The sequence below is a fragment of the Candidatus Zixiibacteriota bacterium genome, assembly GCA_034003725.1.
Lineage (GTDB): Bacteria > Zixibacteria > MSB-5A5 > GN15 > FEB-12 > WJMS01.
The window spans coordinates 1-54573 of the sequence record JAVEYB010000017.1 but is presented as its reverse complement, the minus strand read 5'-3'; the positions used below and the strand labels follow the sequence as shown (position 1 = coordinate 54573).

Annotated in this window: 44 protein-coding genes; 19 read left to right on the top strand and 25 right to left on the bottom strand. The window is 59.7% G+C overall.

The window, feature by feature from the left end; all coding sequences use genetic code 11:
* Positions 1-463 precede the first annotated feature (463 nt).
* The 9 genes from RBT76_14780 to RBT76_14740 all read right to left on the bottom strand — a co-directional run bounded on the left by RBT76_14780 (position 464) and on the right by RBT76_14740 (position 10468).
* Entirely contained in the window at positions 464-1678 is a 1215-nt protein-coding gene (locus tag RBT76_14780) for a hypothetical protein (GenBank protein MDX9859049.1), read from the bottom strand.
* Positions 1679-2466: 788 nt separating this feature from the next.
* Complete coding sequence (gene phoU, locus RBT76_14775; protein MDX9859048.1) at positions 2467-3138, bottom strand: phosphate signaling complex protein PhoU; 672 nt, start codon at positions 3136-3138, stop codon at positions 2467-2469.
* 20 nt (positions 3139-3158) lie between these two features.
* The gene (pstB, locus tag RBT76_14770; protein MDX9859047.1) at positions 3159-3902 is read right to left on the bottom strand and encodes a phosphate ABC transporter ATP-binding protein PstB; all 744 of its coding nucleotides are present in this window, start codon (positions 3900-3902) and stop codon (positions 3159-3161) included.
* A gap of 67 nt (positions 3903-3969) precedes the next feature.
* Entirely contained in the window at positions 3970-4854 is an 885-nt protein-coding gene (gene pstA / locus RBT76_14765; protein ID MDX9859046.1) for a phosphate ABC transporter permease PstA, read from the bottom strand.
* 74 nt (positions 4855-4928) lie between these two features.
* Entirely contained in the window at positions 4929-5888 is a 960-nt protein-coding gene (pstC, locus tag RBT76_14760) for a phosphate ABC transporter permease subunit PstC (protein ID MDX9859045.1), read from the bottom strand.
* Positions 5889-5991: 103 nt separating this feature from the next.
* Positions 5992-6843: a phosphate ABC transporter substrate-binding protein gene (locus RBT76_14755; GenBank protein ID MDX9859044.1), complete on the bottom strand. Its 852-nt coding sequence runs from the start codon at positions 6841-6843 to the stop codon at positions 5992-5994.
* Positions 6844-6941: 98 nt separating this feature from the next.
* Complete coding sequence (locus RBT76_14750; protein ID MDX9859043.1) at positions 6942-8075, bottom strand: putative porin; 1134 nt, start codon at positions 8073-8075, stop codon at positions 6942-6944.
* Positions 8076-8226: 151 nt separating this feature from the next.
* A complete protein-coding gene (locus RBT76_14745; protein ID MDX9859042.1) occupies positions 8227-10011 on the bottom strand; it encodes an ATP-binding protein in 1785 nt (594 codons plus the stop codon).
* A gap of 97 nt (positions 10012-10108) precedes the next feature.
* Positions 10109-10468, bottom strand: a complete 360-nt coding sequence (locus RBT76_14740; protein MDX9859041.1) for a hypothetical protein — start codon at positions 10466-10468, stop codon at positions 10109-10111.
* A gap of 155 nt (positions 10469-10623) precedes the next feature.
* Here RBT76_14740 and RBT76_14735 point away from each other — a divergent pair, with 155 nt between their 5' ends.
* Both RBT76_14735 and RBT76_14730 read left to right on the top strand, forming a co-directional pair.
* The gene (locus RBT76_14735) at positions 10624-11472 is read left to right on the top strand and encodes an alpha/beta hydrolase (protein MDX9859040.1); all 849 of its coding nucleotides are present in this window, start codon (positions 10624-10626) and stop codon (positions 11470-11472) included.
* Between the two features lie 271 nt (positions 11473-11743).
* Positions 11744-12694, top strand: coding sequence for a hypothetical protein (locus tag RBT76_14730; protein MDX9859039.1), 951 nt, complete (start codon positions 11744-11746; stop codon positions 12692-12694).
* Between the two features lie 54 nt (positions 12695-12748).
* Here the strand turns inward: RBT76_14730 and RBT76_14725 are convergent, their stop codons facing one another.
* The 6 genes from RBT76_14725 to RBT76_14700 all read right to left on the bottom strand — a co-directional run bounded on the left by RBT76_14725 (position 12749) and on the right by RBT76_14700 (position 18480).
* A complete protein-coding gene (locus RBT76_14725; protein ID MDX9859038.1) occupies positions 12749-13516 on the bottom strand; it encodes a GNAT family N-acetyltransferase in 768 nt (255 codons plus the stop codon).
* 114 nt (positions 13517-13630) lie between these two features.
* Complete coding sequence (locus RBT76_14720) at positions 13631-13984, bottom strand: DMT family protein (protein MDX9859037.1); 354 nt, start codon at positions 13982-13984, stop codon at positions 13631-13633.
* A 94-nt stretch (positions 13985-14078) separates the two neighbouring features.
* On the bottom strand, positions 14079-14771 hold the full coding sequence (locus RBT76_14715) for a DNA alkylation repair protein (GenBank protein MDX9859036.1): 693 nt from the start codon (positions 14769-14771) through the stop codon (positions 14079-14081).
* Positions 14772-14838: 67 nt separating this feature from the next.
* Positions 14839-16296 (bottom strand): FtsX-like permease family protein, encoded by a 1458-nt coding sequence (locus RBT76_14710; protein MDX9859035.1) that lies wholly within the window; start codon positions 16294-16296, stop codon positions 14839-14841.
* Positions 16293-17006 (bottom strand): ABC transporter ATP-binding protein, encoded by a 714-nt coding sequence (locus RBT76_14705; protein ID MDX9859034.1) that lies wholly within the window; start codon positions 17004-17006, stop codon positions 16293-16295. Before RBT76_14705 ends, RBT76_14710 begins: the two co-directional genes overlap by 4 nt.
* A gap of 73 nt (positions 17007-17079) precedes the next feature.
* A complete protein-coding gene (locus tag RBT76_14700) occupies positions 17080-18480 on the bottom strand; it encodes a right-handed parallel beta-helix repeat-containing protein (protein MDX9859033.1) in 1401 nt (466 codons plus the stop codon).
* A 309-nt stretch (positions 18481-18789) separates the two neighbouring features.
* Here RBT76_14700 and RBT76_14695 point away from each other — a divergent pair, with 309 nt between their 5' ends.
* Positions 18790-21162 carry an FG-GAP-like repeat-containing protein gene (locus RBT76_14695; protein MDX9859032.1) on the top strand — a complete coding sequence of 791 codons (2373 nt, stop codon included), beginning with the start codon at positions 18790-18792 and terminating at the stop codon, positions 21160-21162.
* On the top strand, positions 21159-21527 hold the full coding sequence (locus RBT76_14690; GenBank protein ID MDX9859031.1) for a cupin domain-containing protein: 369 nt from the start codon (positions 21159-21161) through the stop codon (positions 21525-21527). Before RBT76_14695 ends, RBT76_14690 begins: the two co-directional genes overlap by 4 nt.
* Before the next feature lie 4 nt (positions 21528-21531).
* On the opposite strand, the gene RBT76_14685 is transcribed toward RBT76_14690, so the two are convergent.
* On the bottom strand, positions 21532-23865 hold the full coding sequence (locus RBT76_14685; GenBank protein ID MDX9859030.1) for a M28 family metallopeptidase: 2334 nt from the start codon (positions 23863-23865) through the stop codon (positions 21532-21534).
* Between the two features lie 538 nt (positions 23866-24403).
* On the opposite strand from RBT76_14685, the gene RBT76_14680 reads away from it, so the two are divergent.
* A complete protein-coding gene (locus RBT76_14680) occupies positions 24404-25621 on the top strand; it encodes a FlgD immunoglobulin-like domain containing protein (protein ID MDX9859029.1) in 1218 nt (405 codons plus the stop codon).
* A 25-nt stretch (positions 25622-25646) separates the two neighbouring features.
* Here the strand turns inward: RBT76_14680 and RBT76_14675 are convergent, their stop codons facing one another.
* The 3 genes from RBT76_14675 to RBT76_14665 all read right to left on the bottom strand — a co-directional run bounded on the left by RBT76_14675 (position 25647) and on the right by RBT76_14665 (position 28494).
* On the bottom strand, positions 25647-27395 hold the full coding sequence (locus RBT76_14675; protein MDX9859028.1) for a DUF2207 domain-containing protein: 1749 nt from the start codon (positions 27393-27395) through the stop codon (positions 25647-25649).
* Between the two features lie 20 nt (positions 27396-27415).
* Positions 27416-27976 (bottom strand): LemA family protein, encoded by a 561-nt coding sequence (locus tag RBT76_14670; GenBank protein MDX9859027.1) that lies wholly within the window; start codon positions 27974-27976, stop codon positions 27416-27418.
* A gap of 62 nt (positions 27977-28038) precedes the next feature.
* Positions 28039-28494, bottom strand: a complete 456-nt coding sequence (locus tag RBT76_14665) for a CBS domain-containing protein (GenBank protein MDX9859026.1) — start codon at positions 28492-28494, stop codon at positions 28039-28041.
* Positions 28495-28720: 226 nt separating this feature from the next.
* Here RBT76_14665 and RBT76_14660 point away from each other — a divergent pair, with 226 nt between their 5' ends.
* The 8 genes from RBT76_14660 to RBT76_14625 all read left to right on the top strand — a co-directional run bounded on the left by RBT76_14660 (position 28721) and on the right by RBT76_14625 (position 36763).
* Positions 28721-29785, top strand: coding sequence for a hypothetical protein (locus RBT76_14660; GenBank protein MDX9859025.1), 1065 nt, complete (start codon positions 28721-28723; stop codon positions 29783-29785).
* A 240-nt stretch (positions 29786-30025) separates the two neighbouring features.
* The gene (locus RBT76_14655; protein ID MDX9859024.1) at positions 30026-30265 is read left to right on the top strand and encodes an acyl carrier protein; all 240 of its coding nucleotides are present in this window, start codon (positions 30026-30028) and stop codon (positions 30263-30265) included.
* A gap of 1 nt (position 30266) precedes the next feature.
* Positions 30267-31007: an SDR family NAD(P)-dependent oxidoreductase gene (locus RBT76_14650; protein MDX9859023.1), complete on the top strand. Its 741-nt coding sequence runs from the start codon at positions 30267-30269 to the stop codon at positions 31005-31007.
* Positions 31004-32413 carry an AMP-binding protein gene (locus RBT76_14645; protein MDX9859022.1) on the top strand — a complete coding sequence of 470 codons (1410 nt, stop codon included), beginning with the start codon at positions 31004-31006 and terminating at the stop codon, positions 32411-32413. Before RBT76_14650 ends, RBT76_14645 begins: the two co-directional genes overlap by 4 nt.
* Positions 32410-33510 carry an acyl-protein synthetase gene (locus RBT76_14640; protein ID MDX9859021.1) on the top strand — a complete coding sequence of 367 codons (1101 nt, stop codon included), beginning with the start codon at positions 32410-32412 and terminating at the stop codon, positions 33508-33510. The genes RBT76_14645 and RBT76_14640 overlap by 4 nt, the downstream gene beginning before the upstream one ends.
* Positions 33500-34714: an acyl-CoA reductase gene (locus RBT76_14635; protein MDX9859020.1), complete on the top strand. Its 1215-nt coding sequence runs from the start codon at positions 33500-33502 to the stop codon at positions 34712-34714. Before RBT76_14640 ends, RBT76_14635 begins: the two co-directional genes overlap by 11 nt.
* A gap of 26 nt (positions 34715-34740) precedes the next feature.
* Complete coding sequence (locus RBT76_14630) at positions 34741-35736, top strand: hypothetical protein (protein ID MDX9859019.1); 996 nt, start codon at positions 34741-34743, stop codon at positions 35734-35736.
* A 4-nt stretch (positions 35737-35740) separates the two neighbouring features.
* Positions 35741-36763: a lysylphosphatidylglycerol synthase transmembrane domain-containing protein gene (locus tag RBT76_14625; GenBank protein MDX9859018.1), complete on the top strand. Its 1023-nt coding sequence runs from the start codon at positions 35741-35743 to the stop codon at positions 36761-36763.
* 48 nt (positions 36764-36811) lie between these two features.
* On the opposite strand, the gene RBT76_14620 is transcribed toward RBT76_14625, so the two are convergent.
* Entirely contained in the window at positions 36812-37699 is an 888-nt protein-coding gene (locus RBT76_14620; GenBank protein ID MDX9859017.1) for an SRPBCC domain-containing protein, read from the bottom strand.
* A gap of 266 nt (positions 37700-37965) precedes the next feature.
* On the opposite strand from RBT76_14620, the gene RBT76_14615 reads away from it, so the two are divergent.
* The 3 genes from RBT76_14615 (at position 37966) to RBT76_14605 (ending at position 42603) form a co-directional block, all read left to right on the top strand.
* Complete coding sequence (locus tag RBT76_14615) at positions 37966-39159, top strand: P-loop NTPase (GenBank protein ID MDX9859016.1); 1194 nt, start codon at positions 37966-37968, stop codon at positions 39157-39159.
* Positions 39160-39174: 15 nt separating this feature from the next.
* Positions 39175-39774, top strand: coding sequence for a NifU family protein (locus RBT76_14610; GenBank protein ID MDX9859015.1), 600 nt, complete (start codon positions 39175-39177; stop codon positions 39772-39774).
* 204 nt (positions 39775-39978) lie between these two features.
* Positions 39979-42603 (top strand): hypothetical protein, encoded by a 2625-nt coding sequence (locus tag RBT76_14605; protein MDX9859014.1) that lies wholly within the window; start codon positions 39979-39981, stop codon positions 42601-42603.
* Between the two features lie 85 nt (positions 42604-42688).
* On the opposite strand, the gene RBT76_14600 is transcribed toward RBT76_14605, so the two are convergent.
* A complete protein-coding gene (locus RBT76_14600; GenBank protein MDX9859013.1) occupies positions 42689-43237 on the bottom strand; it encodes a BrxA/BrxB family bacilliredoxin in 549 nt (182 codons plus the stop codon).
* Positions 43238-43470: 233 nt separating this feature from the next.
* Between RBT76_14600 and RBT76_14595 the strand changes: the two genes are divergently transcribed.
* Positions 43471-44619, top strand: coding sequence for an efflux RND transporter periplasmic adaptor subunit (locus RBT76_14595; protein MDX9859012.1), 1149 nt, complete (start codon positions 43471-43473; stop codon positions 44617-44619).
* 15 nt (positions 44620-44634) lie between these two features.
* Positions 44635-47799 (top strand): efflux RND transporter permease subunit, encoded by a 3165-nt coding sequence (locus RBT76_14590; GenBank protein ID MDX9859011.1) that lies wholly within the window; start codon positions 44635-44637, stop codon positions 47797-47799.
* Positions 47800-47861: 62 nt separating this feature from the next.
* Here the strand turns inward: RBT76_14590 and RBT76_14585 are convergent, their stop codons facing one another.
* Complete coding sequence (locus RBT76_14585; protein MDX9859010.1) at positions 47862-48401, bottom strand: hypothetical protein; 540 nt, start codon at positions 48399-48401, stop codon at positions 47862-47864.
* Between the two features lie 144 nt (positions 48402-48545).
* Between RBT76_14585 and RBT76_14580 the strand changes: the two genes are divergently transcribed.
* Positions 48546-49592: a tRNA-dihydrouridine synthase gene (locus tag RBT76_14580; protein ID MDX9859009.1), complete on the top strand. Its 1047-nt coding sequence runs from the start codon at positions 48546-48548 to the stop codon at positions 49590-49592.
* A gap of 16 nt (positions 49593-49608) precedes the next feature.
* On the opposite strand, the gene RBT76_14575 is transcribed toward RBT76_14580, so the two are convergent.
* The 3 genes from RBT76_14575 to RBT76_14565 all read right to left on the bottom strand — a co-directional run bounded on the left by RBT76_14575 (position 49609) and on the right by RBT76_14565 (position 54291).
* The gene (locus RBT76_14575; protein ID MDX9859008.1) at positions 49609-52545 is read right to left on the bottom strand and encodes a M56 family metallopeptidase; all 2937 of its coding nucleotides are present in this window, start codon (positions 52543-52545) and stop codon (positions 49609-49611) included.
* Between the two features lie 9 nt (positions 52546-52554).
* Positions 52555-52950 carry a BlaI/MecI/CopY family transcriptional regulator gene (locus RBT76_14570; GenBank protein MDX9859007.1) on the bottom strand — a complete coding sequence of 132 codons (396 nt, stop codon included), beginning with the start codon at positions 52948-52950 and terminating at the stop codon, positions 52555-52557.
* Positions 52951-53193: 243 nt separating this feature from the next.
* Positions 53194-54291, bottom strand: coding sequence for a 4Fe-4S binding protein (locus tag RBT76_14565; protein MDX9859006.1), 1098 nt, complete (start codon positions 54289-54291; stop codon positions 53194-53196).
* Positions 54292-54573 lie beyond the last annotated feature (282 nt).

Sequence of the window (54573 nt, the reverse complement as noted above, 5' to 3'; positions counted from 1 at the left end):
CCCGATTCCAATCGCTGACTGTTAATCAGTCCGCCACCGGCGGACCGGTTCGAGTCCAGCCGGGGGAGCTTTTCTTTTTCTACCCGATTCCAATCGCTGACTGTTAATCAGTCCGCCACCGGCGGACTGGTTCGAGTCCAGCCGGGGGAGCTTTTCTTTTTCTACCCGATTCCAATCGCTGACTGTTAATCAGTCCGCCACCGGCGGACTGGTTCGAGTCCAGCCGGGGGAGCTTTTCTTTTTCTACCCGATTCGAAACGCTGACTGTTTATCAGTCCGTCACCGGCGGACTGGTTCGAGTCCAGCCGGGGGAGCTTTTCTCCGAATAACTGCTGATCAGCGGTCGGTGAGATATTATCTACGTTTTCGGACCCGACGAAGGGACACCTGCGTCAGCTCAACGATGCTCTTGGGCGGATCCGGAAATTCAATGTCGTCCGAGAATGATTCGCGCACATATCCCTTACTGCCGCCAGTTACCCTGGTAATTCAGGTTCTTCAGAAATTGCTTCAGCGTTTCGTGGTAACTCCATCCAGTAACCAGTGACACCGTCAGCGTGTTGCCTCCGAGATCGCTTCCCCCAGTGTTTCCGTAGTCGACCATACTGTATCGCACGGCGGCGCCCACATACCAGCCCGCGCGTTCGTTGAGGAAAAACCGCTGCCGTACCCCGAAACTCGTGGCCAGCGACCCATGGCTGACCCACTCCTCGGAATCCCCCTCCTCTTCGATGCTGAAAATGACGTCGTAACCAAGCCCGACAAAGATGTCGGTGCTCAGCCTCCGCAGATCAAGAATCTTAAAGCCTGCTTCGCCTCCAAACAACCAGCTGTCAAAATCATCGGTCGATACGATGTGCCCGAGGCTGTCTACGTCGTACTTGTTTTTTGCTCTTTGAAACCGGTACGCGATGACGCCATCGAGCCGCCACCGCTTCGTCTCTCCCCCGATAAGCACGGCCAGCTCTGGGTGCGCACCCAAAAGACGATTCGCCCCCTGTGGGTTCCAGTTCCCAGCCTGCAGGGCAATATTGCCGCGAACGGGAAACTGCAGTTTTGTTCGTTCCACATACTCGTCGTAGTTTCGGCGGAGCGCGGTACCGCGCATGCTGTCCGCCTGAATACTATTGAATGCCTCGTCGAACTCACCGCTGTAGTATCGTCCCAGAACCCGACCCTCTCGATCCAGCATGGAATCGGCAGCCACGTGTCGGGCCAAGTCGAGCTGAAAACTCTCGAAATTCTCGTGCGTGTTATCAATCGGACCCGATGAACCGTACAACAGCGACCACCTGCTCCACCACGACCGGTACTCCCTTTCGGTACGGTGCCAGAGCATTTGAGGGATCGTCGCCGAACCAACCAACGAATCGTCGAACATTCCCTGATTGCTTATGAGGAGTAGTCGCGTTACTTCGAGGTTTGCCGCAGGACCGCACTCTGTCTTGATGTAATCTATAGCGCCAAGCAGCGAGTCCGCTTGATCCTCTTTGTACAGTCGCGGCGCTTCACGCTCGAAATTGTAATGGTACTTCCTACAAGTATTAGGATCGTGCTGAGTCAGGACGTCGTGCCACTGCGAAAGCTCTTCCGGCATTCGCTTGGAAACAGTGGCACATGATACAAGGAAAAGAGCAGCGGCAAGCGCAAGTATCGTGAGACCCGGACGGTAACCCATATGTCACTCCCCTATTGTCAGAAGGTATACAGCGAAGATCAGGAGTTGGATTCAATTGGGCAATGAAAAAAGCGCCCGCAGTTTCCCTAGCCTTTCAATGCCCGGTGCACCACCCACCCAACCCACGACGTCGGAGGCGGAGGCACACTCCATACACAATCTCTGCCCGAGCAATGACTTGCGCGACTTGTCACGTACGGCGATTTCTGCTTGATAAATTGGTGGTTCAGGCCGCTAACTTGTGGTGGGTGGAACAAAAGCGGGGAGAATTGATCGGACAGTCCCCGTAGGGCGGGTCCGTCCTCGAACCCGGCATCTTCTGTCGGTGCGTGGCGTACGTCCCCGTGCGCCACGAACCCTCACGAGTGTTGCGTCACGTGCTAGGCCGCATGTGGCGGGCGGGCGGGCGACACGTCCGGTGGCCCACCTTCTAGGTGGGTTCCCGTGGGACAACTCTATCCCCCCCCACACTTTCCCTACCACCTCGATGGAAAAAATGCCCGGCCCCCCTTAGTAAAGACCCGACTCACACGGAGCGCAAAAATGATGGTACTTCTGTATCGCGACAGATTGTCGAAATCCTGCTCAAACATGGGTTACTCCCATGCCGCATATCTTGATAAGGGGAAGGGGAAGAAATGGGGACCCCCGAAAAATAACAAAACAAACCCATTTCCCCGCAACGTGCAGGACACCAAACTTGTACGACGAAAAAGAGACCGGGAGCAACGGCAGGGATGGTCTGTCTTCAGACCTGCCCGATGGACACGATGCCCGGCGATGTGATCCTACTTCTTGCTGTCTCTGCCCATGCCGTGCCGAACGATTTCCCCCTCGATCATATAGATCACGTCCTCGGCGATATTGGTGGCGTGATCCGCGATTCGCTCCAGATTCCGCGACACGCTCAGAAAACTGATCAGCAGCTCGGCCTGATCCGGGTTGGATTTAATACGATCCTGCACGGTACGATACGCGGTCCGGTGAAAATCATCGATAATGTCGTCGTCGAGTATGACCTGATGGGCCAGCGCGGCGTTCTCTTTGACCAGCGAATCCACGCTGTCGCGCACGAGCTTGACGGCGGCCGCAACCATCGAGCTCACATCAAACGGCGCGGCAATCGCCGGACGGGATGCATTCGCTATGGAGCGCTCCGCGATATTGACCGCGAGGTCGGCGATGCGCTCGAGATCGTTATTGATCTTGAGAACGGCGACAACATATCGGAGATCGGCCGCCACCGGCTGGTGCAGCGCCAGGATTTTCAGGCAGTCTTCCTCGACCTCGACCTCCTGCATGTCGATTTCCGGATCGCCGTCGATCACCTGCCCCGCCAACTTCGTATCGCGCTCGGCAACCGCCCGGACCGCTTTCTGGAGATTTTCTTCCACCATCGCCGCCAGCAGGAGGATGCGTTTTTTCAGTCGTTCGATTTCGCTCTGGAAATGTTTGGTCATACCTGCAACTTTCCCGGCTCTTATCCGAACCGGCCTGTAATATAATCTTCGGTCTTTTTGACGGACGGTCGCGTGAACATCTGTTTGGTCTCACCCGCTTCGATCAGTTTTCCTTCGAAGAAGAAGGCGGTGAAATCCGAGACGCGTGCCGCCTGCTGCATGTTGTGGGTGACAATAACGATCGTATAACTGTTTTTCAGCTCGGCGATCAGATCCTCGATCCGCGCGGTCGAGATTGGATCGAGAGCCGACGCCGGTTCATCCATGAGGATGACCTCGGGGCGTACCGCGAGCGCCCGTGCGATACACAGGCGCTGCTGCTGGCCGCCGGAGAGCATAAACGCGCTCCGATCGAGCTTGTCCTTGACCTCGTCCCACAACGCCGCCCGCCTGAGCGCATCTTCGACTACTTCGACGATCAACTGCTTGTCCTTGATGCCGTTGACACGAAGACCGTACGCCACGTTGTCGAAGATCGACTTGGGAAAGGGGTTCGACTTCTGGAAGACCATTCCCACGCGCGTTCGGAGCTGCGACGGATCCGTGAAATCGCGGTAGACGTTACGACCGTCAAGCAGCACGGTTCCATCAAGCCGCGCGCCGGGGATGGTCTCGTTCATGCGGTTGAGCGAGCGAAGAAACGTGGATTTGCCGCAGCCCGACGGCCCGATCAGCGCGGTCACGCGGTGTTCCAGCATATCCAGGGAGACGTCGTGCAACGCCTGCAGCTTCCCGTAGAAAAAGCGAAGTCCGACGGCGCTCATCTTGACCCGGGGTTGGATATCCGTGTCCGTCGCTGCGCTCCGCTGTTCGGTGTTGTTCACTGAGTACTCATGCGGCATGGGATCGACTCTTTCTCATTCGTGAACGAATCAGCACCGCCACCGAATTCAGCGCGAATGTCAGCAGCAGCAGTACGAGGACCGTTCCGAACAAAATCGGCTTGGTCGCTTCGATATCGGGCGACTGGGTCGCCATCACGTAAATATGGTAGCCCAGTTCCATAAACTGGTCGTTGAGCTTGGTCGGAAGGTACGGCAGGTAGTAGGCCGCACCCGTAAACATGATCGGCGCGACCTCGCCCGCGCCGCGCGATATCGCCAGTATGGCGCCGGTGAAGATTCCGGGCATCGCCTGCGGGATAATCACACGCCAGATCGTCTGCAGCCGCGTCCCGCCGAGGGCGTAACTGGCTTCTTTCAGTTCGCGCGGGATCGTCTTGAGCGCCTCTTCGGTCGAGACAATGACGACCGGCAGGGTCAGCAAGGCGAGCGTCGACGCCGCCCAGATTATGGCCGGCTGACCCCACACGGGCCCGGAACCTTCAAAGAAAAGCGAGTCAAGCCCCCCTCCGATAAATCCGATGAAGAACCCCAGCCCGAACAGGCCGAATACAATCGACGGCACACCCGCCAAGTTGTTTATGGCGACGCGGATCAGGCGGGTCAGGCGTGAGTCCGGCGAGGTGTACTCCTGCATGTAGATAGCGGTCATCACGCCGATCGGGACCACCGCAATCACCATCAGCAGCACGAGCGCGACCGTGCCGAATATTGCGGGGAAGACGCCGCCGCCTTCCATTCCGTCTTCCGGAGGACTCGACAAAAAGTCCCAGGTGATTGTGCCGGCGCCGCCCCACACAATACTGCCCATGATGATCGCCAGGATCAGCAGAATGAGTATGGCTGCGGTGAACGTAAGTCCCCGCGGGATCATACCCGAGGATTTCGGCGAAAACGGCAGCGCGTCGACCGGCGCCGGATTGTCCCGAATGAACGCACGCGTTACCGTCATCGCGACCTTCCCTGCAGCCTTTCCTTCAGCCGGACGAGCACCATGTCGCCCGCAAGGTTGACGACGAAGGTGAAAACAAACAGCAGCGAGCCGATGAAAAAGAGCACCGTATAGTGCGTGTCACCGAACACAACCTCGGCAAGCTCGGCGGCGATGGTGGCGGAGAAGGTGCGGATAGATTCGACAAAGCTGCCCGATATGATAGCGGCGTTGCCCGACGCCATCAGGACGATCATCGTCTCGCCGATGGCCCGACCGAACCCCAGCACGATCCCGGCCGCAATCCCGGGCATGGCCGCCGGCAAAACCATGGTGATCGACACCTGCCACGGGTTGGCTCCGAGTGCGACGGCGGCGTCACGCAGCGAACGAGGGACCGACGTCATCGCGTCCTCGGCGACCGTAAATATGATCGGCACAACCGCCAGCCCGAGCGCGATACCGGCGTTTATCGCGTTGAGGCGAAAGACGAATCCAAACGTGCTCTGAAGAAAACTCGCGAGGATCATGAGCGCAAAGAAGCCGAGTACAACCGAGGGAATCGCGGCGAGCATCTCGATCGCGGGCTTGATAATCTCGCGGGTGCGGTGGCCGGCGAATTCCGACGAGTAGATGGCCGCCCCGACACCGAGGGGAATCGCCACGAGCATGGCGATGATTGCCGCCTTGAGCGTTCCGAGCAGCAGCGGGAACAGCGAGTATTTCGGCACCTCGGAGTTCGGCTGCCATGACCACTTCGGATCACGCCCTTCGTAGTACTCCTGCTTGAACGTCATTTTATGCAGGCTGGCCTCCTCCTGCACCTCGGCATCGGTGAAGACCGGGACCGCCTCCTTGAAAATGAAAACGAAGATCAGCAGGATGCTGAACAATGCGACCAGGGCGTTAACGGCGATGAATTTCTCCCCGAGAAACTCACGCCAGCGGGATTTAGGTTTAAACTTCAGTTCGCGCATGACGCCGGATAACTTTCACACCAGGCGGAGCGGGGCGCCCGGCCCCGCTCCGATGGTTCAAGTATTGAACGACTCTGCGAAGACGTCGAGTCGTCGTTCGCGACTATTTCACCACATTGGCTGCGGCTTTGTCTTTCGGCAGCGGGACGTAGTCCATATCAGCCGCGACTTTCTGGCCCTCCTCGGAGAGCGCCCAGTTCACCAGCTTTTTGAGCTCGCCTTCGGGCTTGGCAGCGAAGAACCAGTAGAGGTCGCGCGAAATCGGGTAGGTGCCGTTCGACACCGCCTCCATGGTCGGTTCGATCGCCGGATCATTGTCGCCCTTGCGCACCGCCGCGTACTTCACGCCCGTGGCCCACGCAATACCGCCGTAGCCGATACCATTCGGATCCTTCGACACCGCGTTCACCACGGCTGCCGTGCCGGGAAGCGTCTGAGTAAAGTCGGAGAAGTCCTCTTCGTCAAGGACGTGCTCCTTGAAGAAAGCGTACGTGCCCGAGTTGTTCTCACGACCGTACACGATAATGCGGGCGTCCGGGCCGCCGACCTCTTTCCAGTTCGTGATCGCGCCGGTATAAATGCCTTTCAGCTGCGCGAAACTGAGCTCGGTGACGGGATTCTTCTCATGAAGAAACACAGCGATACCGTCGAGCGCCACCGAGACCCGGTAGGCCTTCAGCCCCTTTTCTGCAGCGAGCTTGTTTTCTTTTTCCTTCATGTCGCGCGAAGACTGGCAGACATCGGTGGCGCTGTTCAACAGCGCTGCAATACCGGTTCCCGATCCTCCCCCCGACACCTGAATGATGGCTCCGGGGTTCTTCTCCATGTACACTTCGGCCCAGCGCTGACCGAGACGGACCAGCGTATCGGACCCTTTGATGGTAATCGCGCCTCCTGCGACCGCCATCGCGCCCAGGACCATGAGCGCCGCACCAGCAATCATCAACTTCTTCATATCGTTTCCTCTATCCTTGTGTTTCCGGTATTGAGGATACACGCTCCCTGACAAATCATTCGCACGTGATCACACTATTAACAGTAGACTAATATTGTTCAGAACTTCACCTGCAGATCCACCTGCAGCCTCGTGAAGTCGGTCGGCGACTGGGCCTCCAGCCCAATTTCATTCACGAAGTAAGTGACTCCGAAAGTCGTGTTCCGGGCCAGTTGCAGGTTACCGCCGAACTCGTGCCCGCGAGCGTCGGTGCCGCCTTCACGGAAATCCGAATCGGTGAATATGCCCACCACGGCGTCCGCTTCGACCCGCCGGTAGTTATAGCGCAACTCCCATGATCCCGGAGCCTTGGTTTTGCCGAGCGCGAACCCGACCAGCCAGCCTGTGCTGAGGCTGTCGGCAGCAGTGTTGGTCACGAAATCGCCCATGACGGTCAGGGGATACGTACCCAGCGAATGCTTGAACTCGATGAAGGCCTCGACCAGTTCGAATTCGGTCGAATAGCCGGTTGTCGTGTCACTGCCGTTCACAAATGACGATTGCGTGTTACCGTAAGGATCCTCGTCGTCGTAGAACGGCGCGAATCCCTTACTGTTGACGTAACTGTACAACCCGGCGCCCACCGCGACGCTGCTCTTTTTCTCGGCGAAGTGAAAGCGTGCAACACCTTCGGCGGCGCCCATCCAGGAGTCATCGCCCGTTGAACGCTCGTCGATCCACAGCCCCGCGCCGATAAGCGAAACCGATACGTCGTCAATGTCACGCTGCCAGTTAAGCGCACCGCCTTCCGGATTCAGGTCCGAATCCCAGAGCAATTCCGACGACCCCGGTTTGAAAAACGGGTTACCCATTTTGCCGGCGGTCAGGGTCACACCCGGAAGTTTTGGATGCGTGGTCTCGATATAGGCCAGATCAATCCCGATGCTCTTGGTCGAAAACGCGTCGTCGAGCGTCTGGTTGGTTGACACCGGGTCACTTGATCCGGACGCCAGTTGAACTCCGACCGTCGTGTACTCGGAGACCTCGCCGGTCACACCAAGGCGGGCGCGCACCCGATGGCGGTGGCGTGCGTCGCTGTCGTCCGTGTCCAGCATTTCATGGCGATACCGGAAATCGCCCTTGACCGTAACTTTCTCCCACCAATCGGCAGCGTGTGTGTCACCGTGTGCGGCCAGGCAGATGGCTGCGACCGACAAGGCAACGGCGGCATTCAGCCGGCGTGTGCTTCCCATTGTAATCGTTTTCCCTCATGTGAAATGTTCCTCACGTGCCTGCAACGGAACAGAACCGAGGGATTGTTAGGATTGTGTTAGCGTTTGGTTTTTGTTCAGCTAGAATTCAGACAACCGGCGACTGGTAGCCAGCGCCATGTGACTCAGCTGATTAATCCAATCGAGCGGAGCCGGGGACATGAATACGGAACGTGCTGCCCGCCCCGGCTTTACTTTCTACCGTGGCCATGCCGCCGTGTGCCTGCGCGATGTGTTTGACGAGCGCAAGCCCGAGCCCGGTTCCGCCGGTGGCACTGCTCCGGGAGGAGTCCACCCGATAGAAACGCTCAAACAGCCTCGGCAGATGGCGCGGCTCGATCCCAACGCCGTCATCGGATACGCTGATAACGAGGACATCCTTGAGGACTTCTGCACGCACGGTTACGTTTTTGAGCGTTTCGCCGTGCCGTACCGCGTTTTCTATGAGATTACCCACCGCCTGTTCGAGCCGCTGCGGCAGGATGTCCCACTCAAGATCCGGATCACATTCGCACGTAATCACCACCGACCGACCGCTCGCCAGCTCGTGGCGCGACTCGATAGCCTGCTCGAGAACTTCCCGGACCTTGTGACGGCTCAGTTCCAGTCTGACGTGTTCCGTATCGTTTTCGATTCGCGCCAGTGCAAGAAGATCGTCGACCAGCGCATTCAGCCGCGTGGCATGCTTCAGGATAATCGAAAGAAAGCGCTGCACATCCGGGCCATACTGGTCGCCGCTTTCCAACAGCGTCTCCGCATAGCCCGTGATGGCGGTGATGGGGGTTTTCAGTTCGTGCGATACATTGGCGACGAAGTCGCGGCGGGTCCGTTCCAGCTTGCGAAGCGTGGTGACATCGTTGAAGACGATCACCTGCCCGATCCGGGTGCCGTAACTGTCGCGAAGGGCAGCCACGTGAACGCTGAGATGCTGCTCCCGCGGCCCGGCCGGCGTGATATCGCCGGCCACGACCTCATCGCTGTGCGCCGCCCGGCTGATCAGGTCTTGAAGCCCGGGGACGCGAACGACGCCGAGGACCGGCTGCCCGATCGCCTGATCGGCACTCACGCGCGCCATCTCACAGGCGGCGCGGTTGATCGTGACGATCCTGTCGTTTAGATCGATCGCCACGACCCCTTCCGACATGCTGGCGAGAATCGCCTCGCGTTCGTTGCGCTGCTCGGCGGTCGTGCGAAGGCGGGCATCGAGCTGCTCGGCCATGTTGTTCATCGACTCGGCGACCGCCGCGATTTCCAGCGTGTTGGGAATCGCCAGGCGCGTATCAAGGTGCCCCGACGCCATCTTCTCGGCTCCCGCCCGGAGCTCCTCGAGCGGACGAGTCAGGCGCCGGAAAATGTAAAACGTGATTCCTGTCGCCGCCAGCAGTACGGCGAGCGCGGCCGCTGCCAGCCGCCGGTACAACCGCGAAAGCGCCCCTTCGACCTGTGAGAGCGCGTGCGAGGTTCTCACCACCGCCTCGACCTGGTTGTCGACAATGACAGGCACCGCGACATACATCAGCCGCGTCTGCAGGGTGTTGCTGAAGCGCGTTTGCACGCCGACGTCGCCCGCGAGCGCCTGCAGGATCTCGGGGCGACGCCCGTGGTTCTCCAGCGCGGACGGATCCTGTTCCGAGTCGCCGAGCACCACACCGCCCGTGTCAATCACCGTTACCCGCGTGTCGCTGAGCGCGCCCAGACGGCGCACCTGCGCTTGGACCGACTCACCGTCGGCCGAAAGAAGCGCGGGGCGAACTTGTTCGATGATTATGCGTGCGCGTGTTTCGAGCGTCTGCGCCGACTCCGCGAGGTACAACTGCTCCATTTCGTGCGACGCATACCATCCTGCGATGGCGAGCGACGCAAGGATGACGGCAAGATAGTATGGATAGATCCGCCAGAGCAGACGTCGACGGGTCATTGGCCCGGCTCCTTTCCTAACGCCGAAGGTGCGCGACTGGCGGGAATATAGAGCGGGCGCCCTGCAGGCGCAACCTCCGGCAGCGTCGATTGGAGGATTACCAAGATGTCGCCGGCCCGCTCAGATAGCCGACCGCCGGCTGGCGATCAGCGTTCATGCTGACGGTCAACGGGAGGCCACCGGTCACATGGGGAACGTCGATGACATGCAGCACCTCGCACGCCCCGGCGAACTGGGGCCCGATGCGGGCAGGCTGCTTTTCATCGCCGCACAAAAACGACCGGTTGAACCCAATATCCGGATCGTCGGGGTACGGCGGCAGGTAGCGAATACTGGCTTCGACCAGATCATGGAACAAGTGGGTGCCAAAAGAGAGTTCCGGCAGGTACTGGCCCTTCTGGAAGGCGCTTTCGATCCGCATGGACGTGTTGTTGATATCGCAGCAGCCCGCCGGCACGCCCAGCTCATGGACCAGACTGATCTATTTTGGATTGCCGCTCCGCCATCGATCCGTTATATTGCACGCGCTCCCCGGACAGAGACGTCAACGGTGTCACATCGGTTGAAGCAGTCCGACCACCGGGGGAACGCCTAGACTTTCGGAGAGCCAGCGTGAATTCACCGTTTGTACGAAAGGCCGGACGAGGGCCTGCCATTGTCTGTTTGCATGCCAGCACCGGATCATCCAGGCAGTGGACCCTGCTGATGGATCGGCTGGCCGAACGCTACCAGGTCGTGGCCCCGGACTTGTATGGCTACGGGCAGTCGCCGATGTGGCCTGAAGGTCGGCTGCTGAGTCTCGACGCCGAAGTCGAGCAGCTTGCCCCGGTGCTGGACTCGATCTCCGGACCGTTTCATTTGATCGGCCATTCCTACGGCGCCGCGGTTGCGTTCAAACTCGCCCTGACCTGCCCCATGCGGATACGAAGTGTTGTCGTGTTCGAACCGGTCCTGTTTAATCTGCTGTTTACGATGAAAGAGACGCAGCCGGCCGCGCAGGAGATCTGGGCCGTTCGCGACGATGTACGGACGCTCGTGCACGCGGGTCAAACCGAGCGGGCGGCTCTCCGTTTTATCGATTACTGGTCCGGTCCCGGCGTGTGGGATCAGTTGCCCGCCTGGCAGCGGGAGGCAATCGCCAAACGGATGGTGAAGGTGGTCTCGGATTTCGACGCCGCCTTCGGCAATCCGACACCGCTGGAGGCCTATCGCGACCTCGACATCCCCACGCTCTATTTGTACGGTCTGGAGTCACCAGCATCCACGCAGGAAATCGCTCAGTGGCTCGGCGGGAATCTCCCCCGCGCCGAGGTTCGGGGCCTGTTGGGGATGGGCCACATGGGACCAGTCACCCACGCCGAGCAGATTACGGAACTGATCGTACGGTTTATCGATAACCAGCCTCGGGGTATTCTGGTGCACCAGCTTCGCCGAACGCTGAAGCGGCATATGGAATCGTAGATCATCAGACTCCTGTCAGTCGATTTCCAAGTCACAGCACGAGGGGGTTTATTGGGCGATGGAAAAGCTTGACGTCTCGCTCAACCAATTGTATACTTATCAATAGATATTAACAGGTGATCTAAATCCCTGTCTCTCATTCACGGGGGGTGTGATGTCACGTACATTCCTTCTATTTGCAGTACTAGCAGTTGTTGTTGCTTTGGCGTGCTCGTCAGGTACAAATCCCTATGACCGGAGTAGTACGTACATCGGTATAACCGACTACCCGGTGGCGGATATCGGAGATTTCCAGCACTTCATACGCACCGGATGGTTGCCGGGTATCGAGGACTTCATCGATGGTGACCTGAATCTTGGGGAACCGTTTTTCGACCTCAACGGAAACGGTGTATACGACCGGGGGATCGATGTTTTTGTCATGTCCCCGGATCCATCGATCAATCAGGACGTGAATCACAGCGGTGTGTACGATGGCCCCGAGTCCTATTGGGAGCCGCCTATCCCGTGGGATGATATTAACGGTAACGGCACGTTTGACTACAAAAACTCCCGGCATGATCCCGGGGAACCATTTGTGGATTACAACGACAATGGCATACGAGATGAGATTATCGCCGACACGCAAATGTATATAACGCGCGCGACCGAAGAACCGGTCGGCGGAGGATGGATTGCGACGGCTTGGGAGATACTCGACTCCACCCACCTCTTTGTGTCGGAATCAGGCAAACTTATAAAAGGGCCTGAGCGTTCACCGTACACGTGGGACGGACAGCAAAACCGTCCGGCACGGGTATTTGGTTTTCACTTTCGCAAGTCCGATTCCGGGGTAGTGTGTGTTATTGACGCCGCCCTTTTCAGGGATACATTGTTGCTTCCCTTGACCGGCAATAGTGACTCAGTTCGGACACATTCTGTTGTTTACGCGGGCTGGGCGCACAATGCGCAGGATACCATCTCGTTCACGCGCACGGTTTCCGATGGGGCAACTCTGGACACCCCGTTTGGACGCTACGAGGGCTGCCTGAAGATTGCGTTCGAGTCCCCGCACTCCAGCGACACAACCATCGCAAACTACTTTGCAGAATCGTTTATTGAATTCTGGATCGATAGAGACAAGGGGCTGGTGGCAATCTACTCAGACCGGATCATACACTTGACCAAGGAAGTGTTTTTGGCACGACGGTATGACAGCCTCCCCCTGCCGATGACCCCATAGTTGAGACTTCTGCAGTCGGCCAGTAGACAGGAAGGTGCCCTACGCACGTCTCGGTCAGTCGCCCATGATCACGTGCTGCATCCACACGTTCGGCTCGATATAAAGTCCTAAGTCTCGCTCTCGGTCCATCTGTACCGGAACCAGCGCCAGCGGTACGACATACGGTCCGCTCTCCGGGAAGGACAGCCCGATCCAGTTCTCCCACTGAGCGATTGTCCCCGTGATTCGCATCGACTCTCCACACACACCGACCGTCTTCGCGCCCAACCGGGCATGAACGCGCATCCAGGCATCGAAGGGAAGACCTTCATTGTTAGTCCAATGGATATAGCGTTCGATGGGGGTCAGTGGATACATGTGTTTCTGGTTGGGGCGCACGGGCGCAAAGAGTGAACGACAGCCGTGCCTCCTGCCGATATCCAGCATGGCCTGAACTGCCGAGCCGGACAGGGCGCGGCCACGTAGTCCCGGGTCGACCACAATTTGCAGGGCAAACTGGCAGATGCCCTGACCTTCAAATGGCGGCGGGTTGTCGAATGCGGCTGGGAGGATCCAGTCGATACCGCCCGCCGGAAGATCCTCCGGCCTCCCATCCCATACCAGCGGCACGCTGTTGCCCATAGCCACGATCCGCTCGGTATCGGGCTCGACAAGGACAAATTGGTACTCAGGGTACACCTCGTAGAGGCGCATCCAGTAGCGCTCCACAAGATTGTCCTGCATCATAAAGGTTGGCCAGGCGGCCGATGGAAGTCGCTGGGCGGCGGATATCAAATCCGGTCGCTGATCCATAGTGATGATGGTGTGCGTCGTGTCAGTCATAGCGCCGCAAAGAAAGGAGCCATAGCCCCGTGGTCAAGCGCATTTTCCTGTCACCGCCCACGCGGTCAGCGAGGCGGCACGACGGAGAAACAGCTCAGGGAGGAGTAGTCGATTCTATCGTACGCCGTTCACGTGCCGGAACATAAAAAAGGCCGCGGCGACCAGACACAGCCCGGCCCACAGGAAGTCCAGTGTCAGCTTCTCCTTGAAGTAGAAGGTCGCGAAACCGGCGAACACGGTCATCGTGATGACTTCCTGCATGACTTTCAGCTGGCCCAGTGAATAATGTACGGCGCCGATCCGGTTGGCCGGAACCTGCAGCGTGTATTCGAAAAACGCGACCCCCCAGCTTATCAGAACGACAAACAGAATCGGCTTCGCCCGAAGGTCTCTCAGGTGGCCGTACCAGGCATATGTCATGAAAATATTCGACCCGATCAACAGCAACACAGGCATCAACCGGTCCATGCACAAACTCCAGTCCGAAGGTTCCGATTAGAGCCGGGATAGGGTGATGCGAATCAACGCCAAAGTCAAGCGGATTTGTGTTCCCGTCGAATCCTCATCGACCGGCCAGCTTGGCCTTGATTCGGTCCGATGTCAGGTGCTTGACGACATCGACTGCCTGGCAGGAGTTGTCGCCATAGTCGACCTCGACGCGACCGATCTTTTTTGCCGCCGCAAGCGCTCGCGTGTGCAGCTTCTTCGATCGGCAGCCGATCGCGTACAGGGCGTTGTTCATGGCGTCGCGGACGAAGTTTTCCTCGGATTGCAGGCCCTGCTCGATGGTCTCGATATGAGGCTCGAAGTATGAGTCGGGCAGGGACTTATCCTTGCCGGCCAGGCCCGCCAGCAACAGGTAGCCGCAGCGTCGCCGGACATGGTCTTCACTCCCAATCCACTCCTCGCACTTGGCCCGGCGAAACGGCACCCCCGACATTAATGACTGGCAGTACGAATGGGCCATCAGCCAATAGCCGACCTCGGACACCTGTCGTTCCACCTGCTGTTCGGTCACCTGCGAGTGGTCTTCTACTAGTGTCGCCATGACTTTGCAGTCAAAGTTTTTCTCCTCCCACATCTGGAGCGCCAGCGTGTGGTCCCGGCCGATCTGCTTTGCCAGTTTTTTCAGAGTGGTGAGTCCGATTCCATACGAACTCCACTCTCCGCCGGTCGGGTCGATCCGCTTCCAGGCCGCGACTCCACGCTCGTTGCTGTTCTTCTTCAGCAGAGCAATCACATCCTTTTTTGTCATACTGATTCTTCCACTATCTGTGGTTGTCGTTCACGCCCGGGATTGGATGATCAAACGAAACGAACTGCTACTCGGCTCTCAGCGCCTGGACCGGATCCACACGGGCGGCCCGCGCCGCGGGATAAAAGCCGGCCAGCACACTCACCAGCGTGCCGAACACGAGCGCGAGGGCAATCAGCCAGATCGGCAGTGCGAACAATTCCACCGGCTCAATCCCCTCATTTTCCATCACCGCCTGCGCGACTGCGGAAACCAGCCGCGTGATCAGCCAGCCGAAGACGATGCCGAGAACCGCCCCGCTGACACCGATGACCCCGGATTCGACCAGAAAGATCAACCGGATGTCGGCCGCGGCCGCTCCCAGCGACTTGAGCATACCGATCTCTCGGGTCCGCTCGATAATCGACATGATCATGGTATTCGCAATACCCAGCGAGGCGGTCACCAGGGCGATCAACCCGATCATACCAAGCCCAAGGTTGAAATACAACATGACTCGCCGGATTTCCTTGAACTGCTCCGCAAAACTGAAGGTCTCGAACCCCATCGCCTTGACCGAATCACGGATCGCTTCATACGATGCCGTCGGGGCCATGACGATAGTCGCCTGGCTGTAGGTCCGGCGGTCCGAGGCGGAGGTCGAGAGTGAAATCTGCCCCGATGCCAGCGCGGTGAGCATGGCGGTTGGATTCGCCGCATTGAATCCGCCGCCGGAGAGAGCGCGTGCGGTCGCCGCCGGCAGGATGATCGGTTTGACCCGGACGTGCCCCCGGTCGTGACCGGCAAGCACACCGACAACCGTCAGTGTCTCGGCGACCGGCACAGTCGCGCGCAGGTAGCCGTCGAAAAACCGTTTCAGCGCTCCCCCCAGCTCCGCCTGCATGACGCTGTCACGATACTCGGCGAACTGGAGCCTCCTGAACTCTATCGATCGAATGCGCCGCTCCAGATTCCCCTCACCCAGATCGAGCATGTGGACGAGTGCGCTGTCCATCACCGACCGCTGAACGCCCACAATCAACGACGTACCCAGCACCTGTGACGCCGTGTCGATACCCAGATCATGCACCAGCTCCGCAGTGACCATCGCCTCAGCGGCGGTATCCGATGCAAAGGTGTGACCCGCTGACAGGTCGGAGAACAACGGCGTGCGCAGCGCCGTTGAAGTCAGCGCCTGCGCCGACGACACGAACTGGGTGTCCGCAAGCCGGATGGTGACATCAAACGCGTCGTACGGATAGACCAGCGAAACCCCGTCGATTTCGCCCAGCACCGTCAACATGGAATCGGTGAGGTCAACGGCAGCTGTGCTGTCGGCGGCTTCAGCCGGTCGAACGATTACCATGGAAAACAACCCGAGACGGTCAAACTGCTCCTGCACGTATTGCTGATTGCCGGCTCCGAACGACAGCATCGACACAAACGCCGCGATTGCTATCACGACCCCCGCGATCGTCAATGACGTGCGGAGTTTCATGCGGCGAAGGTTGCCGGCCGCGATGTCGATCATGTCGCGAAACGTCATGGATTGGCTCCCCCATCGGTGCGGCTGTCGTCGACCACCGTCCCGTAGTGCATGCGCACGATCCGCCGGGCACATCGGGTCGCGAGGTCGCGGTCGTGCGTCACCAGAATCACCGTCAGTCCACCGGCATTGCGGTCCATCAGTAACCGGGCTATCCGGTTGGCGTTTTCGTAATCGAGATTACCGGTCGGCTCATCGGCAAAAAGCATATCGGGTTCCTTGACGAGAGCCCGGGCGAGCGCCACGCGCTGCTGTTCGCCTCCGGACAAGTCTGCCGGGAGGTGGTCAAAACGGTCGCCGAGTCCGAGTTCGGTCAATAGACGCGCGGCCCGGTCCCGCCGCTGACGGCGCGGGGTGCCGTTGAGGTAAAGCGCCAGTTCGACATTGGCCAGCGCGTTTCGATGCGACACGAGATTGAAGGTCTGAAAGACCATCCCCACCCGCAACGCCCGATACCGTGCCAGCTCCCGCGCGGACAAATCGCCCAGCCGGGTATCACCGGCAAATACGTCGCCCGATGTCGGCGTGTCGAGCCCCGCGAGCAGATTGAGCAACGTCGATTTGCCCGAACCCGATGCACCCAGCAGCGCCACAAACTCGCCCCGCTCCACCGAAAGCGACACCCCGTCGACCGCGCGTACTTCCTGCGGGCCGCGGCGATAATAACGGGTCAGGTTGTCCGCCCGAAGAATCGGGGTACTCTGCGTCACGAGTCGTCCTCTGAAGACATCATCCGATAGAACATGGTTGGGAACCGGTCACGTGCCGGAACCGCCGCAATGGCTATTTTAACAGCAACATCTTGCGTGTGTCAACGATGTCGCCCGCCGTCAGCCGGTATAAGTACACGCCGCTGGCGGATGCCGTTCCGTCCCATGTTACCTCGTAGGACCCGGCCGGAGCGGTTTGATCGAACAGCACCGCTACCCGTTCGCCGAGTATGTTGTAGACGGCGACCGACACATGCGTCCGAATCGGGACGCTGAATCCGATCGTGGTCGCCGGATTGAAGGGATTCGGGAAATTCTGCTGCAACTCAAACGCCTGCGGCAGACCTGCCGGGTCGTCGACAATCGACGTCGGAGTGCAGCCGACTCCGTACGCGCCGATCGGCACGCCGCCTGCACCGCCCGTGGCGCACGCCGACGACGACAGCAGCGTCAGATCCATCGCAGCCGTGTCGCAAAACATCGGATCCGCACTGATATTGCCGTCCTCACCGAGATTGTCCGCGATACAGCCGTAGTAATTGCGGACATTTCCATATACGTTGCAGTAGTTGAGCAGGATAGTCACCGAGTCGGTAATCGAGCAAAAGGCCGCGTCACCGCGATTGAAGACGATCATCGTGTTTCGCGGAACTACATACGTATCGCCGAGCGCCTGCATCCCGTAGGCGTTCCCGTAAAAAGTGCACCGCTCGACCTGCATGCTTTGATACCCGTACACGACACTCAGCCCGCCCGACTCGTTGCGCGCGAAAACGCACCGCTGCAACCGGGCGCTGCCGCCCACCAGGTCAAACACCGCCCCGCCCCCCGTATTCTCGTCGAACATGCAGTCGGATACGATAGCGCCATGAACGTCGGAAACGGCCCCGCCGCGACTCGCGGCATGATTCCGGGTAAACCGCGATGCACGAATAACGGGCCGGCCGAGCCCATCGATTGCCCCGCCGCGGTATGCCTCGTTATCAATGAAGGTGCAGGAATCAATTGTCGGCGCCCCCTGATATCCACCGATTGCACCGCCCAGCGAAGCGTAGTTATCCTCGAAGACTGAGTTTCGAATGGTGGGAGCGGTACGGTTTATATATATCGCGCCGCCCGTATCGGCGTACCCGTTGACTATCCGAAAACCATCGATAACGGTAAGAGAGTCCTCCCCGGAATCGAAAATGAACGCGCGATGTTCATCACCCGGATTGCCCTGGCAGTCGATCGTCACACCAGCCGCGCCGAGACCGGACTGGAACACGATTCCCTTGCCGTCGGCGGTTACATCGCGATTACCGTACCCGCTCAAATACGGCGCGGTAACATAGATGGTATCGCCGGTCGCCAACGAGTCCACCGCCTCCTGCAGATTCGTAAATTCGCCGGGGACGAATACCAGTCGCCCCTGGGCGGTTGCACAAAGGACCGCCGTCACCAGACCGACAATCATAATGCTTACCTGTCGCACCGGCTTCTCCATTCGCTTGCGTTTTCGTAGCGGGTCGCCCCTTAAGATAACACCCTAACTGCCATCAACAATTGTATTTACGAAACGAAAGAGGCGGAAGATTCGTTTAACTGCGTTTTGCGATGTCGGTGATGCTGTCGACATGATATCGCAAAGCTGTTTGGAAAAAGACAATTGCCTAGTATCATACGACTAGACTTCAAAACCTGTCGGATTCAAACAACTCCGACAGGTTGTTCGTCACTGTGGGGTGATGTGTCCGCAAAACACGGAACGGACATACAGGGTGTACCAGGTTAAGGGTAAATCATGACATACAGAATCCAGATAGCGCTCTCGGCGGCGCTGGCACTTATTGCGGGACAATTGCACGCCCAGCGGCTCGATACGCCGCGCCCGGCCGAGACCCGGCTTGAAATCCAGGCCACGAAAGCGCCCGTGCCGCTCGATACACTTCCTTTTTGGTCCTCCGGAGAGGAAGACGTCTACTCGACCGGGATGGCCTGGCGCGATGCCGACAACGACGGCTACATTGACGCGTTTTTCTCCAACGGCAACGACATTGTCCGCGCGTCAAATTTCGTCTACCTGTCCAACCGGGGACAGCTCCCCGCAATGGCGTCGTGGTACAGCACAAATCAGGAGTACTCGGGGCACTGCGCGGTCGGCGATATCAACGACGACGGCTACGCCGACTTCGCTGTTTCGAATTTCCTCGGACCGCAGGGTTTCAGCCAGCCCAACCTGCTCAACATGTACCTGAACATCAAAGGCTCCCTGCACCCGTCTCCGGACTGGTACTCCGGAGACAGCGTCTACTCGTTCTCGTGCGCCCTGGGCGATGTCGACTCGGACGGCGACCTGGATCTTGCGGTGGCCACGGGCGAATCGTACAACGACGTCTCGATTTCCGATCGGATCTACTACAACGTGAACGGCGTGCTGCAGGCGCTGCCCGGGTGGCAATCGGCGGCGGCAACCCAGGCGATGGACGTGACCTGGGGAGATGTCGACAACGACGGTGATCTTGATCTCGCCTTCTGCTATGACGACCGCCCCGAAGCCGTGCACTACAACCACGGCGGCGTGCCGGAGACGGTTCCGTCATGGCAGGCCGGCACCAACCAGTCCGCGAATACGATTTTGTTCGGCGACGTCAACGGCGACGGTTGGCTCGACCTGCTGGTCGCCTATAACAGCCAGCTTAGCGGCAACGGGCGATTTGCCGTCTACTTCAACAATGGCAGCGGCGCCCTCGCCACTACCCCCGGCTGGGAATCGGCCACCGGAGGGTACGGGTCCGGCCTGTCGCTGTACGACTACGATAACGACGGCGACCGCGATCTCGCCGCCGGCCGATGGTTTGACCGCCCCCGCGTATATGAAAATACCGGCTCCACCTTCACGCCCGAACCGGTCTGGAGAGCCACCCCGTCCAAGACCGTTGAGGCGATGGCGTGGGTGGATGTCGATGCGCGCGGCGTCGAGTGGCGCGCCGATACGCTCACGGTCGATGGCTCCCGCCGCCTGTTCTACACCAGCCGTGACCCGCTCTACTCGCTGGACTCTGTCATCGCCGACGGCTCTCCGCTCGGGTACGACGACTTCTGCTACGACTTGGTCTCCGGTTGGATTTCGCTGGCACAAGCGCCCTCGACTGACCTCGTGGTTCACTACCAGTACTCGTTTACGAACGATCTGGCAATCTCGGACTGGGGCGGGTCGAACGACGCATACGGCAGCGCTCAGTCACCGTTTGTGATCATCGCCGCCGACACCACCTACGGATTTGCTCCCTTTACGGTGCAGTTTACGGACAGCTCGAACGGCGCGGGCAGCCAGAAATGGAAATTCGGCGACGGGACCGAATCCACCCAGCCGAACCCGCTGCACACCTACACTGAGGGCGGGCTGTACGATGTCTACCTCGAAAACGTCTCCGCCTCCGGGTGGCACAACCATACCGAACGAGATATGATCATCGTACTTGCGGACACCCTGACGGTCGGAATCGATACGATCGGCCCCGGCCAGCAGGCCGTCGTGCCGGTGTACCTCGCCAACAGCCAGCCGCTCGAGGAGATCATCATACCGTTTCGTATTCAGGACTACCCGGTCGACCTCACCTTTGTGGGAGCAGAACGCGGAGACCGCACGGCCTACTTCGAGACGCTGTCATACCTTTCGTACCAGGTTGTCGCCGGGGAGTACCGCATGACCCTCCGCCTCGCGGCTGACGACGGTAGCGGAGCCCTGCCCCTCGCGCCCGGCTCGGGCGAGATTCTTCGCCTGGTGTTTAACACCGGCGGCGCGCCGACCCCCGGCCAGTTCAACGTCGTCGACACGTTCTATCACTCGATGTACTCGATGGTGATGCACACGACATACATGGAGTATGTCCCCAAATCGTACAGCGGCGGTATTCTGGTCGGTGACCAGCGGTGCTGCGAGGACTTCACCGGAAATGTCGACAATGACCTCTCCGGAAACGTCGATTTATCCGATCTGATCTATTTCGTGAATTTCCTCTTCCTCGGCGGACCCGCGCCGGTTTGTCCGGCGGCGGCAAACGTCAACGGTGACGTCAACTGCGTGATGGATCTCTCGGACTTGATATACCTTGTCAACACCCTGTTTCTCGGCGGGCCCGCCCCGGCCGCCTGCGACCCGAATTGCGAATGAAACAGCACTCGTTCATCCATCCGTTCAACTCCGGCGCGGAGTATCTCACCGATGAGCGCTGCTACATCAACGAGTATCTGAACGAAGGCGCCGACGGAATGTCGATCGCGCGGGCACGCGTCGAACCCGGAATCACAACCGCGTGGCATCGACTCCACGGTGTGACCGAACGGTACGTGATTCTCGAAGGGAGAGGGCGCATGGAGATCGGCGACGAACCGGCGTTTGATGTCTACGCCGGCGACACCGTCGTGATACCGCCCGGTACACGCCAGCGAATCGCGAATATCGGCCCCGACGAGCTGGTCTTCCTGTGTCTGTGCACCCCGGGCTTTACCCCGGAGTGCTACGAGCCGCTCGAGTAGCCCGCTATAGCCAGCAGTCGGGAGTTGGCCCGCCAAGGAAAAGGAAGTTCACCAGGTAGATCAAATCGGACAGATCGGTCGCCCCGTCCCGATTTATATCGACAACGTCCCAGTCAGCCGGTGGCGGTCCATCGAGGAAAAGGTAGTTTACGATATAGATCAGGTCCGACAGGTCGGGCCCCGCCATATCGCCGTTCATGTCGCCGCATACGGCGTCCGGGACGCACTCGTACTGCACCACCGATACATTGTCGAGTCCACCTTCAACTTCCGAGTCCCCCGCCCTGTCGGCTGCATCGAAACGTACATATATGCCGTCGGTCAGCGCAACGTAGTCAGCCACCCGGAACGCATCGGCCTTCCATCCCCGCTCTGATCCCGTCCCCATATCGTAGTGTGCGACCGGAATCCAGTATGACCCGTACGTGTTGGAAATGTAGACCTCAAACTCATCCTCGAAGGGACCTCCGCTCTCGCTGCTGTAGAACCAGTACGAGTAGCGTATCCACGGATCCTCGACCTCAGTGAAATCGAACAGGGGTGAGTAGATGATCGTGACGCCTCCGTCGATATCGTCGAGTCGCGCCTCGTTCCCGGTGACGAAACACCGGCCGGAACCGGAAGCATCGGTCAGCGGCGAACCACCCACGCCGTGCCCGGCCGGGTAAGCGCGCTCCCAGATCCCGTCGGTCGCCGATCCCCAGACGGTCCAGCCCAGGTCGTCGTCGAAATCATCTGCCCAGACGACAGCCTGGTCGCTCTCGACCCGAACGACATGAGGCGCCTCCGGGCTCCCCTCGTACCACACGCCGGTCTGGACTTCATCGACCGTGATATAAAACGTGAATGTGCGCCCGCACTCGGCCGCCGGAAGGACCATGCGAAACGCGCCGTCCCCCAGGTCGACCAGCGGTTCCGTCGTATAAGGACTGTCGTCGACAGACCAGTGGTACTCGGCACTGCCGGGCACAAGCTGCGATCCGTAGGATCCCGATATAGTGAGATTCATTATGCAATCTTCGCCCGGGGCGGCGATGTCAGGCAGCGATTGGTCGAATTCGATTGTCACCAACGGCGGCGGCTCACTGGTGACCGCCACCGTGTATGCGGTCGCCAGCATGCCTTTGGTCATGCGCGTGAAGTAATCGAAATTAACGTAGCTGGTGCTGTCTCTGGCGCCGTGATAGACCGTGGAGAAATTCCGCTCCGCGAGAAAGACGGCCGGCCAGCCGAGTTGGTGAAACGGATAGTGATCGGAACCGCCCGACGTCCCCGCAAGGATGCCGTGAATTCCCACCAGCGAATCGGCGATCTGGTCCCACAGCAGCGGATAGTACGTTCCGTTGCCGTAGAACAGGTTGGCCTCACTGCTGTTTGTCAAATGCCCGATCATGTCCATGTTCAGCATGCATATGATCTGCTCACCCTGCAGGTACGCTCGTGATGCGTACTCCCACGATCCGTACAGCCCGATCTCCTCGGCATCAAAGAGAACGAAGTCGAGCGTGACATCGACATCGACATCCGACAGCGCCCGCGCAATCTCCAATACGGCCGCCGTTCCCGTTCCGTTGTCATCGGCGCCGGGACTGGCGGCAACCGCGTCCCGATGCGCCCCCACCACTATATGGTGGTCGGGATACACCGAACCCGTCTTCCGGGCGACTACGTTTTGACAGGACTTCAGCACACCGCTGAATTCATGATAGAAGCTGTCGATCACCACCGTATCGTAACCGAACTCCCCAAGCTTGGAAGCGATCCAGTCGCGGGACGCATAGTTCGAATCGGTCGCCACCGTCCGTCGCCAGAACGCCTGCAGACGATACAGGTAAGATACCAGTGAGTCGTACTCGATACGTTCGATCAGTGTGTCGAGACCCGGCGGGAGTTCGGCGGCTGCGCGTACGCCGAATTCGGCCGCCCGGTATTCGATTTGCAGCAGTTCGGTATGAAGTGGGGCGAGCTCGAACTGATTGCGCGAATCCGCCAGGGTGGCCGGTGGCACCCGATACAGCCGCAGCCCGTCCTGCTCAAAAAGCAGAGGGAAACGCCCGACATTGCGCCGGTCCGGACACATGTCAACCGCCAGCTCACCGAGTGAGATGTCGGCGGCCAGCAAGTCCATTTTCAGGGCTGACCCGGCTAACCGCTCTGCGCCGGCGGCGTCGACCAGAACAAGGTACGCGTTCTCGAGCCGCGTGACGGGCGTCACACGTGATGCCCGCAGCGTTCGGGCCTGCTCGTGCGACGTCACGTCGACACGATACAGATCACCCGCCCGCGCCGCCGTAACGGCTGTGAGTACAATCAGGGTGGCCGTCAACAAGGTTTTCATGTGATCTCCTCCCAGAGAGGTCGCCGGGTTCCGCTCCGATCGGACATAATCCTGACCGGTTATCCGAACTGTCGCGCATTAACGGGGTAAACGTGAGGAGTAAACCGCCGCGGATATCGTTAGCGAAAGATCGCTAATTTTGTCTACTTTGTCCAGTGCAAAGACTGGCCGACGTCCGGCCCGTCGCCGCCGCGATACTCTGCGGCAATCAATCGAGGATGGTACCGCGGCCGGGATATCCTGCGACGAGAGATCCAGCAAATCGACGAGAAGGCCGCTTCGGGTGCAATCGCCCCATGGTCGGTCGCACACCCCGACAAAATCTGACAATCCCGGTCCACGTATTGCACTCCAGCGCAGACGCATGTCCTTGTGATTAAATAGATTACATGGTGTCGCCTTTGAAGACGCAACTGTCCATATCATAAATCGTTTGACACCGGCCCCTTCCCGTCGCTCATTAAAGCATACTTCCGCTGGGTCATACCCGAAATTCTACAGACCAAGCGCTCCTCACACGCTTGAGAGAGGTGTGTCGATGAAGAGGTGGGTAGCAGGACTGGCCCTGTCGATATTCGTGTGCGCGGCATCGGATGCCGCCGCAAGCTGCATGACCTTTCGCTGGACTGCCACCGGCGATGATGGTCATATCGGCACTGCCACATACTATGATATTCGCTATTCCAGATCGGGCATCACCGAGGCTAACTTCTATTCCGCACAGCAGGTGATATTCCCGCCCATTCCCAGAGAGTCCGGATCGCCAGAACAATGGACGATCTGCGGGCTGCCGTCACTCACCGGCTACAACGTGGCGATCAAAGCCGGCGACGAGGCCGGCAACTGGTCCCCCGTTTCGAATGTCGCGTTTTTCGTGACCGACGAGCAGGTCGGGTTCCGGGGCGATGTCAACGGCAACGGCATTCATTATGAGGTCGGCGATGTCCTGCTGTTCACCAACTACTTTCTCTTTGGATCAACCGTCTTCACGGTCAATATCGTGCAGCAGATCGAGGCAACCGATGTTAACGCCGACGGCATTACGCTTACGGTGGCCGACCTGACCTACCTGATTCGCGTTGTGGTGGGTGACGCCTCGCCGCTGCTGAACCGGCTCAATCCACACGCCCAGCAGGTTTCCGTGGAAACGCGCCGGGACGGCCGGTCCGTGGTTATATCCACGGATGCCGTGGCGACTATCGGCACTGCGCTTTTTGTATGTGAAGTTGATGCCGACGCCGAGATCGGCATTCCCCGACTGAAACCGGCCGCGGCGGGAATGGATTTGACCTGGCATCGCGACGGCAATCAGCTGCGCCTGCTCGTGTACGATCTCGGTCACGCGCGGGTCGAATCCGGCAGGCACGACCTGATCGAGATTCCGCTGAGCGGTTCCGGAATGTTGAGAATCCTCTCCTCCGATATCGCCGACTTCGAAAGCCGCGCCTATCGGTCGGGATCGGTTGAGGAACTGCCGTCTCAATTTACGCTGGACCAGAACTACCCGAACCCGTTCAACCCGAGCACCACGATAAGCTACGCCCTGCCGTCGCCCGCCCTTGTCTCAGTCGACGTGTTTAATGTGCTGGGGCAAAAAGTGAGAACACTTGTGGACGAGACTCAGGAGGCGGGGCGACATGAAGTGGTCTGGGACGGCACCGATGCTGCCGGCATCACGGTATCATCGGGCGTGTACTTCTATCGTGTGACGGCAGACGATATCACCCGGTCGCGCAAGATGCTCCTGCTCAAGTGACCGGAATCGGCCGCTGCGGGGTCGACTACCAGCTGCCGCCACCGCCACCACCTCCGCCACCGCCCGAAAAGCCGCCGCCTCCTCCGCCGCTCCGCGTCCCGCTGCTGCGCGGCGCCGAGTACATCGCCGAACTCATGCTGGCGGTGGCCGCCGACAGCGAATGCGTGAAACTCGCTGTACTGAAGTGAGTGAATCCCCGGCTCGAGCGATACCAGTCGGGCGGCTGGTTGTAGATTCCTTCGAATGCGCCGGCCCATTGATCGGCGACATTGAGGGCGATCGCATACGGCAGATGCCGATAGAAGAGGTCTTTTTCCCCCATCCGCTCGAGCTGGTCTTTCTCCACCCGTTCCATAAACGTCTGGAAACCGCGCACATGCATGTTGGCTTCCGCCCCCAGCCGCGTCTTGGCCGGCATCGCTGCGCCGAAAAGCGCCACGATAAATGCGCTCGCGATCGCCGCAATAATCGGGCGAAAGGGTACGCTCTCGGCGGTGGCGAACCCCACAACAAACACCCCGATCGCAACCAGAACGGCGTACATGACGTACCGCCCGCGCACTTTGTCCGGCGCCGCAACGAAGTATTTCTTGTCCATCAGCATTTTTTGGACCGCACTTTTTAACGCCGGCAGGTGTTTGTAGAACTTGTTCTTGAGTTCGGATATAGCGACCGTGGCCGCCCCCGCTGGAAATAACGCGCTCAGGAGGCTGGCTTCGAACGGACCAAGGCCGGAGTCCGCCTCCTTCAATCGCGTCAGTTCATAGTCGGTTGACTCGAAAATGAGAATGGTGCGCGTCTTCTCTTCGATTCGCAGGTACCCCTTCACCGCCAGAGATATGACCGATGCGGTGATATCGCGCGGATCGAGCCGCTCATCGACAAGCGCGCCCGCCTCCGCGGGCGTGATCGGCGTCCCCCCCACTGCGGGCGGATCGTACTGGACCGTGATCGCCTCACGGACCTTGGGATCGCGGCCATAACGCCACCACTGCCGAATCATGAACAGAAGTACGAACACAGGAACGATCAGAGTCCAGTTGTCCCTGATGTTGGTCCGCCACAAAAACTGCTGCCAGGCCGACGGTGGCGTAACCACACCTTTGTTCCAACCGAGGGCGATCGTAAACCCCTCGTTCGCACCAAGGGGGTGCAATGTCCGAAAAGATGCCCCGAAGGCTGACGCCTCCCACACGCACGAAGTATCCGTAGACCCGCGCCGCCCCGTATAACAGCCGTACTGAAACCGTTCGGTATCCGCCCCGCTCGGCAGACGGATCGTCGCCGACGCCTCTTCGATCACCGCCTCCCACTCATCCCCCGTGACGTTCCAGTACAACTCGTCGTGGCGGTCGAGAAACAGTAAGGCGTTTTCGATGGTGTAGGTGATGACATACACCTGGCGGCCGTCGACATACCGATCCGGATCGCCGATCCGGATATGCACGACACTTCCGGTTCGTTCCACCTTCGTTTGCCACGCGTTGCCGCGATCGTCGGCGACGCCGGCCACGTCGATCGGCATTCGTATCGTTTCCCCGAGATCGGTCTGGTATTTGTAGGGGATATCCCGGAATATGCCGTGTCGCTCGCGATGGAACGTGACCTCGATCGACTCGACCACCGTGCACGTGGCGTCTTCGTGAACCTCGATATCGCTATGGAACCGATTGATCGTGAAATACTCGGCCCGCGCGTCGACCGACACAACCGAGCACACGATCGCAACAAGCAGGACGAGTCTCACCGCGCCGCCCGTCGTCAAACCGAACATAAGGCTTTGCCCATGCGCTTTCAGGAGAAGTCCGGTTTGACGGGCTTGCGTTCGACATCGGGCATGTCGAGCTGGAAGAACTCCCGCTGCTGAAACCCGAACATCGAGGCGACGATGTTCGACGGGAAGGACTCGATCATCGTGTTGTAGTCGCGCACCACGGCGTTGTAGTACCGACGCGCCTGCTCGATACCGTCCTCGAGCGATGAGAGCTGCTGCTGAAGCTGCATGAAATTCTGGTTGGCCTTCAAATCCGGATAGGCCTCCGCCACCGCAAACAGGCTCTTGAGCGTATCCTTGAGCATGTTCTCCGACCGCGCCATGTCGGCCGGACCGGTGGCCCTGGCCATCATCGACCGCGCTTCGGTCAACCGGGTGAGCACCTCTTTCTCGTGCGAGGCGTACCCCTTGACCGTCTCCACGAGGCTTGGAATCAGATCAAAACGTTTCTTCAGCTGGACGTCGATATCGGACCACGACGATTGCGCCGTATTTTTCAGACGCACCAGCCGGTTGTACAGTGTGATGGCCGCGATCGCTATGATAACGATGACGACGCTTAGAACAATCAACAGCGCCATGTCACGGGTCCTCCCGAGAGAGCTGTTTAAGAGTACGGCCGGACGAGCCGGCCCGGCGACAGTCAGTCTGCCGACTTGTCGCGGTGATGCAACCCCTCAAGATACAGGTTCAGATACCGGTTTTCAAGTTCCGTGTGGGTGGCCGTAACCTTGATGATGTCCCGCTGTGACACCAGCCCGATGATTTTGTCCTCATGGACGATCGGCACGTGCCGAATCCAGTTCTTATCCATAATCCCCGCGATATACTCGAGGTCGTCATCGGGCAAACCGACAATCAACTGATACGACATCACGTCGGACACTTTCAGCGTATGATACTCCCCCGTGGTCTGGTGAATTCGAAGAAAAATGTCCTTGTCGCTGATTATTCCTGTCAAATGGCCGTCGTCATCTACCACCGGCAGACAACCGATATTGTGCGTTATCATCAGATCCATGGCCTTGTCGATGGTGTGCGACGGCCGGGTCGTGATGACATCTCGCGACTTCTGCTCCAGCAGACTCCGTACGAGCATACTACACCCTTCCTTCAGCTTATTGTGATTGTCAAGCGCTCCCGGCAGTGGGTCAACCCTGTCGTCAATATAACTCCGGCAGCAGGGACCGACAACAAAAACGGGGCCGGATTCGGACCGCCGGTGCCTCCCGGAAAACACACTCGGACCCCGAATGCCGCCACGCAATCCAATAGTGTTCTCCGCCCTGTTCGTTGTATATTGTCCCGATGAGGAACCTCGAAGAATGAGCGAACGCGTGATATATGTCGTGATCGGCTGCGACACCGATCCGGACCGGGCCACGTTCAACCCGGATGCCGCACGCGCCACGACACTGATCTGGCGCGGATTGACTGAGGGCATTCCGCGCGCCAGGAAAGCTGTCGAGTCGATCCGCGACGCCGACGGTAAACCGCCGGTGTTCACCTGGTGCCTGCGGGCCGACCACCAGGTCAAAACCGCTCACGGCTCATACGCATATGTGATGGAGACATTCGCCGAGCAATTGATCGAGTTGGAGCGAGGCGGCGATGAACTGGCATGGCATCCCCACTTCTGGAATCACGACTCGGCACACGGGGGATGGTACCAGGAGTACCGCGATGTCAACTGGCAGATCGATATGCTCCGCGGCGCCTTCGACGCCTGCGAACGCACATTGCCCGGTCGCTTCCGCTCCGCACGCCTCGGCTGGACTTATCACAATAACACGACCTTCGCGGAGCTCGAGAAACTCGGGATACAGGTGGAATTCTCGGCTCTGCCGGGACATCGGATCGATCCCGGCCGCCGCGCCGGCCCCAACGCCAACTTCTTCGACTGGTCCATCACGCCGAATCACCCCTATTACGCCGCCGCTGCCGATTATCGGCGTCCCGCACGGGACGGAGAACCCGCCCGCACCATGCTTGAAGCCCCCGTGTTTGTGAGCCGGTCACGGGCCTGGTCCCTGTTTCGGGGAGCCGTGCTGGCGCGAAAAATGAAGGCTGCGGGGCAATTGCTTCTGGCCCTGCGGCACCCCTCATATTTCATCACGATTACCGGCAGGCCGGCGCTGTTTGCGCCGGTGCAAAACGAGGCCCGACTCGTGCTAAAACGATCCGACACCGTCTTCCTCGTCACCTATTTCCACCCCGATGAACTGCTCGAAACCGGCAACACCGTGTACTCACTCGAGCACCTGGTTCAGAACCTGAAGAACCTGATCGACCTGGCCGAACGGGAAAGCGCATCCCTGCGCTTTGTTCGGGCCTGCGACCTGCCCGCCCTCCTGCAAAAAAGCGCTCCTTCGGCGTCCGACTCTCTCTGAAAATCCGCTTGGAGGAACCGACTCGGTCCGTTACTATTACGGGCATCAGCCCGTATCGGCTAAGCCGCTTATCGGGAACAAGTTGACCGGTCGCGGGTATGCCGGATATGTCCCGCGCGGCACGTTGAAGGCTTCGAGTGAAGCTTCCGATGACACTACTGTACGGCGTCAGGCCACCGCGACGGGAGTTTGGAACGAATACGTCGCAGCAAGCCGTCAGGCAGCGTAAGGAATCATGCAATGGACAACACGGGAAAATTGAAACAGGTTTTCGCCGAGGCCCTTCAAATCGACATCGCCCGGGTCGCCGACAACCTCGAATACAACTCCATCCCGGAATGGGATTCGGTCGCCCACATGTCGCTCGTGGCGGCAATCGATAGCGCCTTCGACATCATGCTCGATACCGACGACGTCATCGACATGAGTTCCTTTGCCGAAGCCAAAAAGATCCTGGCGCGCTACGACGTGGAGTTTTAACATGTTGACCGGAAAGTGGGCACTGGTGACCGGTTCCAATCGCGGAATCGGTCGGACGATTATCGAAACATTCGCCGCCAACGGCGCGCATATCCTCGCGAACGCGCGCACCGAAGGATCGCTGGACAGCATCTGCCGGGATCTGACAGGCAGGCACTCAGTACACGCCCACCCGGTCTATTTTGATGTCTCCGACCCGGCGCAGGTCAAAGCCGGATTCCAGCACATCTTCAAAATCACCAAACAGCTCGATATAACGGTCAACAACGCCGGCGTACTGGACAACAGCCTGCTGGGGATGCTCAGCGCCCAAACGGCACAGCAGATGTTCGCCACCAACGCACTCGGCACAATCTACGTCATGCAGTACGCGGCCCGCATGATGATGAAACAAAAACAGGGTTCCATCATCAACCTCAGCTCGATTGTCGGCGTCAACGGCAACGCCGGACAGGTCGCCTACAGCGGCAGCAAAGCCGCCGTGGTGGGAATCACCCGGTCGGCGGCAAAAGAACTGGCACCGTCCAATATCCGGGTCAACGCAATCGCGCCCGGCTTCATCGACACCGATATGGTCCGGTCACTCTCTCAGGAGAAATTCCAGGAGCGGATGGATTCCATCAAGATGAACCGCATCGGCACGCCGCAGGACATCGCCGACTGCGCCTTATTCCTCGCCTCCGATCTCTCCCGATACATCACCGGCCAGATTATCGGCGTCGACGGGGGTATGCTGATTTGAGTTTTTTCGATGATCTGCGCCGGTTTGCCGACAGCGCCGCGGCCATCGACAGCGCCGGCAAACGGATCACCTATGCCGAACTGGCGACTGCGAGCGACCGCTTCGCCGATAACCTGCGCGGTGACAAGAAACGCCTGGTCTTCATCCTCTGCGGCAATAACATCGAGACCCTGACCGGTTACCTCGGTGTCGTGCGAAGCGGCCACACCGGCGTCCTGCTGGCCGCCAACACCGAGCCGGGCCTGCTCGCGAATCTGATCGAATTGTATCGCCCGGACTACATCTGGCGCCCCGCCGACGGCGAGGGACACATTACGTATGCCGCCGGCAACTACGAGTTGGTGAATCGTGATACGTCTCGCTCTGTTGAGATTCACCCCGCCCTGTCGCTGATGCTGTCTACCTCGGGAAGCACCGGCAGCCCCAAGATGGTCCGGCTGACGTCGGCCAACCTCGAAGCCAACGCCGCGTCGATCGCCGAGTATCTCGGCCTCTCCGCGCGCGAACGGCCGATCACGTCGCTGCCCGTGAATTACTCGTACGGCCTTTCCGTCATCAACAGCCACCTGAAAGTCGGCGCCGTCCTGCTGCTCACTGACGCATCTGTCATTACGCGACCGTTCTGGGACACGTTTCGCGATCTCGAGGCGACCTCGTTCGCCGGCGTGCCCTACACCTATGAGATGCTGCGACGGATCAGGTTCTTCTCGATGAGCCTGCCGAGCCTCAAGACCATGACCCAGGCCGGCGGCAAGCTGACGCCCACCTACGCGCGCGAATTCGCGGAGTTTGCCGCCGAGCGCGGCATCCGGTTCTTCATCATGTACGGTCAGACCGAGGCCACCGCCCGCATCTCGTACCTTCCCCCCGACCGGGCGCTGGACAAGTACGCCAGCATGGGCATCGCCATCCCCGGTGGCGTCCTCCGGATCATCGACAGCGCCGGGCACGACATCACCACGCCCGACACCGACGGTGAACTGGTCTACTCCGGGCCCAACGTCATGATGGGATATGCCGAGAGCGAATCCGATCTCGCGCGAGACGATGAACTCCACGGCGAACTGCGCACCGGCGACATCGCGCGCTTTGACGCCGATGGCTTCTTCTACATCACGGGCCGTATGAAGCGATTCATCAAGATCTTCGGCAACCGCGTCAATCTCGACGAGATCGAGCACTACCTCAAATCGCTCGGTTACAGCTCAGTCTGCGGCGGCCGCGACGATCTGCTCTGTATCGCCACCACCGACCACGACAAAGCCGGCGAAATCAAGGGCGTGGTCACGAAAAAGTACGGCTTCCATCACACCGCGGTGCGCGTCGCGGCGGTCGATGAGATCCTCAAAAGCGAGTCGGGAAAAATCCAGTACGAACGGATTTTCGAAGGGATGCTGCGGCCATGACACTCGACGAACTGCTCGGAGTCGGACCGTACAGCCTGCCGCGTCGCGAAAAGCAGGCCCTGCTGGTCGAGCATCTCAACGCGTTGACCGCCCACCATGCCGCACGGTGCCGCCCCTACCGCCGGATTCTCGATGCCTACGGGTACCGAGACAAAGGCCTGTCGTGGGCTGCCGTCGAAGAAATGCCGTACCTTCCGATCGGCCTTTTCAAGGAATTCGCACTCAAAAGCATTCCCGACGGCGACGTCATCAAAACGCTTACGTCGTCGGGCACAACCGGCCAGAAAGTCTCGCGCATCTTCCTCGATAAGGAAACATCGAGACGACAGACCCGCGCGCTGTCCGCAATCATGCAGGACTTCATCGGGGGCAAACGGCTGCCGATGCTCATTATCGACACGCCCAACGTCATCAAGGACCGCACGCTGTTTTCGGCGCGCGGTGCCGGGATACTCGGCCTGTCCAATTTCGGCCGCGACCATCTGTACGTGCTCGACGACCACATGCGGCTCAAGGTCGATGACCTCAAGAAGTTCCTGCTCGCCCATCCGGATGAACCTATCCTGCTGTTCGGCTTTACGTTTATGGTCTGGCAGCACTTCTATGAAGAACTGAAAGCGACATCCGCCGATATCGACCTGACCCGGGGTGTCCTGATCCACAGCGGCGGCTGGAAGAAGCTGACCGACAAATCGGTCGACAACGCCGCCTTCAAAAAGGCCCTGCGCGCCGTGTGCGGAATCACCCGCATACACAATTTCTACGGTATGGTCGAACAGATCGGATCGATCTACATGGAAGGTGATTCCGGGTACTTCCAGACGCCGGTCTTTTCCGATATCATCATCCGCGATCCTTACGATTGGTCGGTCCTGCCTGCCGGTCGTGAGGGAGTGATCGAACTGGTCTCGATTTTGCCCCTCAGTTATCCCGGCCACGCGCTGTTGACCGAGGATCTCGGACGAGTTGTCGGCGAAGACGATTCTCCGGACGGTCGCAGGGGCAAGTACTTCGAGGTGCTGGGGCGCGTGCCGAAAGCGGAGATTCGCGGCTGCAGCGATACCTATGCCGAGGAGGCGGCTGCCCGTGGAGTATAAAATCATTGCGCCGAAAGGCACAGACATCGACACCCTGGCGTCGCGCCGCGTGTTACCGCCGTTCGCCGAACCGGTCCTCGCGTTTGTCGACGCCGTCTCGGCACGCATCCTCAAGGACCCGCGCTTCAAACAGTATCCGGAACTCATGGCGATGGCCTTCTGGATGCGTCGCGGCAATATCGTAAAGCTCAAGGCCGACTTCGAATCGAAACGCGGCAGCCGCGCCTGGCTCGGCCGAGGCGTCGTGTTCCATATCGCGCCCGCCAATGTCGACACGATTTTCGTCTATTCCTGGTTTTTGTCCATGCTGGTCGGCAACATCAACATCGTGCGCGTCTCCAGCCAGGCCGATGAACAGCTCGACATCCTGCTGGGCGTCATCAACGAAATCGCCCGCGAATCGACACACACCGAAGTGCGCGACCGCTTCGCGATTGTCCGGTACGAACACAACGACGAGATCACCGGCTATTTCTCGTCGCTCTGTCACACCCGCGTCATCTGGGGCGGCGATGAAACCATTCGAAAAATCCGCGCTGTCGCGCTTGGGCCGTCGGCCACCGAGCTTGTGTTTGCCGACAAGTTCTCGTTCGCTCTCGTCGGCGCTCGGGGCTTCCTCGACCATGACAACAAGGACCGCCTGATCGAACAATTCTACAACGACTCGTACTGGTTCAATCAAAAAGCGTGTTCCTCGCCGCGCATGGTTGTCTGGGTCGGCGAGGAATCCACCGTGAACGACGCGCGCGGCGTCTTCTGGTCCCTGCTTGAGACTCTCGCGGAGAAAAAGAGACTCGGGTTCGCCCCCGCGCTGGCGATCAACAAACTGATAGCCGAATGCTCGGTCGCAATCGGCGCAAAAGATCTCGTAACGATCGAGCGCCACCGCACCAGCCTCGTCAACCGGGTGATACTGCAGAGCGCGGCCGATATCAACCGTGAATTGCAGTGCGGCGGCGGCCTCTTCTACGAACTGCGCATCGACAGCCTCGACCGCCTGGCCGATATCGTGCGGGACAAGGACCAGACCATTGTCACCTGCGGAATCAACCGCGCCGACCTCGCCGATTTCGTGCGCACGACCCGCCCGGCGGGCGTCTCGCGGATCGTCCCGTTCGGCGAGGCGCTGACCTTTTCGGCCGTCTGGGACGGCTACGATCTGCTCCGTGAGTTCTGCCGCGAGGTCGATATCACGGTGCGGTAGCCGCACCGCGTGCGTGTGATGATCACATGATTAGAGAATTTCAGGACAGCGACCTTCCCGAACTGCTGGCGTTTCTCGATCGCTGGAACCCCGACCACCCGGAGCTCGGCGAAGGCGAGATCGTCAAATGGCAACGCTGTTTCAAATGGATCTCCCGCTCGCGGGACGGAATCATCGGATATATTGCGCAGATTCCGCATGAATTTCGGTACGGTCTGCCGAGCGGCCGCGTGGGGGTGGAACGGCTGGGATGGGGCGTCACGCTGGTGCTTGATATGTCCGACGACGAGCGCGCGCAGCGCCGTCGTTCGGCCGCCGTCCATGAATTGCTGACCGCCGCCGAGAAGAACCAACCGTGGCAGTTTGCGGCCGTCGGGGTGGTGCCGATCATCGAAGAAGCCTACATCCGGCGGGGACACCATATCCGCCGCGATTGCGCCGGCATGTTCGCACGGTTTCTGAAACCCGCAAAAGCGCTCGCCTATCTGGGGAAATCATCGCTGTGGGCCCCCGCGCTGCGCGCCGCCAACGCAATCATCAGACCGTCAGGAACGCTGCGTCATGGGACCGTGACCAGAATCGAATCGTTTGACCCGGCGTGGGACGGCCTCTGGGACCGCCTGCTTTCAGAACAGAAACAGCTGTACGGCATACGGACCGCCGAGTACCTGAACTACAAGCTGACACAGCCCAACCGGGAGTACCATTGCTACACGCATTCCGATAACGGCTACGTCGTCTTTCGCCTCGCGACTCACCGGACGAGGGATCTCAAGCTGGTCAAAATCTGCGACCTCGTCGGCACTCCCCACGCAAAGACCGATCTCGCCTCGCTGGCCGTCGATTTCGCCTATACACACCACGCCCACGGCATCGTCGCCCTCGGTTCGAACGACGAACGTTCGATCTACAAGGCGGTGGGGCTATACGTCGCCCGGCCGTACCCCATCGCCATGCCTGCGCATATTACCGCTGACATGCACGTCACCTTCTTCGATTCGGATCTCGACAACCTCTGGTGATTGAATGAGCGGACAAATCGAACAGCAGCCGAACGGCCCTATGCACGCGCGCGAACCAAAACCGCTGACCGCACGCCGCATAATCATCGAGATCGTCAAATATGGGCTGATCGCGTTGGTCGTCTATTTCGCCGGCAAGCAGCTTATCGAAAACTGGACGGAAGTCAAGAAGTACGACTGGACAATAAACTGGCCTCTGCTGGTCTGTTCTGTTGCGTTGCACATTCTCGCGTTCACCCTCTTTGCGTCGACATGGTGCATCCTCATGCGCGCGTTTGGGCACCACATTACCATCGCACAGGGCTTCAAGGTTTCATACGTCGTTAATCTCGGCAGGTACATCCCCGGTAAAGTCTGGCCCATTCTCGGGCAGGTGTACATGCTCAGGAAAATCAACGTCACTCAGGAGGAGGCGATAACAAGCTGGGGAATCGCCACCATCCTCGGCCTGCCGGGCGCCTTCCTGGCCGGTTTTATTGCCATCGGGTTCCATCCGCAAATGCTCCAGCAGACCCTCGGCGACAACGTCGGATGGGGACCGATTGCCGCCGTATTGGTCACTATCGGCGGGTCGTTTCTCCTCGCCCTCGCGCCTCAGAAGACCATGCTGCCGGTCAACTTCCTCTTGAAACTGCTGGGTCGCAAGCCGGTCGAACTCAAACTCACGATGAAAGTGATCTTCCAGGTCTACGGCGGATATTTCGTCAGCTGGGTGTTTTATGGAATCGCCTTCTACACCTTCGTGCGATCCATCGTCCCCGATGCGCCCGTTCCCCCCGTGGCGGCGATGGGCGCCTTTGTCATGGCCTATATCATCGGCTGGCTCGCGCTATTCTCCCCCGGCGGAATCGGCGTGAGAGAACTGGTGCTTATTTCGGTTCTTTCACCGTTCATGGGAACCCCCGCCGCATCCGGTATCGCTGTGGCCGCGCGCGTGTGGAATCTGTGCGCGGAATTCATCGCCGCCCTGATCGCCCTCTCTATCAAGTTGGAGCGTAGCGTACCGGGGAAGATTACTCCCCGATGACGACTTCTTGCGGATCGTACTCGCACAGATGTCCCGGGACCGGTTTTTTTATTCGCCTTCGAGGTGCTTCTTGAGCGCCCCCAGCACGTAGCCCCAGGCGCGGTCGAAATAGTCGTAGATTTCCTGCCACTGCTCCGGCTCACCCCAGCCCAACTGCGAAAGCGCCACCCGCACCTGTCCCGGCTCGATCTCGTCGAACTGCACCACCACCCGGGTCTTGATATACCGCCGCTCCCCGAACTGCGGGGGCGCATTCCACTCGAACGACAGCATTTCCATCGGCAAAAAACTCAGCACCCGGCAATCTTCCGAACCGCGCTCGCCCGGAGGAGCCTCGGTTGAGAAGTACCACTCGTACGCCCCGCCCACGCGAAGCTGCACGTTTGCATCGGCCGCGATGAAGCTCTTCACTCCCTCACTCGTCGTCCAGCACCGCCATACGTCGGCCAGCGGCGCCGCAACGACCACCTCCTTGCGAAGCACCGTCTCCGTCGGATTCTCGACTGCCCGGAAAACAGGCGCCTTCGACGCCATCAACGATGCTACCATCGGGGATATCTCATATGTGTGCACACCCTGCACCACCGACGGTTCTTTCTCCATGATGGCGCGCGCCTCCTCCTCCGAACGCACTTCGAGCACGATCAACCCGAACTGCTCGGACACCGGCCCCGCCATCAACACCGTGCCCCGGCGCGTCAACTCCTTCAAATACTTGAAGTGCTCGCTCATAATCCGCTCTTCGTCCGGGGTCATATTGTCCGGCCATCCGTCGCGGGTGCCGAGCAGTGTTATCATGAAATGCCGTGGCTTGTCGCTCATCGGTTGCTCCTCCTGCTGGGCCGATACGGAAACCGTCGCCAGGCACCAGACGACTGCAGCGACGACCAGTCCCACACGTCCGGGCAAGCGTATCTTCTTTTTTTTCAATGGCATGTAATCCTCCACCTGTTGGCGTCTCCGGTCTGGTCGGGGTATGGCGCCGAACCCGAATCCGGCATCGCCATGATACGCGTTTACATCCCGCTTCGCCAGTCCCCACCGTCCATTTTCCCAATCCCCTTGACAGGGGACCTATTTGGTCGTATCGAGTGAACCTTTGGCTGCCCGTAGCGTTGGAGCAGTAAAGCTGTCGCTTCTGCAGCGTGCCGGCCTTGCGGTCGGACCGCCGGATTGCGTACCAGAGTGTGAGGACGAAAGTAATGATGTTTCGCAAGAACGAAAAAGAGACCGCCACCACCGCCCCGTCGGCTGCGCCCAAAGCGATGCCGGCCCGCTCCGTGCCGCCGTCACTTGCCGGCGTTAAACACATCGTGGCAGTCGCCAGCGGCAAGGGAGGTGTCGGGAAATCCACGGTCGCGGCTAACCTGGCGTTCGCGCTCAAACAGCGGGGCTACCGGGTCGGGCTGATGGATGCGGATATCTACGGCCCCAGCCAGCCGGGCATGCTCGGGGCCGGGTCCGACAAAGCCGCCATCACCGACGACCAGAAACTGACCCCCGTCAGCCGCCACGGGATCGATTTCATCTCGATCGGCCTGCTTATCGACGAGGACACACCGGTCATCTGGCGCGCGCCGATCGCCATGAAAATGATTATGCAATTCATCGGCGCCGTCGAGTGGGGCGAGCGCGACTTTCTCCTGATCGACCTCCCCCCGGGCACCGGCGACGTGCAGCTCACGCTGGCGCAGCAGGCCGCCCTCACCGGCGCCGTCATCGTCACGACTCCGCAGGATGTCGCCCTCGGTGTCGCAAAAAAGGGACTCCGGATGTTCGAACAGGTCAATGTCCCCGTCCTCGGCATCATCGAAAACATGAGCGGCTTCACCTGCACACACTGCGGCAAGACGACCGCCATCTTCAAGGAAGGCGGAGGCAGGACGATGGCGGAGCGCCTGGGCGTCCCCTTTCTCAGCGCGATTCCGCTCGACCCGGAGATCATGATGTCCGGCGAGCAGGGCGCCCCCGTCGTGTCGGCGTCCCCGGACAGCGAGCCGTCCAGAGCGTTTCTGAAAGTCGCCGACCGTCTCGCCGAAGAAATCACCCGCCGTCAGGCCTGCGATGGTACCGAGCCGCTGGCGCTGGAGTTGACCGATGATCGCACCCTGACAATCGACTGGCCCGGCGATCTCCGCACACGGCACACCGCCTACCATCTGCGCAAGTCCTGCACGTGCGCCAATTGCATCGACGAGGACACCGGCAGACAACTGCTCGACCCGTCCCGCGTTCCCCTCGATATCAGCATCACCGACATCAAACCCGTCGGCCGGTACGGTCTGAGCATCACGTTCTCCGATCGTCACTCCACCGGCATCTACACTTTTGACCACTTGCGTTCGATCGACGAAGGCGACTCGGCTGAAGACCGCCCGCCGTCGTTTGATGTGTAATCCGGAGGTACTGCCATGAGCGCCACCAGCGACATAAGAATAACCGGCGAGCCGCAGCTCGACCCGCACATATGCAAATTCACGCTCAGTCATCCGGTCTATCCGGAAGGATCAGTGCGATGCACCAGTCGCGAGATGGCCGAGGGCTCGCCGCTGCTGGAGGCGTTGTTTGCGATCGACGGCATCAGCCAGGTGTTCGTCTACAACAACGTGGTCATGATTGCCAAGCGCAGCGAAGACGACTGGCCCACCCTGGGCCGACAGATCGGCTCCGCCATCCGGTCAGCTATCGCAAGCGGACGGCCGTTGATCAGCGATGCGGTTCGTCGGCGCCTGCCCTCGGAACAGCAATTGCGCGAGAAACTGGAAGCCCTGGTCGAGAGCGAAATCAATCCGGCGGTCGGGCAGCACGGTGGCCATGTCGAAGTGGTCGACGTTCGCGGGACGTCCGCGTACATCAGCTTTTCCGGCGGCTGTCAGGGATGCGCGGCATCGTCCGTGACACTGAAACAAGGGATCGAGAAGATCGTCTTCTCTCATCTGCCTGAGATCACCGAAGTTGTTGATATGACCGATCATGCCGCCGGCATGAATCCATACTACTCCGGCTCCTGATTGTGCCGGAAGGGGCCCTGGCGAGGGGCGCAACGCCCGGGGGCAATAACACATCCGGGCGCCCGTGGCAAAAATCCGATTTACGGGGCGATGCGATTGTTATTTATTGTAAACATATGCGCACCTCCTTCGTTGTATACGTGAGCCTCCCGCCGTTTGCGGGAGCAGGGACCACCATCACTTCTTCGGTAACAGCAGGAATCGATGACTTCTTCCGCTCGTAATCTCCCCCGCATCGCCGCTATCGCCATGACTCTTGTCGCCGTGACGGTTTCGGCTGGATTTGCCCGCTCCGCCATGGAATCCGCCGGACAGGACCGCTCAGCCGCGCCGGCATCGGCCGCATACCCGGCCTATTGCTACGCCGCCCACAACATCGGACGAATCGGCTTCACCGTCTCCAACTGGGGCCAGTTCGGCTCCGGCGCCGATCTGCCCTGGATCGATTGCGTCACGGGCGACCGCGTCCCCGATGCCGAGTACCCGCTCGGAAGCGGTACCGTCTATCTGTTTAAGGGCGGCATCTGGGTCGGCGCCGTGGTCGGCAACGACACGCTCGTCTCGACCGCCACCGATCGGTTTACGTCGTCACGCGAATTCGCCCCCGATTCACCGCCCTTCGGTGATATCGTGCGACGCGTGCAGACCTTCGATCCGCTCAACAACGAACCCAGCGATGCACTGTCGGAACAGGACTTCATCGCCGTCTATACCGACACCTTTACGTTCAACAATCCGTTTCCGTCGTTTGACGGTTACGACGGTCGCTCCCACAAACCGCTCGGCGTCGAAATCACGCAGCGGTCGTACATGTGGTCGTTCGGCTATGCCGACGACTTTGTGCTGCTCGAATACCAGGTCAAAAACATCGGCAAACAACTGCTCAAAGACGTGTTTTTCGGATTCTATATGGATCCCGATGTTTCCGTCTACCATCCCACCTTCAGCCCCATCCAGAGCGACCGCCCCAGCAAGCCAATCGAAGGCGGCGAAGATGACGTCACCGGGTACCTGTTCTCATATCCCGGGGAGCGCGACGGCTGCGAATGGGAAGACACCCTTCGACTCGCGTGGGCTATCGACGCGGACGGCGATTACGCCTCCGGGAAATTCTCCGTACCCAACGTCACCGGCGTCCGTCTGCTCAGCGATCCGGTGAACAATGAGTACGTGACCTACAACTGGTACATTCAGGATTCGTACGCCCCCGATGACTACGGACCGCAGAAGCGGGTCAACCTGCGGCGGATGATCGCCGGCGGCCTCGGCAGCCCCTCGGGCGACCGGGAACGCTATTTCCTCATGAGCAACGGCGAAATCGACTACAGTCAGATCTTCCAGTATGGCATCAGGGCCACTGACCCCGAATGGACATACATGGATAACCGCAACAAAGCGATCCAGATATCTCAGGGGGCCGACATCCAGTACATTCTCTCCGTCGGGCCCAACTACCTGCCCCCCGGCGCCTCGTACACCATCCCCTTCGCGTTTGTCGGAGGCGAAGGGTTCCATACCTACAACCGCAACGTCATGTGGAACCTCCGCAACGCTTACCGACCCGAACGCTACCTGTCGTTTCTGAATTTTCCCGAATTCGCGCAAAACGCCGTGTGGGCCTCATGGGTATACGACAATCCCGGCGTCGACACGGATGGCGACGGGTACGCCGGCAAGTTCCGCGTCTGCGTCTATGATTCGGTTTTCGTGGACGGCCAGTGGGTGCCTTCGGTCGTTGACACATTCTACTATCAGGGCGACGGCGAGCCCGACTACCGGGCCGCATCTCCTCCTCCCGCACCGCGCGTATGGGTCGAACAGTCGCTGCTGGGACTGCGCCTTCGCTGGAATGGGCAGGAATCGGAAACCTCCCAGGATATTTTCTCCGGCATCAACGACTTCGAGGGATACCACGTGTATTTCGCACGCGACAACCGCGATGCCAGTTTTACCATGGTCTCGACCTACGATATCGAGAATTACGACAAGTACGTCTTCAACACCAAAAAACAGCCGGAGCCCGGCTTCGAACTGCGCGACCACCCCTTCACCATCGACTCTCTCCGCTGCCTGTACGCAAGGGGCAGCGACGGGTGCCTCGACACGCTGTGGGACCCGCTCTGGTACTCACCGGCGGCCCCGTACGTACATCCGGACTTCCCCGACTCCGCGTTTTACTTCGTCAGGCATGAATACAACGCCTCCAGCCTGACCGAGCCGAACGGTATCAAAAAGAGATATCCGGACGCGCGCGTCCCGATTCCGCCGCTCACCGATGACGATTACACGCCGGACGGGTATCTGAAGTACTACGAATACGAATACACGATCAACAGCCTCCTGCCGACCGTGCCGTACTGGGTGACTGTTACCGCGTTTGATTTCGGCTCCCCGGTAGCCGGGCTGAAGCCGTTGGAGACCTCCCGCACCCTTCGCGCGGTCGAGGCCTACGCCGCCGGATCGGCCAACCAGCTCGGCGATGTCCTCCCCGATGTCTTCATCTATCCAAATCCGTACCGGATCGACGACGAGTACATCGCGAATGGCTACGAGGGGCGCAATCCGCGCTTTTTTATCCCCGACCGCCTCCGGCGAATCCACTTCGAAAACCTGCCCCCCCGGTGCACGATCAAGATTTTCTCTCTCGACGGCGACCTGATTCGCGAACTTGAGCACGATAAGTCCCCGTCGGATCCCACGGCCCATCACGCCGAATGGGACCTCATCTCCCGCAACACCCAGATGATCGTATCGGGGATTTACTACTGGGTCGTCGAAGACTACGACTCCGGCCGGGTACAGATGGGCAAACTGGTCGTCATCCTGTAAATCCCGCCGCAGTCCCAAATACGCGACAGGCCGCCCCGACTGAATCGAGGCGGCCTGTTTGCTGACTCTCTTGTATGGATCCGGACTACTCGCCCTGCCCGGGCCTCTCGAAACTCGAGCCGCACGCCGGTGCAACCGTCAATTTGAAAATCTGCCTGACGACATCGGGAGAAACCGACGGCCCCTGGGCCGAACAATGCTCGGAGAAAGACGCAATCAATCCGCCGGCGATGTCCTCCGGGTGACGACCTTCGATCTCGCTGCGGTGCACCGCGTGCACCAGTTTCCCGTTTTTGAACAGAAACACCGACGGCGACGAGGGCGCAATATCGGGCATGTATTCACGGGCCTTTGCAGTCGCGTCCATGTCCACCCCGGCAAAAACGGTTCCCATCCGATCCGGGATCACCTCGTGCTGAAGCGCCAGCGCCACTGCCGGACGCGCCATCCGGGCCGCGCAACCACAGACCGAATTCACCACCAGCAACGACGTTCCCTCCCCGTCCGCCAGAAACCGGTCAACCGCGGCGGCCGAGCTGAGGGGCTGTACCCCAATGTCCTGCAATTCCTTCCACATGAAAGCTACCGCTTCCCGGTCGTACCGTGACGGCATCATAACATCAATCCTTTCCATTTCTGATCTCCCCGGACCTCCTGTGCCCAATTAACAGCAACTCCGCCGTTTTGATCCCGACATTCGTCCTATTTTGGATTTCATTAATCCATTTTATGCCGGGGCGGCCACCTCAGCAATGTCACATTCTTGAGACAAAATAGGTCCAATCAGTAAACAATTTGAGCGTGCCTGCGTTTAAGGGAAATACGTTTACGAGAACATACCCTGACAATGAAAAGGAATATGAGGTTATGACCCCGACCCTTCGGCTCATCCGCCGCGCGATCCTGTTCACCCTGACACTGACCGTTGGCTCACCCCTGCTCGCCCAGGGACCGCCGCCGACACTCGTTGTGACCGACCCGGTGATCGAACGCGAATTCCATGATCAGATCACCCTGATCGGCCGCACCGAGGCGAAGATCACTAGCAGAATCGTTTCCGAAGTAGCCGGCCGCGTAGTCGCGATAAACGCCGCCGAAGGCAACCCGATCAAAGCGGGCCAGCCGCTGGTCACCATCGACACCAGCCGCATTGCCCTTGCTCTTCGCTCCAAACAGGCCGAGTCGGAGCAGGCCCGGCAGCAGGCGCTGTTGGCCGAACAAAACCACAAACGCGCCGAGGAACTCTTCTCACAGAAACTGATCCCCGAAAGCACGATCGACTCGGCGCGCGCCTGGTCCGTCTCCGCCGAAGCCCGGTTCGTTCAGCTCGATGCCGAGCGCGCCAAACTGGCGCTCGACCTGGATCAGTGTACGATCCGCGCCCCTTACTCCGGACACACCCTGCGACGGGTCGTCGATGTCGGAGAATGGGTGAATGTCGGCACGCCCGTGTACGAGATGGTCGATCTGTCCTCCATCACCGTAACCGTCGACCTGCCCGAACGCCACTACGGCCAGCTGTCGGTCGGCAGCTCCGTGACTATCGAAGCATCCAACATTTCGGACGAAACGCTCACCGGAAAGGTGACCGGTATTGCCCGTTCGGCTGCCTCCGAAACACATACGTTCCCCGTCATAATAACGGTCCCCAATGCCGACCGCTTTCTCGCCGGAGGCAAACTCGTCCGCGCCACCCTGAATCTCGATAACCGCTTCACGAGCCTCGCGGTCTCGAAAGACGCCATCGTTCGCGATGGTTCCATGACGATGGTCTACACCGTTCACGAAGGCAAGGCTGCCCCCATTATGGTGCAGGTGAAGTCTGCGGACGGGAAAATGGTCGCGGTCGCCGGAGAAGGACTGATGACCGGCATGCCGGTCGTGGTGCGCGGCAATGAACGCATATTCCCCGGCGCCCCCGTGCGAACCGACCAGCCCCAGCCCGGCTCCGAAGGCGACGGCGAGGTGCAACTGTCAAGCAACGGTGGCGGGCGTCCCGCCGCCCAGCCGAAGTAACACGAGGTTGCCGTCGTGAATATCATCAAAAACGCCATTCAGTATCCGGTGACCGTCACCGTCGGCGTCCTTATCGCCGTGCTGGCAGGTATCATGGCCATCACCGGCGTGCCGATCCAGTTAACCCCCGATGTCGAGCAGCCGTTTATCACCGTGTCGACCTCCTGGCCCGGCGCGTCGCCCGAAGAAATCGAAAAAGAAATCATCGACAAGCAGGAAGAATACCTGAAGTCCGTCGAAGGTCTTGTCGAGATGAATTCGTCTTCCGATGACGGTCAGGGCAGCATCACCCTCGAATTCCCGGTCGGAACCGATATCACCGGCGCCGTTGTCCGCGTGACCAATAAGTTGAACGAAGTTCCCGAGTACCCGGAAAATGCCGACCGGCCGGTGGTCACGTCGTCCGGTCAGATGGAAAACGTCATCGCCTGGTTTACCATCAGCGCAACCCGCGACGGCGTGTATGTGCCGCACATGTTCTCGCTTGTCGACGAGATCGTGAAGCCCCGCCTGGAGCGCGTCACCGGCGTGGCCGCCATCAACGTGTACGGCGGCCTCGATGAGGAACTGCATGTCACGTTTGATCCGGAACTGCTGGCCTCGTCCGGCATTACCATCAACGAAGTGATCGCCGCGCTGCGCTCCGAAAACCTCGATATCTCCGGCGGCGACTTCGGCGAAGGGAAACGACGCTACGTCGTGCGGACCATCTCCCGCTTCGAGTCGCCCGACCAGGTGGAAAAAACGGTCATCACCGTTCGCAACAGCATACCCATCCGAATCGGCGACATCGCGGACGTGTCTTTAGCCTACAAGAAACCGGTCGCCCAGGTGCGCCATCTGGGGCGGCCGTCGATGGCCCTCAATGCCCAGCGGCAGATCGGCGCCAACGTGCTCGAAGTCACCGAAAACCTGCTCGAACAGGTGGACAACATCAACCGCGAGATTCTCGAACCCCGCGGTCTCAAAATGGCCAACGTCTACAATCAGAAGGGGTATATCAACTCCGCCATCGACCTCGTCTTCGACAACCTGTACCTCGGGTCGGCGCTGGCGGTCCTGGTTCTGTTTCTCTTCCTCCGCTCGGCGTCATCGATTCTGATTATCGGCCTGTCGATTCCGATTTCCGTCATTACGACTTTTGTCACCATGTCGCTGATGGGCCGTACGATCAACGTCATCTCGCTTGCCGGCATGGCGTTCGCCGTCGGTATGGTGGTGGACGCCTCCATCGTCGTGCTCGAGAACATCTACCGCCACATGCAGATGGGCAAGCCGCGGCTGCAGGCGGCTGTCGACGGCACGCAGGAAGTATGGGGAGCGGTGCTCGCCTCCACGGTAACTACCGTCGCGGTGTTTCTGCCCGTGGTGTTCATCGAAGAGCGCGCCGGCCAGTTGTTCCGGGACATTGCGATCGCCATTTCGAGCGCCATTGCCATCTCGCTCGTCGTGTCGATCACCGTGATTCCCTCGGCGTCGTCTCGTATCCTCAAGACCTCGACAAAACTCACCAACGGCAAGACCACCCGGCTGGACCGCTTCTCGGCCCATATCGCGCATCTGGTGGATTACGTCAACGCCCGCTGGCAGCGGCGGCTGGCTACCATCGTCGGCATGATCGCCGTGTCTATGGGACTTACCTGGGTGATGCTGCCTGATGCCGAGTACCTGCCCAACGGTAACGAGAATCTCATCTTCGGCTTCATCCTGCCGCCGCCGGGATACAATCTCGACGAAATGGTCGGCATCGCCGAGGACGTCGAGGGCCGGTTAAGCCATCTCTGGGAAACCCCCGCCGATCAGGCAAAGGATCTTCCCGGAGGCGGACTCAGCAACTTCTTCTTCGTGGCGCTCAACAATCAGGCGTTCCTCGGCATGGCGTCGCGCGATGAAACCCGCGGCCGTGAACTGCTGCCGGTCGCCAACGAGGCCCTGCAGTCGATCCCAGGCGCCTTCGGCATCGCCAACCAGCGATCGCTGTTCTCGGGCAGCTTCTCCGGAACGCGCTCGGTCCAGATCGATATCACCGGTCCGGACCTCAACAAAGTGCTTGCAATCGCCCGTCAGGTCTTCGGCCAGGTCGGCCAGATTCTGCCGGGATCGTCATCGCGGCCCATCCCCGGTCTCGACCTTGGCAATCCCGAAGTTAGTGTCTATCCTGACCGCGTTCGCGCCGCCGATATCGGTTTCAGCGCCTCGCAGATCGGTCAACAGGTAAATGCGCTGGTTGATGGCGCCATCGTCAGCGAGTACCGCCACCAGGGCCGTGAAATCGATCTCGTCCTGAAAGGCCGCGACGACTGGACCCGCCATACGCAGGATATCGAACAACTGCCGCTGGCCTCTCCCACTGGACGGGTCATCACCCTCGGCGATCTGGCCACCGTGCAGCAAAAGCAGGGACCGGTGACCATCAACCATGTCGAGCGGCAGCGTGCCGTCTCTGTGCTGGTCCAGCTGGGGGATAACATCTCACTCGAGGACGCTATCGCCCGCATTCAGGAGCAAATCGTCGCGCCGCTTCGCGACCAGAATCAAATCGGCGGCCTGTATGACATCCAGTTGTCGGGCGCTGCGGATGACCTCACCAAGCTGCGGGTGGCCCTGCTGGAGAATTTTCACATGGCCATTATCCTGACGTACCTGTTGCTGGCGGCCCTCTTCCAGTCCTTCACGTATCCGATCGTGATCCTCGTGACCGTTCCCCTCGCCACCTTCGGCGGCGTGCTCGGCCTGCAGGCTGTACGTCTTGTGGACCCCTATCAGGGTCTTGACGTGCTGACCATGCTCGGCTTTGTCATCCTCATCGGAACCGTCATCAACAACTCGATCCTGATCGTGTACCAGGCCCTGCAGCTCATGCGCGAAGGCTACGATCCGCGAAGCGCCGTCAAGGAGTCCGTGCGCGTGCGTGTTCGCCCGATCTTTATGTCCACCGCCACCTCCGTCCTCGGCATGGCCCCGCTGGTTATTATGCCCGGCGCAGGGTCGGAATTGTACCGTGGACTGGGTTCGGTCGTGCTGGGCGGACTTGCACTTTCGTCAGTCTTCACACTCGTACTGACACCCCTCGTCTTTGCCTTCAGTATCGAGGCTGTCGTGAGAGTCAAGTCCCTCTTCGGCCGCCATGCGACTGCGGTCAGCACCACGCCGGCGTTTGAAGAAGAGAGTATTCGGTAAACCCCAAAAGCAAGTCGCCGGACGACCCGCGTCCGGCGACTTCTCAATACGTCGGTGTCAGTCTAATAGGTCTTCTCTATCAGCTGATCCGGAACCCGAAAATACGCCGTCACTCCCCCGGCGTCGACAACTTTCACGATCACATCAGCCGTCGTCTCCGGAGTCCACATCGGCCCGTCGGCAAAGCCCTTCTCGATCGTCGACGGCGGCTCGGAGGACGGCGGCCCGGTGAGGGCGGCCCCCCAGACCACGTCTCCCTGCTTCAACCACACATAGGTGATATCCAGGGCGCCGCTGATGGAATCGCTGTCCACCGCACGCAGCCGCACGACTCCCCGAAGCGGCCGACCGTCCGGCGGCATGTCCGGGCCGGGCATGAAATCCCGCCACAAATACGCCTCCAGCCGTACGTCGTGTCCCCCGACAAGACCCTGATCGCCGGCGCCTTCAGCATCCCCCGGAAGCAGCTCCCCGGAGACGGCCGGCGGCGCGTCACTGCGCTCGTCGTCACTGTCCTGGCTGTTCTGACATGCCACAGCCACCGCCAGTCCAAGTATGATCGCCGGAAAAACCGCACGACCTGTGATCATCCGTATCAGCATGATTGTTCCTTCTCGCTTGAATCCCCGGGCACACCCGGCCGGCGTCTTGCCCGGCTGGTAACTGCCCACTCCTTACAGTATAGCTGATCCGCCTCCCGGTGAAAATGTAAACCTCGTAGCCCGATTTTTGTTATATTGGGCGCCATGAAAGCTCTCGACCCCAGCGCCGGATTCTGGGCCCGGCTCAAACAGCCGTTTTACGCCCTCGCCCCGATGGAAGACGTCACCGACGCCGCCTTCCGTCTGGTGGTCGCGCGCCGCGGCAAGCCCGATGTCGTGTTCGCGGAATTTGCTTCCGCCGACGGCCTGTCATCCGATCGCGGCCTGCCCAACCTCATGCGGCTTCTCTACTTCGATGAAATCGAACGACCCGTCGTCGCACAGATCTTCGGCGAAAAACCAGAAAACATGCAGGTCGCGGCCCGCATCTGCCGGGAACTTGGATTCGACGGCGTCGATATCAACATGGGCTGTCCCGTCAAAAAAGTCGTCCGCACCGGATGCGGCTCCGCCCTCATCGAAACTCCCGCGCTCGCCAAAGAAATCATTCAGGCCGTCAAAGAAGGCGCCCACCCGCTGCCGGTTTCTGTAAAAACCCGGATCGGCTACCGGGAAATCGTCCTGGAAGAATGGCTCGGCCATCTGCTCGACGCTAAACCGGCCGCCATCACCCTGCATCTGCGAACCCGAAAGGAAATGTCGAAAGTGCCGGCGCACTGGGAAGTCATGCCGGCCGCCGTCGCGATGGCCCAAAACACGCAGACTTTGCTGATCGGCAATGGTGACATCCGCGATCTCGACCACGCCGACCGGCTGATCGCAGAAAACGGCATGGATGGCGCCATGCTCGGACGCGCCATCTACGGCAATGCCTGGTTGTTCAATCGCGCGGTGAAACCTCATGACATCTCCGTTCACGACCGCCTCGACCTCCTCGTCGAACACAGCGTGACCTACGAAAACATCTTCGCCGGCCGGAAAAACTTCGTGATCATGCGTAAACACCTGCTCGCGCACACCACCGGTTTCTTCGGATGCCGCGAACTCCGCCAGCGACTGGAATCCGTCACCACTGCCGCCGACGTCCTCGATGCGGTGGCGTGGTTTCGCGAGGCGTTCGATCAGGTCCACGACTTCTCCCGCCACAACATAAGCGCGGCCGCCGCATTCGGCAGCCGCGCCGGGGATTGATAGAATGCGCCGGCGACTAATCGCGCCGACTGCGATAATATGACCGGTACAACCGGTCACGCTCGTACTCCGACATCTCCTCAATCAACTGAATATACTCCTCTTCCAGATCCTTCTGCTGCGCAACCGCCGATGCCAGCTCGTCGAGTATCTGCGCCCGCTCGTAATCGGAGCCGATCTCCCGTAACGCCTGAAGTGTCGCGCGAAGGAACGCCGAGTCCGATTTCCCCTCTTCCAGCACCAGCTCCAAAGCCCGCTTCTTGTCATAGTCCGACGAGATACTCCGAAGAGCATCGACATAACGAAGCCGCAGGTCCGCGTCACGTGCGCACGCATCAGCGATACTCATCAGGTACTCGGCCTTGTCGTAATCCGATGACATCCGCGCCATCGACCTGAGCGCCATCTCGTAAATAACTTCGGGGGTGCGGTCGTCCAACGTCAGCTCGGAAAGCACCCGCCGACGTTCGTAGTCGGATGATATGTTGTCGGCCGCCGCTATATACATCTCCGTCAGCCGGTCATCGCTGCCCGCGGAAGACGCCATCGCGATCAGCAACTCGGCCTTCTCGTAATCTGAATCCATCTCCGCCGCGACCCCCAGTATGATCTCCGCCAGTTCCGGCTCAACCTCGCGACGGAGACCCATCTCGCTTAACACCCTCCGCTGCTCGAAATCCGAATCGATATCCCGCACCGCCAGAAGATACGTCCTCAGGTGCTCCGAATCGGTCGTCACCAGCGGCGACATCTCGATAAGCAGTTCCGCTTTCTCGTAATCCGAATCCATCCGCGATGCTATCAACAACAGGTCGGACACCACTTCGGGATCGACGTCGTCGCGAAGCAACGTCGCCGAAAGCACCCGTCGCGTCTCGTAATCGGATTCGATCGTCGCAATCGCGTCTGCATACGCGCGCGACAAGCCCGCGCCGGTCTGCCCGTACGCGGCCAGCGAAATCAACAGCTCCGCTTTCTCGTAGTCCGACTCCATACCGCGCGATAGCGTTTCGATCAGCGTCGCCGTCTCCGCCTCGGTCAACGGACCGCTCTCCAGAAGCGCCTCCACATACAAACGCTGGACGTAATCCGGTTCGATCATCTTGATCTCGTCGATCACTCCTGACACGCCCTTCTCGCTTCGAATGCGTTTGACCCGCGCCTCGGCGCCGATCCCGCTCGACCGTACGGCTTCGATCAAAATGTCGCCCGCCCACTGACGCGCTCCGTCATCGTAATCGGCCGACCGGCCGTTTTCATAGTACAGATAATCCAGCCCGTCACTGGTCGGCTCGACAACCAGCCGCTGCCGCTCGCGGCCCCTGCGCTCTTCAATCTCGAGATACGCATCCTTCGACATGCGCTTCACGCCGCGATCGTCGTCCGTAAACTCGATCTCACCCGCGTACTCGATAGTGAGACGGTGATTGTCGTCGCTGACCACGATCCTGGTCACTCCGTCTTCGTCGGTGATTGATGAAATTCCGCGAGACAAAGATCCAAACAGCGACTCGAAACCCCCCCCGGAACGCCGCGAGTACGATGCCCGCGCCGACGGCGCCCCGGGCACATCCGGCACCGAGGGAACCACGGGGACAGAATTCACCGACGCCGCTCCCGGCGCCGCAGGCGGCCGCGGGGGCTCGGGCTGAGGATCCCCCTCCACCGCCGCGTACTGTCTCTCGTCCCAGCCGTGTTCCGCAACCGGTGTCCATTCACCGACCTGCTCGTCCGCCGCCCATGCCGGCGTAAAATGCTCGATCAGGTCGTCATACGATATGGTGGCGCGCGGTATCGCGACCACCGACGGCGCCTGCATCAACAACACCCCGCCCGCCATGATCGCGAAAATCACCAGCGTCAGCGCAACTCTCGGCAGACCCGTCGTTACCGTTCGGTTCTTGTTTAACAACATGGAAAACCTCGTGAATATGTGCTTTTTCGTCAGCACGGCTCCCGACGACAAAGCCAGCCGCCCGCCGCCGCGCTCTATAGCTGCCAGCTTCGCCAGCGTCCGCGCGTACGCGGTCGGCGTCCGAAGGCGATTGACCACCACGTCGTCACAGGCCAGCTCCCGATACAGATCAAGTTGCTTGACCAGCCAGAAAACCGCAGGGTGGAACAAGACCGCAGCCACCACCAGCTGCTCCGCCAGCCGCGCCCAGTCGTCACGGCGATGCAGGTGCGCCAGTTCGTGGAGAAGTATCGAATCAAGTTCTTCCGCACTCAACTGCGCTACCAGCGATTCCGGCAGCAGTATCGTCCCCCGACCAAACCCGGTCGCCGCCGGTGTCGACAGCGCGTCGCTGATACGGACCGTTACGTTGCGGCGACAGCCGGTCAGCCGACACCAGCGCTCCAGACGGCTGTGCAGCCCATCCTCGGCAGGCAGACTTCGCGCAAGTATCACCCGAACACGGTAGTACGCGGCGCCCAGACGAACCAGCAGCGCCGCCGCGACCGTCATCCAGAACACCACGATCCCCACCGGAAGCAGCCCGTACACGATATCGACCCACGACCGCTCCGCGCGGCCGCTCTCCGCCGCTACCGACGGCGACGTCGTTAGTCCGTCCCTGTGGATCGATACCTGTTCATCTGTCGTGACCTGAAGCTGGTCATCCGATAACCGTGCATCCGCTAACCGCGGTGTCGTCGCAGGGAACACACTCTCATCGAGCGTACCGGCGTCGCGACTGAAAACTGCATTGCGACTGCGCCCGGCGGCGCGCTCCTGAACCGCGTCCCATCCAACCATCGCCGCCGGCAGCAGCACGATTGTCGCCAGTACCACCCAACAGATGATATATCGCGCCCGGGCGTTAAACAGCTCCGTGTACCGAAACAACAATCCGGTCAGCGCAGCGAGCGCGATCGACGGCGCGAGGCTGTCCACGATCGCCTGCAGCCAGACAACGGACATCTCCGTGATCGAAAGATAAACGGCTTCCATTCTCCCCTCCTATGTCCGCCGGGCCGTGTTTTCTGAGTGGTCGATCATCTGCCGAAGGCGCTCCAGATCGTCCTCGGACAACGCTTCGTTCTCCAGCAGGTTGACCATCAACAGCTCCGGAGAGTTGTTGAAGAGGCTTTTGAGCATGTGCCGAATCGCACGGGTGCGCGCCTGCGAGCGATCGACCACCGGAAGATAGACATGTGCGCGCCCAACCTTCTCGCGGCGAAGATACCCCTTCTGCTCGAGAATGCGCATCATCGTCAGAATCGTATTGTAGGCCAGGCGCTTCGAGCCCCGCTGCGCCTCGGCCACGCTGTTGACCGTCGCCCTGCCGAGATCCCAGACCACATTCATAATCCGCAGCTCGGCATCGGTGAGAGTCGGGGTTTTGTGACGAGCCATACGTAAAAACTTCCGCCAACTTTTAAGGAATTAGGATTTCTTCCCCTGTATACGGACCCCGCCCGAAAAGTTGTACTATTTTTTTAGTTTTTTGCGGATTTTTCCCCCGAGAGATCGACACGAGAACCGCCAACTCATTATGACCCAATAAAAAGGCCCGGCAATTCAAGAATCGCCGGGCTCGGAGGTGGTGAGCGCCGTTTCTGCCCCTTACGCGCCCCCGTCAAGGAACGTCGTCCGGCGTCACCCCCTGGATTTGTACGAAAACGAGATCGCGTTCTCCGGACAGGTCCCGATACACTCGCCGCACGACGTGCAATCCGGCACCACCGACTTTCCGTCCACCAGCTTGCCGATTGTCGGACACGGGCTCTTCTCGGAACAGTCACCGCAAAGCGTGCACGCGTTATGATCCACCCGGATCTTCCCTGGGGTGATTCGTTCCAGAAGCCAGCTTAGCGCGCCCACCGGGCACACCGCATAACAGAACGGGCGATACAGCACCAGCGACACGAGCACGAGGATGACCGACATGATGATAAACCATGTGTCGACCTGCCAGTGCAGCAATTCGAAAAAGTTCACCGGATCGTACACGCTGTACGCCGAATAGGCCGCCCACATGCCGACCCCGGGCTGCCCGCCGACTTGCTCGGCCAACCCCGCTACCTGCGCACTGACGGCGAAAAACGTCAGGAAAAACAAACCCAGCAGCGCCAGCCGAAGCGTGTTAAAGGCGGTGAAATTGAAATTCTTGATATGCCACTTGTGCGGAATCTTGTTAATCAGCTCCTGCACCGCACCCAGCGGACATACCCAACCGCAGAAAATTTTCCTCGCCACTAGGCTGAGCGCCATCATAACGAGGAATAACCCGAGAAACTGCGGGAAAAACGCCCCGTGCGTGAACTTGAACATAAACAATTTCGTGGTCGCGCACATCGGCGATGGGTGTAGCGGGAAAATGAAATCCAGGCCGTACAAGACAAACGCTACAACCAGCATCCCCACCCGAATCGTCGTGTTTATCTTCTTCGCGAACAGCAATACAAACGCAACGACCGCGAGAATATAAATCCAGATATACTTCCAGCTGGTCAGAAAGGTCATCAGGGTGGGACGTTTGGTGGCGGCCGCCTGTTCATGCTCTTCGTGATTGTCCCGGGTCGGCGCCGCTACCTCTTCCGTGGAATCCGCAAGATGACGCTGATGTCCGTCTAGCGTCGCGGCACTATCTGCCGCATCCACCGTCAATGAATCGGGAAAGGCTGCCGCCGCCAGCAGGCAGAAAAAGGTCAGGGTCAGCAGCAAAAAAACGGAGAAGTCCTTTGGTGTCTGCATACTGACGCAACGTAACAAAAATGGGGTATTTTGTCAATAATTATGCACCTCCTCCCTGTCGCATCCCTCACCCCTTGTCCTGCCCGCCCGCCGCGAACGTCGGGGTTCGGTCAAATCGCACCGTCTCCCCACCCATTTTATTCGCCACCTGCGTTCTACCCGTAGGTCAGCTCCGTTTGCACATCCACCAACTCGTCAAACTAAACAAACCTCTCCCGCAAACGGTGCTGACACCACCACCCCTTCATTCCGTTTCGTCCGGTGCCCACCCGCCGTGGCGAA

What these genes read in the sequence shown, in the direction of transcription:
- RBT76_14565 (MDX9859006.1), bottom strand. Translation starts at nt 54,291, where the DNA reads ATGCAGACACCAAAGGACTTCTCCGTTTTTTTGCTGCTGACCCTGACC.
- RBT76_14640 (MDX9859021.1), top strand. Translation starts at nt 32,410, where the DNA reads ATGACACTCGACGAACTGCTCGGAGTCGGACCGTACAGCCTGCCGCGT.
- RBT76_14680 (MDX9859029.1), top strand. Translation starts at nt 24,404, where the DNA reads ATGAAGAGGTGGGTAGCAGGACTGGCCCTGTCGATATTCGTGTGCGCG.
- RBT76_14630 (MDX9859019.1), top strand. Translation starts at nt 34,741, where the DNA reads ATGATTAGAGAATTTCAGGACAGCGACCTTCCCGAACTGCTGGCGTTT.
- RBT76_14580 (MDX9859009.1), top strand. Translation starts at nt 48,546, where the DNA reads ATGAAAGCTCTCGACCCCAGCGCCGGATTCTGGGCCCGGCTCAAACAG.
- RBT76_14755 (MDX9859044.1), bottom strand. Translation starts at nt 6,843, where the DNA reads ATGAAGAAGTTGATGATTGCTGGTGCGGCGCTCATGGTCCTGGGCGCG.
- RBT76_14685 (MDX9859030.1), bottom strand. Translation starts at nt 23,865, where the DNA reads ATGAAAACCTTGTTGACGGCCACCCTGATTGTACTCACAGCCGTTACG.
- RBT76_14615 (MDX9859016.1), top strand. Translation starts at nt 37,966, where the DNA reads ATGATGTTTCGCAAGAACGAAAAAGAGACCGCCACCACCGCCCCGTCG.
- RBT76_14690 (MDX9859031.1), top strand. Translation starts at nt 21,159, where the DNA reads ATGAAACAGCACTCGTTCATCCATCCGTTCAACTCCGGCGCGGAGTAT.
- RBT76_14710 (MDX9859035.1), bottom strand. Translation starts at nt 16,296, where the DNA reads ATGACGTTTCGCGACATGATCGACATCGCGGCCGGCAACCTTCGCCGC.
- RBT76_14675 (MDX9859028.1), bottom strand. Translation starts at nt 27,395, where the DNA reads ATGTTCGGTTTGACGACGGGCGGCGCGGTGAGACTCGTCCTGCTTGTT.
- RBT76_14660 (MDX9859025.1), top strand. Translation starts at nt 28,721, where the DNA reads ATGAGCGAACGCGTGATATATGTCGTGATCGGCTGCGACACCGATCCG.
- RBT76_14610 (MDX9859015.1), top strand. Translation starts at nt 39,175, where the DNA reads ATGAGCGCCACCAGCGACATAAGAATAACCGGCGAGCCGCAGCTCGAC.
- RBT76_14650 (MDX9859023.1), top strand. Translation starts at nt 30,267, where the DNA reads ATGTTGACCGGAAAGTGGGCACTGGTGACCGGTTCCAATCGCGGAATC.
- RBT76_14575 (MDX9859008.1), bottom strand. Translation starts at nt 52,545, where the DNA reads ATGGAAGCCGTTTATCTTTCGATCACGGAGATGTCCGTTGTCTGGCTG.
- phoU (MDX9859048.1), bottom strand. Translation starts at nt 3,138, where the DNA reads ATGACCAAACATTTCCAGAGCGAAATCGAACGACTGAAAAAACGCATC.
- RBT76_14600 (MDX9859013.1), bottom strand. Translation starts at nt 43,237, where the DNA reads ATGGAAAGGATTGATGTTATGATGCCGTCACGGTACGACCGGGAAGCG.
- RBT76_14725 (MDX9859038.1), bottom strand. Translation starts at nt 13,516, where the DNA reads ATGACTGACACGACGCACACCATCATCACTATGGATCAGCGACCGGAT.
- RBT76_14620 (MDX9859017.1), bottom strand. Translation starts at nt 37,699, where the DNA reads ATGCCATTGAAAAAAAAGAAGATACGCTTGCCCGGACGTGTGGGACTG.
- RBT76_14655 (MDX9859024.1), top strand. Translation starts at nt 30,026, where the DNA reads ATGGACAACACGGGAAAATTGAAACAGGTTTTCGCCGAGGCCCTTCAA.
- RBT76_14625 (MDX9859018.1), top strand. Translation starts at nt 35,741, where the DNA reads ATGAGCGGACAAATCGAACAGCAGCCGAACGGCCCTATGCACGCGCGC.
- RBT76_14695 (MDX9859032.1), top strand. Translation starts at nt 18,790, where the DNA reads ATGACATACAGAATCCAGATAGCGCTCTCGGCGGCGCTGGCACTTATT.
- RBT76_14570 (MDX9859007.1), bottom strand. Translation starts at nt 52,950, where the DNA reads ATGGCTCGTCACAAAACCCCGACTCTCACCGATGCCGAGCTGCGGATT.
- RBT76_14780 (MDX9859049.1), bottom strand. Translation starts at nt 1,678, where the DNA reads ATGGGTTACCGTCCGGGTCTCACGATACTTGCGCTTGCCGCTGCTCTT.
- RBT76_14670 (MDX9859027.1), bottom strand. Translation starts at nt 27,976, where the DNA reads ATGGCGCTGTTGATTGTTCTAAGCGTCGTCATCGTTATCATAGCGATC.
- RBT76_14715 (MDX9859036.1), bottom strand. Translation starts at nt 14,771, where the DNA reads ATGACAAAAAAGGATGTGATTGCTCTGCTGAAGAAGAACAGCAACGAG.
- pstA (MDX9859046.1), bottom strand. Translation starts at nt 4,854, where the DNA reads ATGATCCCGCGGGGACTTACGTTCACCGCAGCCATACTCATTCTGCTG.
- RBT76_14665 (MDX9859026.1), bottom strand. Translation starts at nt 28,494, where the DNA reads ATGCTCGTACGGAGTCTGCTGGAGCAGAAGTCGCGAGATGTCATCACG.
- RBT76_14745 (MDX9859042.1), bottom strand. Translation starts at nt 10,011, where the DNA reads ATGACCCGTCGACGTCTGCTCTGGCGGATCTATCCATACTATCTTGCC.
- RBT76_14605 (MDX9859014.1), top strand. Translation starts at nt 39,979, where the DNA reads ATGACTTCTTCCGCTCGTAATCTCCCCCGCATCGCCGCTATCGCCATG.
- RBT76_14720 (MDX9859037.1), bottom strand. Translation starts at nt 13,984, where the DNA reads ATGGACCGGTTGATGCCTGTGTTGCTGTTGATCGGGTCGAATATTTTC.
- RBT76_14585 (MDX9859010.1), bottom strand. Translation starts at nt 48,401, where the DNA reads ATGCTGATACGGATGATCACAGGTCGTGCGGTTTTTCCGGCGATCATA.
- RBT76_14595 (MDX9859012.1), top strand. Translation starts at nt 43,471, where the DNA reads ATGACCCCGACCCTTCGGCTCATCCGCCGCGCGATCCTGTTCACCCTG.
- pstC (MDX9859045.1), bottom strand. Translation starts at nt 5,888, where the DNA reads ATGCGCGAACTGAAGTTTAAACCTAAATCCCGCTGGCGTGAGTTTCTC.
- pstB (MDX9859047.1), bottom strand. Translation starts at nt 3,902, where the DNA reads ATGAGCGCCGTCGGACTTCGCTTTTTCTACGGGAAGCTGCAGGCGTTG.
- RBT76_14750 (MDX9859043.1), bottom strand. Translation starts at nt 8,075, where the DNA reads ATGGGAAGCACACGCCGGCTGAATGCCGCCGTTGCCTTGTCGGTCGCA.